44 protein-coding genes and 2 pseudogenes (2 of these 46 cut by a window edge) are annotated in these 57,671 nt (G+C 44.4%); 27 read left to right on the forward strand and 19 right to left on the reverse strand.

The features are described from left to right. The 7 genes from F461_RS0102405 to F461_RS0102435 form a co-directional block, all read left to right on the forward strand. Nucleotides 1-417, forward strand: the 3' portion of a protein-coding gene (locus F461_RS0102405; protein ID WP_019999557.1) for a DUF3450 domain-containing protein. It extends 411 nt beyond the left edge of the window; 417 of the gene's 828 nt are visible here — the last part of the coding sequence; the start codon falls outside the window, past its left edge; its stop codon occupies nt 415-417. After that, on the forward strand, nt 417-1,814 hold the full coding sequence (locus F461_RS19450) for a MotA/TolQ/ExbB proton channel family protein (protein ID WP_019999558.1): 1,398 nt from the start codon (nt 417-419) through the stop codon (nt 1,812-1,814). Before F461_RS0102405 ends, F461_RS19450 begins: the two co-directional genes overlap by 1 nt. A 3-nt stretch (nt 1,815-1,817) precedes the next feature. Continuing rightward, nucleotides 1,818-2,441, forward strand: a complete 624-nt coding sequence (locus F461_RS16855) for a MotA/TolQ/ExbB proton channel family protein (RefSeq protein WP_019999559.1) — start codon at nt 1,818-1,820, stop codon at nt 2,439-2,441. Continuing rightward, nucleotides 2,434-2,844 (forward strand): ExbD/TolR family protein, encoded by a 411-nt coding sequence (locus F461_RS0102420; RefSeq protein WP_019999560.1) that lies wholly within the window; start codon nt 2,434-2,436, stop codon nt 2,842-2,844. The genes F461_RS16855 and F461_RS0102420 overlap by 8 nt, the downstream gene beginning before the upstream one ends. After that, nucleotides 2,841-3,488, forward strand: coding sequence for an energy transducer TonB (locus tag F461_RS18435; RefSeq protein ID WP_019999561.1), 648 nt, complete (start codon nt 2,841-2,843; stop codon nt 3,486-3,488). The genes F461_RS0102420 and F461_RS18435 overlap by 4 nt, the downstream gene beginning before the upstream one ends. Continuing rightward, complete coding sequence (locus F461_RS0102430; RefSeq protein WP_019999562.1) at nt 3,476-4,675, forward strand: tetratricopeptide repeat protein; 1,200 nt, start codon at nt 3,476-3,478, stop codon at nt 4,673-4,675. The genes F461_RS18435 and F461_RS0102430 overlap by 13 nt, the downstream gene beginning before the upstream one ends. A gap of 494 nt (nt 4,676-5,169) precedes the next feature. Then, nucleotides 5,170-6,111 carry an AraC family transcriptional regulator gene (locus F461_RS0102435; RefSeq protein ID WP_082208170.1) on the forward strand — a complete coding sequence of 314 codons (942 nt, stop codon included), beginning with the start codon at nt 5,170-5,172 and terminating at the stop codon, nt 6,109-6,111. 56 nt (nt 6,112-6,167) lie between these two features. Here F461_RS0102435 and F461_RS0102440 read toward each other — a convergent pair whose 3' ends face one another. The 4 genes from F461_RS0102440 to F461_RS18440 all read right to left on the reverse strand — a co-directional run bounded on the left by F461_RS0102440 (nt 6,168) and on the right by F461_RS18440 (nt 9,930). After that, complete coding sequence (locus F461_RS0102440; protein WP_143154849.1) at nt 6,168-7,331, reverse strand: DUF1302 family protein; 1,164 nt, start codon at nt 7,329-7,331, stop codon at nt 6,168-6,170. A gap of 155 nt (nt 7,332-7,486) precedes the next feature. Continuing rightward, complete coding sequence (locus F461_RS0102445) at nt 7,487-8,275, reverse strand: outer membrane lipoprotein-sorting protein (protein ID WP_019999565.1); 789 nt, start codon at nt 8,273-8,275, stop codon at nt 7,487-7,489. Continuing rightward, nucleotides 8,275-9,183: a PLP-dependent cysteine synthase family protein gene (locus tag F461_RS0102450; RefSeq protein WP_019999566.1), complete on the reverse strand. Its 909-nt coding sequence runs from the start codon at nt 9,181-9,183 to the stop codon at nt 8,275-8,277. Before F461_RS0102450 ends, F461_RS0102445 begins: the two co-directional genes overlap by 1 nt. Before the next feature lie 15 nt (nt 9,184-9,198). Beyond that, a complete protein-coding gene (locus F461_RS18440) occupies nt 9,199-9,930 on the reverse strand; it encodes a 4'-phosphopantetheinyl transferase family protein (RefSeq protein WP_019999567.1) in 732 nt (243 codons plus the stop codon). Between the two features lie 372 nt (nt 9,931-10,302). Between F461_RS18440 and F461_RS0102460 the strand changes: the two genes are divergently transcribed. The 11 genes and pseudogenes from F461_RS0102460 (at nt 10,303) to F461_RS19385 (ending at nt 33,663) form a co-directional block, all read left to right on the forward strand. Then, on the forward strand, nt 10,303-11,016 hold the full coding sequence (locus tag F461_RS0102460) for a ferrous iron transport protein A (protein ID WP_143154848.1): 714 nt from the start codon (nt 10,303-10,305) through the stop codon (nt 11,014-11,016). A 1-nt stretch (nt 11,017) separates the two neighbouring features. Further along, nucleotides 11,018-13,069, forward strand: a complete 2,052-nt coding sequence (gene feoB, locus F461_RS0102465; RefSeq protein ID WP_019999569.1) for a ferrous iron transport protein B — start codon at nt 11,018-11,020, stop codon at nt 13,067-13,069. Nucleotides 13,070-13,106: 37 nt separating this feature from the next. Continuing rightward, nucleotides 13,107-19,433: a non-ribosomal peptide synthetase gene (locus F461_RS0102470; protein WP_019999570.1), complete on the forward strand. Its 6,327-nt coding sequence runs from the start codon at nt 13,107-13,109 to the stop codon at nt 19,431-19,433. Continuing rightward, the gene (locus F461_RS0102475) at nt 19,434-21,596 is read left to right on the forward strand and encodes a TonB-dependent receptor (protein ID WP_019999571.1); all 2,163 of its coding nucleotides are present in this window, start codon (nt 19,434-19,436) and stop codon (nt 21,594-21,596) included. A 72-nt stretch (nt 21,597-21,668) separates the two neighbouring features. Continuing rightward, nucleotides 21,669-25,166, forward strand: coding sequence for an MMPL family transporter (locus F461_RS18985; protein ID WP_019999572.1), 3,498 nt, complete (start codon nt 21,669-21,671; stop codon nt 25,164-25,166). Further along, a complete protein-coding gene (locus F461_RS0102485; RefSeq protein WP_019999573.1) occupies nt 25,163-25,588 on the forward strand; it encodes a hypothetical protein in 426 nt (141 codons plus the stop codon). Before F461_RS18985 ends, F461_RS0102485 begins: the two co-directional genes overlap by 4 nt. Before the next feature lie 10 nt (nt 25,589-25,598). Then, nucleotides 25,599-26,750 (forward strand): SDR family oxidoreductase, encoded by a 1,152-nt coding sequence (locus F461_RS0102490; RefSeq protein ID WP_019999574.1) that lies wholly within the window; start codon nt 25,599-25,601, stop codon nt 26,748-26,750. Then, nucleotides 26,747-30,967 carry an acyl-CoA dehydratase activase gene (locus F461_RS0102495; protein ID WP_019999575.1) on the forward strand — a complete coding sequence of 1,407 codons (4,221 nt, stop codon included), beginning with the start codon at nt 26,747-26,749 and terminating at the stop codon, nt 30,965-30,967. Before F461_RS0102490 ends, F461_RS0102495 begins: the two co-directional genes overlap by 4 nt. Nucleotides 30,968-30,980: 13 nt before the next feature. Beyond that, nucleotides 30,981-32,084, forward strand: coding sequence for an adenine nucleotide alpha hydrolase family protein (locus tag F461_RS0102500; protein WP_019999576.1), 1,104 nt, complete (start codon nt 30,981-30,983; stop codon nt 32,082-32,084). A 253-nt stretch (nt 32,085-32,337) separates the two neighbouring features. Further along, nucleotides 32,338-33,428 (forward strand): annotated as a pseudogene (locus F461_RS18990) (IS3 family transposase); the annotation flags it as partial. Continuing rightward, entirely contained in the window at nt 33,388-33,663 is a 276-nt protein-coding gene (locus F461_RS19385) for a hypothetical protein (protein ID WP_019999580.1), read from the forward strand. The pseudogene F461_RS18990 and the gene F461_RS19385, both read left to right, overlap by 41 nt. 115 nt (nt 33,664-33,778) lie before the next feature. On the opposite strand, the gene F461_RS0102525 is transcribed toward F461_RS19385, so the two are convergent. Then, nucleotides 33,779-34,936, reverse strand: a complete 1,158-nt coding sequence (locus F461_RS0102525) for a benzoate/H(+) symporter BenE family transporter (protein WP_019999581.1) — start codon at nt 34,934-34,936, stop codon at nt 33,779-33,781. A 105-nt stretch (nt 34,937-35,041) separates the two neighbouring features. Here F461_RS0102525 and F461_RS0102530 point away from each other — a divergent pair, with 105 nt between their 5' ends. After that, nucleotides 35,042-35,599 carry a helix-turn-helix domain-containing protein gene (locus F461_RS0102530; RefSeq protein WP_019999582.1) on the forward strand — a complete coding sequence of 186 codons (558 nt, stop codon included), beginning with the start codon at nt 35,042-35,044 and terminating at the stop codon, nt 35,597-35,599. A gap of 233 nt (nt 35,600-35,832) precedes the next feature. Next, nucleotides 35,833-36,408 carry a dienelactone hydrolase family protein gene (locus F461_RS0102535; RefSeq protein WP_019999583.1) on the forward strand — a complete coding sequence of 192 codons (576 nt, stop codon included), beginning with the start codon at nt 35,833-35,835 and terminating at the stop codon, nt 36,406-36,408. A gap of 142 nt (nt 36,409-36,550) precedes the next feature. On the opposite strand, the gene F461_RS0102540 is transcribed toward F461_RS0102535, so the two are convergent. Then, the gene (locus F461_RS0102540) at nt 36,551-37,204 is read right to left on the reverse strand and encodes a cyclase family protein (protein WP_019999584.1); all 654 of its coding nucleotides are present in this window, start codon (nt 37,202-37,204) and stop codon (nt 36,551-36,553) included. Between the two features lie 114 nt (nt 37,205-37,318). Then, nucleotides 37,319-37,471, reverse strand: a complete 153-nt coding sequence (locus F461_RS19150) for a hypothetical protein (protein ID WP_019999585.1) — start codon at nt 37,469-37,471, stop codon at nt 37,319-37,321. A 335-nt stretch (nt 37,472-37,806) separates the two neighbouring features. On the opposite strand from F461_RS19150, the gene F461_RS0102550 reads away from it, so the two are divergent. The 3 genes and pseudogenes from F461_RS0102550 to F461_RS16875 all read left to right on the forward strand — a co-directional run. After that, a complete protein-coding gene (locus F461_RS0102550) occupies nt 37,807-38,406 on the forward strand; it encodes a hypothetical protein (RefSeq protein WP_019999586.1) in 600 nt (199 codons plus the stop codon). 202 nt (nt 38,407-38,608) lie between these two features. Beyond that, complete coding sequence (locus tag F461_RS0102555) at nt 38,609-39,886, forward strand: L-cysteine desulfidase family protein (protein WP_019999587.1); 1,278 nt, start codon at nt 38,609-38,611, stop codon at nt 39,884-39,886. Nucleotides 39,887-40,972: 1,086 nt separating this feature from the next. Further along, nucleotides 40,973-41,164, forward strand: a pseudogene (locus tag F461_RS16875) (transposase); the annotation flags it as partial. Nucleotides 41,165-41,211: 47 nt separating this feature from the next. On the opposite strand, the gene F461_RS16880 reads toward F461_RS16875, so the two are convergent. The 5 genes from F461_RS16880 to F461_RS0102595 all read right to left on the reverse strand — a co-directional run bounded on the left by F461_RS16880 (nt 41,212) and on the right by F461_RS0102595 (nt 45,598). After that, nucleotides 41,212-41,556, reverse strand: a complete 345-nt coding sequence (locus F461_RS16880) for a hypothetical protein (RefSeq protein WP_019999591.1) — start codon at nt 41,554-41,556, stop codon at nt 41,212-41,214. A gap of 20 nt (nt 41,557-41,576) precedes the next feature. Beyond that, on the reverse strand, nt 41,577-42,908 hold the full coding sequence (locus tag F461_RS0102575; RefSeq protein ID WP_019999592.1) for an RHS repeat domain-containing protein: 1,332 nt from the start codon (nt 42,906-42,908) through the stop codon (nt 41,577-41,579). A 516-nt stretch (nt 42,909-43,424) separates the two neighbouring features. After that, nucleotides 43,425-43,820 carry a GNAT family N-acetyltransferase gene (locus F461_RS0102585; RefSeq protein WP_235633771.1) on the reverse strand — a complete coding sequence of 132 codons (396 nt, stop codon included), beginning with the start codon at nt 43,818-43,820 and terminating at the stop codon, nt 43,425-43,427. A gap of 156 nt (nt 43,821-43,976) precedes the next feature. Further along, the gene (locus F461_RS16885; RefSeq protein WP_019999595.1) at nt 43,977-44,645 is read right to left on the reverse strand and encodes a M15 family metallopeptidase; all 669 of its coding nucleotides are present in this window, start codon (nt 44,643-44,645) and stop codon (nt 43,977-43,979) included. A gap of 146 nt (nt 44,646-44,791) precedes the next feature. Beyond that, complete coding sequence (locus F461_RS0102595) at nt 44,792-45,598, reverse strand: hypothetical protein (protein ID WP_019999596.1); 807 nt, start codon at nt 45,596-45,598, stop codon at nt 44,792-44,794. 656 nt (nt 45,599-46,254) lie between these two features. On the opposite strand from F461_RS0102595, the gene F461_RS18450 reads away from it, so the two are divergent. Further along, on the forward strand, nt 46,255-47,262 hold the full coding sequence (locus tag F461_RS18450) for a universal stress protein (RefSeq protein ID WP_019999597.1): 1,008 nt from the start codon (nt 46,255-46,257) through the stop codon (nt 47,260-47,262). A gap of 195 nt (nt 47,263-47,457) precedes the next feature. On the opposite strand, the gene F461_RS0102605 is transcribed toward F461_RS18450, so the two are convergent. Together F461_RS0102605 and F461_RS0102610 are read right to left on the reverse strand one after the other, a co-directional pair. After that, entirely contained in the window at nt 47,458-47,937 is a 480-nt protein-coding gene (locus F461_RS0102605) for a phosphatidylglycerophosphatase A family protein (protein WP_019999598.1), read from the reverse strand. Between the two features lie 17 nt (nt 47,938-47,954). After that, nucleotides 47,955-48,569 carry a Maf family nucleotide pyrophosphatase gene (locus F461_RS0102610; RefSeq protein WP_019999599.1) on the reverse strand — a complete coding sequence of 205 codons (615 nt, stop codon included), beginning with the start codon at nt 48,567-48,569 and terminating at the stop codon, nt 47,955-47,957. 267 nt (nt 48,570-48,836) lie between these two features. Here F461_RS0102610 and F461_RS0102615 point away from each other — a divergent pair, with 267 nt between their 5' ends. Together F461_RS0102615 and flgM are read left to right on the forward strand one after the other, a co-directional pair. Beyond that, nucleotides 48,837-49,280, forward strand: coding sequence for a DVU0524 family FlgM-associated protein (locus F461_RS0102615; RefSeq protein WP_019999600.1), 444 nt, complete (start codon nt 48,837-48,839; stop codon nt 49,278-49,280). Between the two features lie 25 nt (nt 49,281-49,305). Continuing rightward, a complete protein-coding gene (flgM, locus tag F461_RS0102620; protein WP_019999601.1) occupies nt 49,306-49,623 on the forward strand; it encodes a flagellar biosynthesis anti-sigma factor FlgM in 318 nt (105 codons plus the stop codon). A 90-nt stretch (nt 49,624-49,713) separates the two neighbouring features. On the opposite strand, the gene F461_RS0102625 is transcribed toward flgM, so the two are convergent. Further along, nucleotides 49,714-51,672, reverse strand: coding sequence for a heavy metal translocating P-type ATPase (locus tag F461_RS0102625; RefSeq protein WP_019999602.1), 1,959 nt, complete (start codon nt 51,670-51,672; stop codon nt 49,714-49,716). Nucleotides 51,673-51,942: 270 nt separating this feature from the next. Here F461_RS0102625 and F461_RS16895 point away from each other — a divergent pair, with 270 nt between their 5' ends. Further along, on the forward strand, nt 51,943-54,306 hold the full coding sequence (locus F461_RS16895; protein ID WP_019999603.1) for a multiheme c-type cytochrome: 2,364 nt from the start codon (nt 51,943-51,945) through the stop codon (nt 54,304-54,306). Between the two features lie 177 nt (nt 54,307-54,483). Here the strand turns inward: F461_RS16895 and F461_RS0102635 are convergent, their stop codons facing one another. From F461_RS0102635 to trpS, 4 genes are all read right to left on the reverse strand, one after another. Further along, nucleotides 54,484-54,684: a hypothetical protein gene (locus tag F461_RS0102635; RefSeq protein WP_019999604.1), complete on the reverse strand. Its 201-nt coding sequence runs from the start codon at nt 54,682-54,684 to the stop codon at nt 54,484-54,486. A 646-nt stretch (nt 54,685-55,330) separates the two neighbouring features. Continuing rightward, the gene (gene rfaE2, locus F461_RS0102640) at nt 55,331-55,831 is read right to left on the reverse strand and encodes a D-glycero-beta-D-manno-heptose 1-phosphate adenylyltransferase (protein WP_019999605.1); all 501 of its coding nucleotides are present in this window, start codon (nt 55,829-55,831) and stop codon (nt 55,331-55,333) included. 18 nt (nt 55,832-55,849) lie between these two features. Continuing rightward, on the reverse strand, nt 55,850-56,656 hold the full coding sequence (locus F461_RS0102645; RefSeq protein WP_019999606.1) for a YkgJ family cysteine cluster protein: 807 nt from the start codon (nt 56,654-56,656) through the stop codon (nt 55,850-55,852). A 48-nt stretch (nt 56,657-56,704) separates the two neighbouring features. Next, nucleotides 56,705-57,671 carry the 3' portion of a tryptophan--tRNA ligase gene (gene trpS / locus F461_RS0102650; RefSeq protein ID WP_019999607.1) on the reverse strand. The gene runs 26 nt beyond the window's last position, so only the last 967 of its 993 coding nucleotides appear in the window; its start codon lies off the right edge, out of view — the gene reads right to left on this strand; its stop codon occupies nt 56,705-56,707.

Consider the following 57,671-nt stretch of genomic DNA (forward strand, 5'->3'; position numbering starts at 1 on the left):
GCAAATATCCAAAGTGCATTAGCTGATCCACACACTTCACAAGCAGAGCGCCTGCGTCGTGTACTTGAAGCGTTAGAAATTGAAACTGCGTATGGGGACAGCATTGAACTTGGAGACGAACAAGTTGTTTTTAATGGTACGCCGCTCCATGCAACCACCCTTCGTGCCGGTCGCCTTGGATACTACTGCATTTCTCCTGATAAAACTGAAGTGGGATTCTGGAATCCTGAACAAAAACAATTTACTGCGTTGGACAAAAAGAATGCACAACTTGTGTTGAACCTGCAAACAATCGCCCGACGCAAACAGATTGTGGAAATTACACCGCTCCCTATCCTTACAGGCAACGTCAAAGAAAACTCAACACCGCCAAGCACCTCTGCTGTGGCTGCAACAAAACCACAGGGAATCCAATAATGCGTCGCTATATTTTTATTCTGCTTATGGGATTGATGGTTGTACTCACCTACAGCAATGCCTTTGCTGAAAAGGACACATCTGAATGGAAGGATACCCTTACAACATTACGTAAACTTAACATTACCCATACCAAAGATGTAGACAACGCACTCAGACTTTCAAGAATGGATAAAAAAGAATTGTCCTCTGAGCTCAAAAGCGTTTCGGAAAAGGCTACAAAGGCTGACATCGACCTGCATCAAGCAATCGAAAAGTACAATTCCCTCCTTGAAAAAGAAAAAAAGTTAACTGCCTCCCTGAATAGCCGCAAAGAAGAAATCAAAACCTTTGAAGGAACCGTTCGTAATGCAGCTAAAATGCTACAGGACAGATCCCGAATCAGCTTCCTGACACTGCAACATCCTGAAAGAACGAACATCTTCGCTACATTCCTTAATACAGAGAGAATGCCCGGTCTTGCTGACCTGAACTCACTTATCCAGATGTACTTTGAAGAACTGGCAGCTACCGGCACGATTACAAAATACAATGGTGAAATTATACAGACTGACGGAAATGCAGCCACAGCAGAAATTATCCGCGTCGGCACGGCTTCTGCCATCTACCAATCAACTACCGGAGCGGTCGGATTCCTTGAGCTCACCACTGACGGAACTGTTGCCAAAAGCGTTAGCGGTGTTTCTTCCTCGCTACAGAGCACCATCGAAGATGTTTTTGATGGTAACTCAATAGTTCCTCTCGACTTCAGTCATGGCGCGGCCTTTATCCGTTATGTTGCAGATAAAGACCTCTGGACCAAGATTTCTGACGGCGGCATGTTGGTATGGCCAATTCTCGGCATAGGTCTCATCGGGTTACTTCTGGCACTTGAACGCTTTTTCACTCTCAGCAGGACAAAGAGATTTTCACCATCAGAACATTCTGAAATTCTTGAGCTTATACAAAAACAAGACTGGGATTCCTGCTACCAAAAGCTTAGCAAACGAAACACCCCTACAGGACGGGTGCTCTGGTCAACCCTCAAAAAAGGTCACGGAAGCACTGCCGCATTGGAAAAAGGTATGCAGGAAGCGTTGCTGGCAGAACTTGCCAGCCTAGAACGGTTCCTCCCCACAATGCAAACTCTGGCAGCAGTTGCCCCACTGCTCGGTCTGCTGGGTACTGTAACGGGCATGATTAACACCTTCCAGATCATCACGCTCTTCGGAACCGGCGATCCACATATGCTCTCAGGCGGTATTTCTGAAGCACTAGTCACAACCCAACTGGGGCTTGCTGTAGCAATCCCGATCATGTTGCTCCATCATATCCTCAACAGCCGCGTAGACCGGATTGTTACTGAAATGGAAGAAAAAGGAACTGCTCTGATCGCGACTATTCTGAATGAGAGATAACCCATGAAGCTATATTCACTATTATTAGAACAACTCACAGCTGGCGGACTTGTTTTGCTGCCCATTCTCCTCACGGGTTTTATCATGTGGTGGATCATACTGGCAAAGCTATGCAAACTGATTCAATTCCATAACGCAGAACGATCTGTTCAGGAACTGAAACACAACCCGCCACCGGAGTGGCATTGGCAATACTACCTGGCCCAACAGTTCACAACGCTACGATGTGAAGATGACACCGTTAATCATGCAGTTATGGACACATTACGTGACGCATGCTCTGCTCAATTAGGCAAGGGAGTCACAACCATCGCCGTCCTTGCAGCAACAGCACCGTTGCTTGGTCTACTGGGCACGGTAATAGGGATGATCAGTACCTTTACGACTATTTCGGAATTCGGCGCAGGGAATGCCCGCGGGCTGGCTTATGGAATTTCGCAGGCACTCATCACTACTCAATGCGGGCTTCTTGTGGCTATTCCCGGCTACCTTGCAGTGACCATGCTGCAACGACGGGTTGCCAAACTTAAATACCGTATTGATAACTATCTCAGCTATATAAACGTAACGTTTGAACGCGATACCAAACCTCTTTATATAACGTCACGGAGTAATTCCAATGGCTAACATCAGATCTTTGAGGCTTCGTAATAAACAGACTGAGTTGAATATGACCCCATTGATCGACATGGTATTCATTCTTCTCATTTTCTTTATCGTCACAACGAGCTTTGTGAAAGAAGCCGGTGTGGAAATAAACCGTCCTATGGCAAACACGGCTGTAACTAATGAAAGCACAAGCCTCGTTATAGGTATAACCCAAAGCAATGAAGTGTGGATAGAAGGAAAAATATATGACGTGCGTTCAATAAGAGGATATATGAACCGTTTTCTGGCAGAAACTCCAGAGGGGGCAGTGGTTATCGCTGCTGATAAAGAATGCAAAAGCGGACTGCTTATTAAAGTTCTGGATGCATGCCGAGAAGCCGGAGCTGCAAACCTTAGTGTTGCTGCAAGGAATCCGGCATGATTAGACCTCCTCGATGCCATCTGCAGTTTGCATTTGCCGGCATTTGTGCAGTTGCCTTTGCAGTAATGCTTATCCTTGCTCCAGTATTGCTAAAACAGGAAGTTAAACCGGACTCAATATTCCGTTTTACGTCTCCGGTATCTTTGCGTGACCTTCCTAAAAAAGAGGAACCGGAAGAAACACCGCCTGAAGAAGAACACCCCGAGCCACCACCTCCACCTCAGATACCGACAGCAGCAATGGAGATTCAAGTAACGCCTGTAGTGCCTGTTCAGCCGGAGCTATTGAATTTAGATATAGCAACCAATCTGGCAACAGCAGTAGCCATTTCTATTCCAAAACAAAACAGCCTGTTTTCGCTGGGAGAAGTAGACGAGCCCCCCATCCCGATATTCACACCGCCACCGTCATATCCGCATAGGGCGGAAAGGAAACGACTGGAAACAAAGCTCACAATCCAAATGATCGTTGCTGCCGACGGAAGCGTACATAAAGCGGAAGTACAACACGGCGAGTTTAAAAATATTTTTGGTAAATCAGCGTTAAAAGCTGTTTCAAGATGGCGATTCAAGCCTGCGCGATTACACGGAAAACCTGTAGCTGTACTGGTGTCGCTTCCATTGGAGTTCTTATGTACCAAATAGCAACACAGCTACTTTTAACATTGTTTGTTCTTACAATCCCACTGGGACAACAAGCCATTGCAGGACAGGGAGATGCCTATATTCTCAACGCAGCTCTTGAAGCGCTGCAAAAAGATCAACCTGCCAAGGCAGTAACGCTGCTGGAACCAATTCTTTCCAGAAAAACCCCGCCTATTCATGCACTGCTCATTGCCGGCAATGCATTTATATATCAAGATGCGCCTAAAAAAGCGCTTACTCTTTTTTCAAAAGGGACAAAACTCTATCCTGCACATGCTGGACTAATGCGAAACAAAGCCATTGCACTCTATTATATTGAACAATATTCCGGTGCTGCTGAATGCTTCATCAAGGCAGCCAGACTGGCAAAAGAAGATTCTAATAAGAATAGCAAATCAAGAACAGAAGACTGGCGACAAAATCACTACCAAGCAGCTGCCTGTTTCTACAAAGCTACTAAGTATGCGAAAGCCCGTACCGCTATTCTTCCTATTCTATCAAATAAAGTTTCTCCATCAATTGCAGAAACACTTACGCTGTATGCGCATATTGAACTGGCACTAGAGCATTGGAAAGAGGCCATCAATGCACTGCAACGCCTTATCACTAACGCTCCAAACAAAGCAAAAAGTTGGAAGCTACTTGCCGAAGCATATCTTCGGACAGATGCATTAAAAAAAGCCGCAAGCACACTACAGGTTGCTTACAGTATTACTGCGCCCACAGCTTCGGAACAGACTAGGCTGGCACGAATTTATCTACAAATCGATGCGCCATTGCTAGCTTGCAAAACAATACAAAAGATTCCCTCACCAATAACTGCATCACAAAACATGCTGCTTGCTATTGCCTACGAACGTAGCGGTGACTCAAAGAAAGCGATCATAGCACTTCAAAAAGCAGTGGCACTGGAAAACAATGTAAAAAACAATATGGAGCTTGGAAAACTTCTTTACCGATCCTGCCAATACGAGCAAGCAATTACTCCTTTAACGCTTGCCGCCAACAAGACTAAGAAAAAAGGAATGGCTTATTACCTTATTGGTCAATGCTTCATGCACTTGAAGCAGCTGAAAAAATCAAAGTCTTTTTTTAATAAGGCACTTGCCTATGCTGAGGTAAAAGGCAGTGCACAAAATGCACTGCGCATGATTACTCAATTATCTCAAACCAACCATGAGTCCTGAAACATAAAAAAAAAGTCCTCTGAGAGTAGAATCCAGCAACTTGCCCATGTATAGCAAGTGAGGACTTTCAAATAAAGTACATCACGTTAGTTCTGCTTATATTACATCCGCTTCACTCGAGTTCATCGAAGCGGATGTAATAGCAGATAAATATTTTTTAAAAGACAACACATCACATCCTCACATCATTCGCTAACCCACCTTTTATATTATATTTTTATGCATTACTGCACACAAAGCTACCCCTCGACATATTCTGTCAGTTGCTCCGACTGATAGCTGAGCTACCGCCATCATTCCAACCAACTCAGGTCAATTCTTAAATAAAATATAACTTTCCAGTTGATAACGACTTCCATTTTCAATATACAACAAGAAATTACACTGCTTGCACAAGAATAAAGTGAGTACTTACAGACGTCGTTATATACTTACAAATGAGGCTGGATTCCCTCTCATTTTCAAGAAAATAAACATGAAGGGAGGTTACTTGGATGGGCTGTCTACAAAATTGGATTCCTGCGTTATCGACTTCGCACCCCTTAGGGTCGTGCATACTAACCGATATCAAGCTGATCGTGCATACTCTTGCCCCGAGCTCTAAGCCCAAGACATTTGCATTTAAAACCGCAGATGCACCTGTTGAATTTATGTATTGTATTTCCGGGGGGGTACAAATTTTTGCAACTGCCAACAACGGAAAAACTATTTACACTCAGCTACATGAAGGTACCGGAGCAGTTCTGCATCTTCCTCTATGCAACGGGTACTCAATTGCCAAGCCCAATAGTCCACTGCAGTTAGTTGAACTTCAGATTGCGCCCGAAAATCTGCAACGCCTGACAACAGCCACAGGATGCCCGCTTCAATCAAAATTGAAGCACATTTTCGAAGGAGACAATGCCCCGAGTGTATTGCAAGACACGCCGCTGCCCCTTCCGATCCGCTTAACGTTAAAGCAGATATTGGAGTGTCCCCCTAATAAAGAAATGAGCGACTTGTTTCTGGAATACAAAAAAATGGAGCTTATCTATCAGCAAGTTACGCAACTTAATTCCAATCTGCTAAAAAACAAATGCAATAAGCGCCACCATATGCATCGGGCCTACCTTGCCAGGAAAATCCTTATGGAAGATATGGTAACCCCTCCTAGCCTGCTCGATCTGGCAGTAAGGGTCGGTATGAATAAAACACAGCTTAATAAAACTTTTAGAGATGTCTTTGGGGATACTGTTTTTGGAGTATTACGGAGTGAACGCTTAAAATGCGCACGCAAAATGCTTGAAGACGGTGCAAGTAGCGTAACAGACGTAGCCTATGAATGCGGTTTTTCCAGCCCCAGCCACCTGACAAAAGCATTCACAGAAGAATTCGGAGTTCGGCCAAAGCAGTACCAGACAGCTGTACTCAATCAACAACTTGGCACCCCAATATAACTTCCAGCAGGAAGTCAACTTTATCCAACAGCAACCCACACCTAACATGGGGAAGATTAAAATGAATATCGCAAGGTACAGTACACAAAATCGTTGTCACCATACTGGCCAAGAAACGAGTCTGGAGCTCCTGACCATAACATAATCCCGCTGTAAAGATTCCAATTATCCGTTATGACATAATCAGCAAAGAGTTCTGTTTGTGCACCTTGACCGTCTGTGTATATTTGTCCCCGTACTCCAACGGTCAACGTATCGGCAAGCCAAGTACCATTAACTGAATAGGTTACCCCATGACGGTAGAACTCGTGCCTGCTTCCAATGCCATATCCTTCACCAAATACCTGCAGGTTACAATAATATATTCCGTCAATATCATAATCCCATCCGAGAACTGCCTGAAACAAATCAACTCTGCCGGGCATGCAGGAATCATTTAACACACAGGGATAGTCAGGCTTATAAGCAAATTCTCCACGAAGCGTGTTTTTCTCAAACCCTTTAGCAAAAATAAAACCTAAGGCACTAAACTCCTTATACTCCGGGAATACGACAGTTCCACGGTCACCGGCTACAGACTGCCAGACTGGTGAATTTTCATATCCGTGGAAAAAGACTCCTTCCAAATCAACGCCTTTGAGCACTGTAGATATATGTACCCCATACTCTACCTGCTGAAACCATCTGTCCGGCTCATTTCCATCTTGCACGTCTACGCTGCAACCGGCACGCTCCATTTCACGTAATGCTTTGATCGCCTCAGGTTCCCAAGGAGTTCCGTACAAAGGAATTCCCTGAACCGCAGCTACAGGCAAAAAAACAGCTTCTATGCTCCAATCTCCTTGAACCACTTCTAATCCGCTCATAAAAACAGGGGTTCGAGTATTGGAGCGCCCTGTGCTGATTGGGTCAACCACATCCACTGGGTTCACAACATCAAGAGGGTTAATGCCGTCAGCAGAACCCCAACGCATAAAGCGTTTTCCGATAAACAAATTTAGTCCAGGCTTATCATACTCAACATATATTTCTCTTGGCCGAACATCCCACACCTTATAATCTGAGTTCTTCCATGTAAAAGCTGCCAATTCCTGCTCAAGGTACGTACTGGCAAAAAGATTTACATCCTCTTTTGAAGCTGAAAATCCCAGAGAAAGTCGCTGCAATACAGACACAGGCATTGAAAAATCCCGCACAGCAAGCTGATTACGGGATTCCATATAGCCTCCAATCTGTATCAACTGTTTCCTGTCCGACTCAACCGGAATGACATCAAACGCTTCACTCTCGGCAAAAGGATCACCAGTTATCTCGGCAACAGCTGAGCTGCACATCAACAAAAAACATACTAAACAAAAAACAGCTCTGCGCATGATTATCTCTTCAACACAGCATATGAGAATATTTCTTCTTTAAGAGCAGTGTTGTATCGAACCTTACGAGTCTCAAGTAACGTTTGTGTTCCCCGCTGCATTGATTTCATCAGCTGTCTTGTTGCCGTCCAGATACCTTCAATCTGTTTATAGCCACCAAAAATTGCACGCTTAATCACTGCACCTGATTTGTTGTAATAATCTATGCGGGAAGGAAGCCAAATATCTTGCCGAACCCAAACTCTTCGCTTCATATAGTTGGTATTATCCGTTTGTACCGGTACCATATCAACCACATAGCATTCCACTCCGTATAGCTCCTCCTCTCCTACAAGCGCATGTTTATCATCGTCAACTTCGCGTCTGGAGATATCCTCGTTAGCAAAATCACTCCGCATAAAGGCACCTTTTTTCCCTCCACCGCTAATTCTGCGCACAAGTGCAGCTTCGGGCATGTACACCCACATATCATCATTCTGTTTAATATCTTTGTACCCCCATGTTAAAAATGAAGTACCGCGCACATCACTAGGCTCAGAAAATAAAATTAACTGCTTCTCGCAATCGTTACCACGCAGTTTCTTTATATGCATGGTTCTGACAAGCTTTTCATCATTGCGCTTTACAACCATAATAATATCCTGCTCTCCACTCCTGCTTGAGTCTACCGCATCAACTTTCAAAGCTATTTCTTTGCCGGTAATTGCAAGGGCAGGAATCACAAAAACAGTACCTAAAAGCAGAAACAAGCCCGTCATTACTGCCCTTAAAAAAAATGCTGAAATCTTCATTATGCAACCCTCGAAAACATCGGAGTGCTAAAATAACGTTCTGCCCGATCTGGAAGAATAGTAACGACATTCCAGTCAGGATGTTCAGCCAGAATCCTATTAGCAGCAACCAAATTTGCACCGGATGAGAGCCCAACCGGAACACCGTGAGTCTGTGCAAGACGTAATGCCTGATCAATGGCGTCAGCATCAGAAATTTCAAAAATTCCATCTACCAAATTGGGATCAACAATTTCAGGAAGAAAGCCGTCACCGATCCCTTCAATGCAGTGATGGCCTTCAGTGTGGCCTAACAAGGCAGATGCTCCCTTAGGCTCGGCAGCAAACACTGTTACGTGAGACGCTTGTTCTTTCAAAAAAGAACCTACCCCCATAAGTGTTCCACCGCTCCCGATCCCGCTTACAAAGCAATCAATCCTTCCGTTAAGGTCATCCCAAATTTCAGTACCCGTACCGTAATAATGAGCAGCAATATTTTCTTTATTAACAAACTGGTTTACGACAAATACATCTGGATATGCCACCTTGAACTGTTCTAGAGCAGCTACCGCCCCCCCCACACTGTCTTCAGCAGGAGTCAATTCAACTGTCGCCCCGAGTAGCTTCAGCATATTCCTGCGTTCTAGACTGGCAGTTTCCGGCATAAAAATTGTCACATCATAGCCATTTGCCGCACCGGCCATTGCGAGCGAAATACCTGTATTTCCACTAGTTGCCTCTGCCACTTTCATACCGCGATATAAGCGCCCACTCTCTTCAGCCTGTCTGACGATTCTGGCTACTATACGGTCTTTAATGGAGCCTCCAGGATTCATGAACTCCGCCTTCGCAAATACTACCCCGTTTTCTAAACTTACTTCCAAGCACGGTGTAGAACCAACACAATCCAATACAGAATTAAACTTCACGTTATTCTCTCCCAGTTACAATCGATACGCCAAAGCGCACACCCATTGCGCAACGGCCGGAGCGCAATGCACATTTACATTTTTTATAACAAAGTGTTCCTGCGCCAAAAGAACCTGAGCACAGCCTGAACAAGTCGGCATTCTTATCCTCTCAAAAGGCAACTCAAATCCTGCACCATGGGCCTTAAGCAAGGCTTCGCGTCTGACCCAGCAATGTAGAAATGCCTCGGGAATATCCGGCTGTGCAAAAAGCCATTCTAATTCTTCACGGGAAAACCAGCGCCGTGCTATCAATTCCCATTCAGGAATATCACCAATTTCTTCTGCATCAATCCCAATAGAACTGTCAGCACTTACAGCAACCAGTACCCGCTTATCCGTATGAGAAATCGAAAAGGATAACTGATCATTGCCGAGCATCGGTTTGCCGTACCTACCTCTGTATAAAAACACATGCTCCGGTGAACAATTGAGGTAGCGGGCCAGAACCTTGCGTACAAAAAAATGTGCTATCACATACCGCTCATACAATTCCGGTGTTACATATTCCTTCGCAAGTGCCTTCTCATCATGATCCAAAACATTAAACCACGATGGACAAAACTGAACCTGTGCAAACTCCTGCATCCATATATGAATTGCATTAATTGATAACCGAGGCATTAAGGCTTCACTGCACCAGACAATTTGCGATTTTGACGACTCAATGTCCTCAGTATCTCCCGCTTCATCAATATCCAGATGCATTCGACTCCCCTCCAATCTTTCAGAACAATCCGACCGCATATTGGAAACGATTTTCATTTTCAAAAGACAGCAAATCACTAATTTCTAATCTAGTGTCAATAATTCTTACGAAAGATTTTCTATTGTTCAGCCATTTCTAGATTTCATAAATGCACGTTCCTAAAAGGGAACAAATAACGATATTTCAAAAAGTTAAAACAAAAAAAAGGAACTCAATCGTAAGATTGGTTCCCCGTTTTTCTATTTAAAAAAGAAACCCAAATATAAAAAAACTAACCGCAAATATTAGTAAACCCTATTTCATTCGCTTAAGTTCGCTTCGGGAAAAGACTGATAATGATTTTCACATTCAAACAAACGACAGGCAAGCATATGAAAGTTACTCTACTCAAATGGTCCCGTTTTCTTCATAAATGGCTCGGAATATATATTGCTATTTTTACGATACTTTGGGTGTTTGAACTTATCATCCTCCCGTCTTTATACAGCGTTAAACCTGTTGTGGACTCATCCAATCCCTCTGCAACTAGCCTTTCAATCCAGCAAGTTGCTGATAGAATAGCTTCAGGTGCATATGGTTCTCCTGAACATATGGAGCTACGTTATCAGCCTGAAAGGCAGCACTACATTGTAGCAGACAACTCTACTTTCACTCTTCTGACTATTAATGCGATGAACGGGCAGGTCATTTCCCAAAAGCTCGATTATGATGCCCTCCTGATGAAAAAAACAGGACTGGGCTGGTTAAATGAAACTCTGGGTGAGTTCTTAAAAATCCCGTTCCAGATTTTCTTTGTCATTCTGTCTATTACAGGCCTGCACCTTATTTTATTCCCACACATAAAAAAGAAAAAAGCCCCAGAGGGACTTCTTGCGCTTGCTCCAGGACAAAAATTTCTTTTTAAATCAACGAGTTCAACTGAAGATATGGCAAAAACAGCTTCTATCGGCCTGCTTCCCGGAGTGCAGGCAACACTTCTATACATCCCGCGCCGGGGACCAGTTGTTATCTCTGCCCGCAACACACGGATCGCAGTTGCCCGCAGCGTTGCAAACTCTTTTATCATAGCACCAGTGGAGGCCTAACGTGTTAGTCCAACCAGATACAATACAATCTGCTACCGGCAACCTTGAACTACTGCCTCAAACCGATAACCTTTTGTCTTCGCTTTCTCGTCCGGTAACTATTGCATTTGCAGGCCAACCTAACACTGGCAAATCAACAATTTTTAATAAACTGACCGGACTGAAACAACGGGTAGGAAACTGGCCGGGAAAAACTGTGGATAAAAAAGAAGGCACAGTCGACCATAAGGGCTGCACCTACAACTTTGTTGACCTTCCGGGAACATACGGCCTAACGGCCAACTCACTCGAAGAAGAAATCACCAGAGACTATCTTTTATCTGGAGAAGCAGATGCAATTGTTGCTGTTGTGAACGCCGCAAGTCTTGAGCGCAGTATATATCTTGTTGCAGAGATGCTGACGCTTAACCTGCCAATCATCATAGCCCTCAATATGATGGATGTCGCAGAGCAGGAAGGCTACGCGGTTTCAGCAAAAGCCTTGTCCAAGGCCACTGGTATGCCGGTTATCCCCCTTATCGGGACTTCTCAAGAGCAAAACATGAATGACTTGCTTACGAGTCTTCATACCCTTGACCTTGGACAGGCTGCCCTGCGCACTCCTGCAATAATTTCAGAAGAAGTACAAAAGTTAGCTCTTAAGCTTACTGAGCATTCTTCTTTTCCTAAACCGTTATTGTGGACAGCCGGAAAAATTATTGAACAAGACAAGAGTTTACATAACAGGCTGCAACACGAGCTTACATCTGTAGATCTTGCAACATACAACAAGCTCAAAAAAGGTATCACTCCAAAAGAAACAAACGCTGTCTATCTGGCTCGTCAACAATGGATTGAGCACGTCTGCGACGAGTCTGTAAATATTATCAAAGACCACGCCAGCCCAACAGATAAATGGGACAAACTGTTCCTTCACCCAGTCTGGGGCCGAATCATAGCTTTTCTGGTTATCCCTGCAGGTTGCCTGTTGGGTGTCATTCTTGGCATGTGCACCGGTGGACTGGCATTAATGACAGCTCTTTCTGCAGGGCCTCAGATAAAGGCCATGTGGCCGGGAATGGCAGGAAATCTTGTAGCAACGGCTCTAATTCCTGCAACAGGCTGGGTATTGGCTCTGCTCAGTATCATCGGATTTATCTACGCAATCTTTCATTTTCTTGAAGATACAGGATACCTTGCCCGAGTGGCATACCTTATGGATCCAATGCTGAGCAGGCTTGGCGTTGATGGAAAAGCAGCCATTCCCCTTCTCATGGGGATGCTTTGCAATACAGTGGCAATAGCCGGCAGCAGAGTAATCGCAACCAGACGACAGCGTTTTATCAGTCTATGCATGCTGCCGTTTCTTCCCTGTTCAGGTCAGACCGGTGTCGCATTTCTCTTTGCCTTCGCACTGTTCCCACCAGCAACGGCAATCAAGATTATTCTCAGTGTAACAGCAGTGAATATCATTCTGGCATGCTCAATAGCCAAGTTGCTGCATAAACGCCTGCCGACTACACATACCTCCGGGCTGATAATGGAGTTACCGCTCTATCATAAACCAAATTTCAAAACTATCTTCAGCGGGGTACGCACCAGACTTGAACTGTTTGCCCGCAGTACTGCCGGATTCATCTATGCAGCAATGATCATTGTCTGGGCAGTAAGCTACTTCCCTGAGGGCAATCTCCAGCACAGCTATCTCTTCCAACTTGGAAAATTTTTGGAACCTGTCGGTGCAGTTCTTGGTTTTGACTGGCGCTTTGTTGTTGCGTTGCTCAGCTCCTTTGTTGCCAAGGAAACTACTGCTGGCACACTTGCTGTCCTGTTCTCTGTCGATGCCGGAAATCAGCAGGCAGTTATCGAAGCAGTCCGCCAAGCCATCACGTCTCAGGGAGCATTGGCTTTTATTGTTCTCTCCAACCTCTATCTCCCCTGTCTTGCAACCATTGTTGCTCTAAAAACAGAGCTTGGCTCATGGGCGACTACCGCAAAACTTCTGGTCTGTATGCTAACAATCGCTATTCTGGCGGCGTATATCGCCTACACGAGTACTGCGTTTCTTTTTTAGCACCTAGCAACCTCTTAACAAAGCATAGGATGATGAAATGACAACAGCCTATAAAATGATTAGTGAACCACTAGAAGAATCATTAATTGATATTCTAGAAAGAACTGCTTTGACAGTTCCGGATAAAGGCATCTACCACGTTGACCGGGACGGTACAGGAGAACAATTCCAAAGCTACGCAGACCTTCTGCGGGAAGCAACTCAGGTAGGTAAAACACTTTACCAAAAAGGTTTGAAACCGAAAGACCATCTGTTGCTGGCAGTTGAATCTTCCAAAAACTTTCTGAACCTATTCTGGGGATGCCTGCTTACTGGTATCATCCCTGTGCCACTTGCACATGTAAGAACGCCGAATGATGCATCTATGGAAGTGCAAAAAGTCCTCGGCGTACAGCAACTGCTGCAAGCGCCAGTTGTATCCGACTCACACAATGACCGCACATTCTCTACTCTAAAAACAGCACTGGCAGAGCAAGGTGGAACATTACTGGCTTCTGAAGATATTTTGTCTGCAGCCCGCCTTACAGATAGTAATGAGCCCGATTTTTACCGTGCAAAATTCGATGAGTTGGCCGTGCTCCAATTTTCTTCCGGCAGCACTGGTATGCCGAAAGGTGCCCGCCTGACCCACCGTAACCTGATAGCAAACATTCTGGCCCTTATTGACATCGAGCGAGTCGACAACACAGACACTCTTGTCTCGTGGTTACCGTATTTCCATGACTTCGGATTATTCGGCTGCCACCTTATGCCATTATATGCCGGTATCAATCAGGTAAAAATGGATCCGTTCCAATTTGCCCAGCGTCCTTTCCTGTGGATGCAGAAAATCCATGAGCATAGGGCTACACTGACATCTTCCACTAACACTGGCATTGAGCACCTTGCCGCCTACATCGGATTAAAAAAAGACAAACTCCCCGAGCTAAACCTTTCTTGCATTAAATCTTTCATCATGGGTGCAGAAATGGTCTCTATTGCTTCCTGCAAAAAACTTGAAGACCAACTCGAATCCATGAACTTTCCCAAACTGGCGCTCATGCCGGGTTACGGCCTGACCGAGACCACTCTTGTCGCCTGCTGCACACGCAGCGGCGATCAGCTCAAATCTTTCCTAATTAATCGCAAAAAAATGATCTCTGAAGGTGTCATCGAATATGAAAAAACTCCTTCTGAACATACCGCAGAGTTCGCTTGCGTTGGAACCTCTGTGCCGCACTGCCGTCTACGAATTGTTGACACAGAAGGAAACGAACTTCCTGCAAACCGTGTTGGCCTTATTGAAATTCAGGGTGAAAACGTCGTAAATGCGTATGAAAAAAATCCTGATGCTAATACTGCAGCCTTCCACGATTCATGGTTCTCATCCGGTGACATGGGCTTCATGACCGAAAACAATGAGGCATGCATAGTAGGACGCCAGAAAGAGATTCTCGTTATTCACGGACAGAATTATTACCCTGCTGATGTGGAAAAAATAGCTCTCCTTGGACACGAAGAGAAATTCCGCTTGGCAGTAGTATGCGGCGCATATGATGAAAAATTGGGAAAAGAAAAAGTTCTTCTTTTTTACGTAAAAAATAAAAAAGAACTTTCTGCAGAAAATACCCCGCAGACACTTACGGCTCTCCGTGAAAATGTAAGTAACCTTGCTGGGTTCCCTATTGATCACTTTATCCCTGTCACACAAGGTGAAATCCCGCGCACATCAAGCGGCAAAGTGATCCGTTCTGCATTAGCACAGGCGTTTCTTGATGGCTCATTTGACGGAAAAACTGCAGAGACTGATGCCATGCTCACCGCCCAGAATAAAGGGATCGACTACTCTGCACTGGATCATGAATCCATTGTGCGCAACGTCTGGCAGGAAATCCTCGAGCTTGAAACAAGTCACCTTACACCTAACAAAAGCATGTTCAAACTCGGTGCAGACTCCATCCGCGCCATGCGCATTCAGGGTCTGCTCGAGGAAACATATCAGGCAAAAATGGAAAGTAACTTCTGCTACATGTATCAGACTATCGCAGCACAAGTTGCCTATTTCAAGAACCGCGACTTCAGTATTGAACCACCACAAAACGAACTTGAATCTATCATTCTTAAAATTGTCGCGGAGCAACTTGAGGCTAAACCAGACACAATCGGCGTTACTGAAAACCTTGTAAAGCGTATGGACTCCATTTCTGAACTGCTCACCCTTTTAGAAGAAATCAAAAAGGTTTTTAAAGAAGTTCCTATTGAAAAAGAGTTCCTTGAATTCAACACAATCAGACAAATGGCCAATTACCTTAACGGGCACGTATTCTCTAAAAACACTGAAGAACAGGAATACGACATTTTCCCGCTGATGCATTTTCAGGAAACTCTCTACTTTCATCGTAAAGGATTCGTCCGCAATGAGCCGAGCGGTTTAAGCTGCTATATTTTCCTCAAAACCAATCTCACTGGTAAAATGAACCTTGAGTTGTTCGACAAAGCACTCAACTACGTTGTCAGCAGACATCCAGTTCTTCGCTCTGTCATTGATGAAGAAGATAACCGCCCAAGAATGAAATCACTCAACACGGTGCCGGAAGTGCACACTTCATATCTGGACATCTCAGGTAAATCTGTTGAAGAGCAGCGTCAATTTATCCTCAATAGAGGCCTTGAACACAACGATTACCGCTTTGATCTTTCACAATTCCCGCTTTTCTTCTGCGAACTGCTGAAAGTCAATGACGAGAGACATGTCTTCATGATCAACATCGATCATCTGCTTATTGATGGTTTCAGCTTTATGCAGGTGTTTGAAGAACTCTTCAATACCTATGATAAAATGCTGCGCAACGAACCGCATGAACTTCCTGAAGCGTCTATGACCTTTGGAGATTATGTTCGTGTTGAGCAACTCCGCCAGCGTACTGCTGAGTACAAAAATGCACTGGAATTCCAGCTGGATATTTTTAAAAATCTTCCACCAAAAGCAGTACTTCCTTTTAAGCAGAATCCAGCAACACTGGAAAAAGTTCAGTTCGATACATTCTATCAGGAAATCGAACCAGAAATTATCGAAGCCCTGAATGCTGTAGCAATGGAAAATCAAGTTTCTTTGAACTCTCTCCTGCTTGCCGCATACTTCAAACTAATGAGTATCTGGTGCCATCAAGATGACCTGATCATCAATATGCCTGTCTTCAACCGCGAACAATATTTCGCCGGTGCCCGTAAGACAGTTGCCACGTTCATCGACATCTTCCCTGTGCGCCTCCAGACTTACTTCGAAGAACCGCTTATTCAGATCGCGCAAAAAGCAGAAGAATTCACACGACGCTTGCTTGAAGTTCCAGTCTCCTCCATTGAGCTCTCGCGAGAACTATTCGAACGAGAAGGACTCCGCGCTACGTCCATGAGCTCTATCATCTTCAGTAATTCCATCGGGATGTACAACGGTGAAGTGAGCGAAATGCAAAAGATTATGCTGGACACACCGGAATTCAGAACCGGAGCACCGGGCACCTACATTGACCTTGTTATCTATGATTTCAGAGAACGTAAGCATAGTGCGGATACCTTCTACTTTAACTGGAACTTTATCCGCGACATTTTTGACAAAGATTTCATTGAAATCCTTTCAAGCCAGTACAAAATCCTGCTCACCCAGTTGGTGAAAGCAAAATCTTCTGAATATGCAGCGCAGAAGTTTACCGGTGAAGAGATTATTCCAGAGCACCACAGAAAGCTCATGGGAGAAATCAATAATACGAAGACTTCTTTCCCGGATGCCACCCTGCATGCACTGATCGAAGAGCAGGTTCGAAAAACTCCGGATAAAGAAGCGCTGACCTTTGAAGGTAACACCCTTACATATAGCATGTTCAATGAGCAAGCTGCGGCAATAGGCCGCTGCCTCACCTCACTTAATATTGGCAATGATGACTTTGTTGCTCTGTTTACCAGCCGCAGTCTCGAAATGCTCACCGGCCAGTTTGGTGTACTCAAAGCCGGCGCTGCATACCTGCCAATTGACATCGACTACCCTTCAGATCGTATTGCCTATGTTCTAGAAGACTCTCTGGCACCGGTACTGCTTACGCAATCAACCCATCTGCCGCGTCTTGAGGGAGCGCTGAAGCATGTTAAACATGTCATTTTGTTAGATGAAGGAGCAGATACAGAAAGTATTCCTGAATCCATCAAAGATAAAACCGTTACTCTCAACAGCTTAAAAGAACAAAGCGAGGGCATTGAACTCCCAGAAGTATCTACATGCGATCTCGCCTACATGATTTACACCTCCGGCTCTACTGGAAAACCTAAAGGAGTTCAGGTTACCCATAGAAATATAGTAAACTTCCTCCATTGGGTGAAAATGGAAGTCAATATCAGAGAAGAGGAACGTCTTGCACTGGTTACTTCCTATGCATTTGACATGACTCTTACCAGTAATTGGGTGCCATTCCTTACCGGAGCTTCGCTGCATATCCTTTCTGAAGAAAAGACAAAGGATGTTCAAAGTCTGCTCCGCTTTATCAGCGAACGTGAAATCACTTTTCTGAACGTTACCCCGTCACATTTCTCACTGTTGGCAAACGCCAGAGAATACCTGACCAAGGAACATCTTCCAATGCGCGACGGTATGCGAGTCATGCAGGGGGGCGAGCTGATTAACACAAAAGACCTTAATTTGTGGCTTAAATACTACCCTACACACGGGTTCATCAATGAATACGGTCCGACAGAAACTACAGTTGCATCCACGTTCTTCCCAATTTCGGTAACAGAGAAAAACACTGTTGAACTTCATACTGTGCCTATCGGAAAACCCGTCTATAACACTCAGATTTACATCATGAATGATGACCTGAAAAATTGTATGATTGGAGTACCGGGTGAACTTTGCATCGGTGGGGAAGGTGTCACCAACGGCTACTACAACAACGCAGTAAAAACCGCTGAGGCATTTATACAAAACCCATATGGGCCTGAAGGTGATTTACTGTATCGTACAGGTGATGTTGTACGTCTCTTGAATGACGGCAATATCGAATTCCTTGGTCGTAACGACCATCAGATCAACCTGCGTGGCTACAGAATAGAAGCCGGTGAAATTGAAAACACCATACGTGAGCATGGACAGGTTGCAGAAGCAGTTGTTGTTCCGCAAAAAGATACTGCAGACAGCCTTGCACTTGTTGCCTTCTATACAAGTACGAATGGACAGATTCCCCCCAAAGAACTTCGCACCCATCTTGCCGAGACCCTTCCGGAATACATGATTCCGGTCCACTTTGAGCATCTGGAGACAATGCCGTGCACCCCAAGTGGAAAACTGGACAAAAAGTCACTGCCTAAAGTGACAATTGAAGCTGGTGCAATAACAGATGATTCTGCAAAACCAGAGACAGAATTGGAAATTCAAGTTGCGGAAATATGGGAAGAAGTACTCGGAGTCACCGGCATCGGTCTTAATAGCAACTTCTGGGAAATAGGCGGCGACTCTCTCAAAGCAATGCGTCTCATCATGCGCATGAAAAAAGAAGGCTTCATTAATTTCGGTCTCAAGGAAGCATTTGAATACCAAACTGTTGGCTCAATCGTTGAACACATGCTTTCCACCCAAAAAGAGACCGAGGAAAAAGAAGCCGACATTGTTAATCTGACTTACCGCCAATATCCGGTAGCCCAACTATTCTGCCTTCCGTACGCGTGCGGTAATCCAACAATGTATCGTGAACTGAGCGACCTTTTGCCGGCTGACTACGCTATATCAGCAGCAAATATGCCGGGACACGGTAACAGCGGAAAACCGTTTGAGTCCATCCCTCAAATAGCAGAACACTTTGTGCCGCTTCTTTCCGAAAAACAACAGGATACTCCGTTGTTTATCGTCGGATACTCATTCGGCGGCCACGCGGCTTATGCCCTTGCCAAACTGCTTGAAGAAAAAGGTACTCCTGCTGCCGGAGTTATCATTATCTCAAGCCCTCCACCGGAAATAAAAGGCGGCCTTAAAGCCATTCTTTCCAGCACAGATGATGAAATCATGACTCGTTCCAAAGAGGTCTACAAGTACGACTTCACAGACATGACCGCATCTGAACAGAAAGACTATCTGCACACACTCAAGATCGACACTAAAGCGATGGTCGATTTTACCTTCACAAGAAAGCTCAACACTCCGGCAATAAATATCGCCGGACGTAATGAGGAAGAACAGAGCATCCGTTCTGAAGCCCGCTTATGGCGCAACGCCTTTAAGCATTGTGAACTTAAAGAACTGAACGGTGCGCATATGTTAATCAAAACTAATGCAAAAGAGCTTGCAAAACTTATTTCATCATTTGTTGACGTAATTGCTCTTGAAAATGGAGGGGGAAAATAAATGGCAACCACCCTAATGCGTTTGCGCATTCAACTATTCGCTGCAACATTGCTGCTTGTATTTGCAACCGCCGCTGTGTCCTTTGCTGCTCAAGGCCAGGAAGCAGGTACACAACAGCAAGCTGAGGCAGAGAACACAAGTAACGACAGACCGTTACAACTGGCTCCTGTAGTTGTTACAGCAGAAAAACGTTCTGAAAATGTTCAGGAGATTCCTTCCAGTATTTCTGTCATCTCAGATATGCAAATGACAGACTCTGGTATCACCGATATTGAAGAACTCTCATCACTGACACCAAACCTTTTTATTTCAAACTGGGGCTCCAGAAGTAACTCTTTCATTTTTATCCGTGGTATCGGTGCGGTCAACAACGATCCGGCAGTCGGTTACTATGTAGATGATGTAAGCTATATGAACTCGGGTGCTTTTGACTCAAACCTTTATGACATTGAACGAATTGAAGTTCTCAGAGGCCCGCAAGGAACTCTGTATGGTCGAAATAGCCTGGGCGGTGTCATTAATATTGTTACAAAAGAACCAGATAATGAAACTCATGCAGGATTGACGCAACGCTTTGGTAACTACAATCTCTATGAAACAGAGCTCTATGTTAGAAAACCAATCATTAATGACAAGCTGTTTCTGGGACTCTCAGGCAACTATCAGAAACATGACGGCTACAGCCACAACGATTATCTAGACGAAGACGGCGATAACCTGAAAAGCCTCAATGGGCGTGCTCATCTACGTTGGATGCCTTCGCAGGATCTCGATGTCATTCTTACAGTTGATGGTGAAAGAATTGATGATGGTGCGTACCCGATTACTCGCTTATCTCAGGTTAAGAATGACCCTCATCGATACTCACATGACACCTCGGGGAGTGATGAGAGGGATTCTTTCGGCACGTCTCTTCGAACCAAATATGATGCTGAAGCACTTACCATCACCTCTATCACCTCTTACCGGCACTACGATGATCGAGTCTATAACGATCAGGATTTCATGCCAATACCGATGATGACTTCAAAGCAAAACCTCCACGACAGTCAGGTGACTCAGGAGTTCCGTTTTGCATCACCAAAAGACAACGGAAATTGGAAGTGGCTTGGCGGATTATACGGGTTCTATCACGAACGTGACGACAATCTTATTCTCGACTTTGCTCCGGGCGTTATGCTTCCGACAGTCGGAGTCACCTCAGACACCGACTCCATTGTTGATACCATGGGTACAGCAGTGTTCGGGCAAGCAACGTATACGTTATTCGATAAGTTAGACCTGACAGCCGGCCTGCGCCTTGACTATGAAAGAAGTGCTATAGATTACGAAAATAAACTTAATGGGATGCAGGCAACTAAGTTTGACGACAGCGTTAACAACAACAGCCTGCTTCCAAAATTCCAAATAGCCTATCACCTGACTGATGATGTTATGACCTATGCAACTATCTCCCGTGGTTATAGAAGCGGCGGTTTTAACACTGCATTTCTTAAAACCAGTGACCGAACCTTTGATCCGGAATACAGCTGGAACTATGAACTCGGTGCCAAAACATCCTGGTTCAATAACCGCGTGAACTTTAACGCAGCTGCTTTTTACATCACAATCGAGGACCAGCAGGTAACAACAACACTGCCAAATGCAAACACAGTTATCCGCAACGCTGGTAAGTCACACAACATGGGTTTTGAACTGGAAGGAAATGCAATCTTGTTCGAGGGCCTGACTGCTGAGGCAAACTTTGGTTATACCTATGCTGAGTTTACCAAATATAAAGATGGCAGCACCGACTACAAAGATAATCAGGCTCCTTTCGTTCCGCGCTATACATACCTCGGCGCGCTCCAATACCGACGTCCGTTAATAAAAGAATTCAATTACCTATGGAATACAGGTTCGTTAGATCTGTTTGCCAGAGCTGAAGTTCAGGGTACCGGTCCATTCTATTGGGATGTCGCAAATAATCTCAAACAGGATCCGTACGAAATATTCAACTTCCGCGTCGGCTTTGAAACAGAATACTTTGACATCATCGCCTGGTGCAGAAACGCATTTGATAAAAAATACGCAAAAATCGCATTCGATTCCGGCGCTGGTTACGCATTGGGACAGGCTGGAGATCCGCAAACATTCGGGCTTACTCTTCGAGCCAGATTCTAAACAATCCTGATCAAGTCACACGGGGCAGGTTTTCCTGCCCTGTATTACTCACCCCCCTAAGGAGTGGACAGTATGTCCGGTTACGTACCCCCAACAGACACCATATTTTCCCGACTCGCATTACTGATATGCCGCCACCCCTGGCGGACAGTTTGTGCTCTGTCTTTATGTACTGCATTATTTATAGTACAAATGCAGAAGCTTACGTTCGACAACTCGGAAGACATATGGTTTGTCCAAGGTGATCCGTCCCTTTCCCGTGTCCAAACATTCCGTAAACTTTTTGGTAATGATGACTTTGTCTTTATGGTCTTTAACTCCAGCAAAGTTTTTTCCAAAGAATCCTTAACCAGTCTTGAAAAACTGGCAGGCGAACTTGAAACAAAGGTGCCATACGTTAAGGACGTTACCTGGCTTGGAAACGCTGAATACATGGAAGGGAAAGATGATACGATTCACATCAGCAAGCTTTTTGAATCTAAAAAAGCCGACACAATAAACCTTGATGAAGTAAAACAAAAAGCACTTAATGAAAAACTTTTTCAAAACTCTGTCATCTCTCCAGACGGGAAACATCTTGGATTAATTGTCGAACTAGGCGCGTACCCGGACACAGTTGAAGACCCTAGAAGCGAAGTTGCGCCAGCCATCACAAAGATCCTGCAACAACCTGAATACGCATCGCTTGCTCCACATCTCGTCGGACAACCTATCCTTCATCATGTTTATAACATGCTGTCTTTGACAGAATCACAAAAATTTTTTGGACTATGTCTGCTCATCCAGTTTCTTCTGTTATTGAAATTCACAAAGGGATTCAAAGGCGTTCTTACCTCCCTTGCTGTTGTCTTTATTAGTGTAGTCTGGACAATGGGGCTTATTCATATCCTCGGTTATACGCTAAACCTTTTCATTATTCTCGTGCCCACCCTTCTGATTTGCATCGGAATAGGTGATTCCATGCACATAATCAGCGCGTACCATCAGCATCAGTCAACAACCGACTCCCCACGTACCGCAATTATCAAATCAATTTCTGAAGTAGGCCCACCGTGCCTTTTCACCAGTCTAACCACTGCAGCAGGGTTTCTCGCATTTAACGCGGCTGATATCCGCCCATTCCGCGAAATGGGCATCTATGCGTCACTCGGAACAATGGCTGCTTTTGTTCTGAGTATAGTGCTGGTTACCCTGCTGTACCACAGCAACAAAAAAGAAAACTCAAAAGTAACGCAAAACAATTTCATTGAAAGATTACTTGAACAGATGCTGAACCACATTGCCCGAATAAATATTACCACCCCTAAGCGGGTCATTGCATGTTTTGTTCTACTGACTATAGCTTCATGTTTTGGCTACTCACGAGTTGAAGTTGAAACCAATACCGCACGGATGCTATCTCCAGCCTTGCCCCTGAGACAGGCATATGATGCCATCGACAATACAATGGGTGGCTCCATGTCTGTGGAGCTTATGCTTAACACAGGCACTCTGAACGGCATTAAAAACACAGAGTTCCTTTTAAAGCTCAACGAACTTCAACAAAAAATAGAAGCCTTACCAACTGTAACCAGTACAACAAGCATCAATGACCTGCTGAAAAAAATTAACCAATCCATGCACGGAAACAATCCAGCATACTATGTTCTTCCGTCCTCTTCCCGTTCAATTGCGCAGTACCTTCTTCTCTATGAACTGGCAGATGGTCAGGAACTGGATAAGCTGCTCAGTTTCAAAAACGATGTTGCCCGGCTGACAGTAAAAACGACCGCCCTCGGCACCAAACAGGTACGAGAACTTGCTGCTTTTGTAGAAAAAGAAGGAAAGAAAATTTTCGGTTCTTCAGCCAAGGTAGAAATGGCAGGGCACCTCTACTGGGTTAAAGCAATGAACGATCTGCTAGGAGCCGGGCAACAAAAAAGCTTTCTTACTGCTATCATTATTATCTCATTGCTGATGTCTGTCTGCCTCCGCTCACTAAAGCTTGGGCTTATTAGTATCGTTCCAAATATATTCCCTGTCCTGATCACATTAGGTCTTATGGGAGCTACCGGAATGTATATGGATATGCCTCTTATGAGTTTCAGTGCCATCATCATTGGAGTTGCAGTGGATGATACCATTCATTTCCTCTTCAGATTCAAAAAGGAATTTGCCTGTTACGGCTCTTACAGCAAAGCAATCACATCAACATTGCGTACTGTCGGCAAGCCACTAATGTTTACAACCGTGATTCTTGCTTCAGGGTTCAGTGTCCTCACCTTTTCAGAACTGACGGGGGTTGCAAAGTTCGGTGGTCTTGCGTGTTTTGCATTCATCTGGGCATTACTGGCAGACTTCTTTTTTGTTCCTTCACTGGTTCTACTTTGCAAACCTCTCGGCAAAGAAGTCATCACTCCTGCAAACCACACTACACCTCACAAGAGGAGCAATACAATGCAAGGAACAGTCATTGGTGTAATTGGAGGTTCAGGCCGCGTCGGTAAGGAAGCAGTAACGTATCTACTCAAAGAGACACCGTACTCCATTATAATCGGAGGACGGACATATAGACCACAAGAAATACCAGACTCAGACAGGACATCATTTAAAACGGTTGACCTATTCTCACCTGACTCTCTCAAAGAGTTTTGTTCTGCATGCACTATTGTAATTAATTGTGCAGGTCCCTCTGCACTTGTGAAAGATATCGTCGCATTGTCTGCGTTGGAACACGGAGCTCACTATGTTGATCCGGGTGGGCATAATCCTGTTTACCACACTCTGACGCAACACCAACAGAAGCTAAAAGAAAAAAAACGAGTCGCAGTCATTGCCTGCGGTATTCTTCCCGGTCTATCGGAGCTTTTCCCTATATACGAGGCACAGCAAGGCTTAGATACCATTAATTCAATGGAATATCACTACATCGGACGCGATAAATGGACTCATAACTCCGCATACGACATTGCATGGGGGGTAGGAAACATTGGCATCGGTGAGGCACCTATTATCTATACTGACGGGGTGCCCAAAGAAGTAAACCTGCTGACATCAGGAAAGAAAATCACCCTTCCGCAACCTGTCGGGACTTGCAAACTGTTTCCGGTTCTCAGAGAAGAAATGAGAGAGTTCATTACATTAAACAACATCAAAAACGTGGCGGCATACGGTAACAACTGGGGCTTTTGGGTCAGCATGGCAACCATCGTTATCAGTTTGTTCAAATGGCATCGTTCAGAAAGGCAGCTTCATCAGGCTGCAGAGCTTATTGTCAAAGCTGCACGTAAGGATATGAAAAACAAGAACCCCGGCTTCATGCTGCACCTTCTTATGAGGGGAACACAAAACGGTCAGCCAGCCTCTCTGACCAGCACACTGTATTTTGAAGACACATATCGGGCCACTGGAATTTGTGCAGCCATCACAGCCAGACTTATTGCCGAACAACAAATTCCTTCTGGCCGTTATTGGACTTCTCAACTGCCTAATATTGAACGTTTTATGCAGTACTTTCTACAACAAAACTACACAATAACCAGAAGTGAAAATATCGAATGCACCCCATGTATTCAGGAACCAGCAGCATGAAAAAAAGTCTCCTAACTCTTATTATCGGTCTAGGTCTGCCTATTGGCTTTATGTGCGTTGTTTCTCTTCCGCTTATTTTATTGGGCTATGTCCAGCCGGACCCGCATCCATGGAACTGGCTGACCATGTATATTATCGACTGCGTTTTCGGACTGTCACTCCTTACAACGTTATACGGAATCAGCACAAAAGCGCAGTGGGGTAAGCCTCTTGCGCTTATCACCGCAGGATATTCCCTCTTTGCCTTCACACAAACGGCTCTCGAGGCTGTACTGAACATTCAAGGATTACTGGAAGCTCCTATCGCTAACCCATTGTTTATACTTGTATTCATGGTGCTGGGAGTATTGTTAAGCGTTGCTATTCTTCTATTCGCAATCCAATTCCCGACACATTGGCAAACATCAGAAACCGCGGCCTAAAGGAAAGGTAATGAACTCATATTGCAAAAATATTCTGCTGACCGGTGCAACAGGCTTTCTGGGAGCACATCTGCTCAATGAACTGATGCGCAAAACCGATGCTACAATATACTGCCTTGTCCGTACTCCGCAGCAAGACAGCTCAGAAGACCGCCTTATGCGCAATCTTGCGTATCTCTTCGGAGAAGAACAAATAGTACAGTGGAACACGAAAAGGATTATTCCAGTACTGGGTGATGTCGGACAAGATAATCTTGGGCTTTCTGTTGAGCTATACAACATGCTGAGTGAAACAGTGGACACAATATTCCACAGTGCTGCAATGATGTGGCACTTCGGACAACTTGATCAATTCTCAGAAGTTAATGTGAAAGGCGTAAGGCGCCTTCTGTCCTTTGCTGAAAAAGGCATTTCCAAAAGACTGAACCATATCTCTACGCTGGCAGTCAGTGGAAGGCGTTGTGACAACCCTGAAAATCTTTTCACCGAAAATGACTTCCACGAGAATATGGAATGCCCCAATGCCTATGTACAAACGAAGTATGAAGCAGAACGGATACTGCTTCCTGCTCTCAACCAGAAAAAGGGTATTCGTATTTTCCGTCCCGGATTTATCATGGGCGATTCACTCACTGGGAAATTTAAAGAACACATAACGATGGACGCCCAATATCTGCATTTACGCGGGCACATCCTTATGGAGACAGCCCCTCCTCTCTACGATGATGACTTTATGGACATTACTCCGGCAGACTATGCTGCAGATGCCATTACCCATATTGCTCTGACGCCTGAGACAGAAAATTCCGTCTTTCATATCTGCAACCCCCAACCGATCCTCAAATCAGAAATCTGGGAGTGTGTACGAAACTGGGGATACCCAATCCGTACACTTCCTGCAGAAACGTATATGGAAGAGGTGCTCACCCTTGACGAGTCAGAAGCCTTTCTTGAAGGATTAAAAGATATCATTGTCTATTTAAGCGACTACGAAAAATCTCCGGCCGTTTTCAAATGCAGCAACACCCTCAAGGCACTGGAAGGAACAGAAATCCACTGCCCTCCACCTGATAAGGAGTTGCTACAAAAATATCTTGCCTACTGCGTCAAAACAAACTTTATCCCCGCACCATCATCAAACACAGGAGGAGAGCGCGCATGAGTTCCGGTAAAGGCAATCCCCCTCTTATCCTCGGTATTGATGTCGGCTCAGTAAGTATAGATATTGTTCTTTTATCCCAAAGCCACACTATACAATACGGCAGCTACACCCGACACCACGGACAACCTGACACTGTACTTTATACCAAGCTCAGTGAACTGGAAAAAGACTATTCATTCTCAACTGTCGCTATTACAGGAACAGGAGCTAAGCGGCTCGCAGCCTTGCTGGGGGGGCATGCGGTCAACGAAGTTGTTGCACAAGTTGAAGCAGCCAACAATTTCTACCCACAAGCCCGCGCCATTATTGATATCGGTGGGCAAGATTCACAATATATTCAACTTGAAGAAACTGAAAAAGGAACACTGCGTCTCAAAGATTTCTCTGTCAGTTCCATGTGCGCTTCCGGAACAGGCAGTTTCCTCGATCAACAGGCAGCCAGACTAAACCTCTCCATTGATACTGAATTTGCCCGGGAAGCGTTACGCTCCTCCCACCCTGCCAGAATTGCAGGCCGCTGTTCTGTCTTTGCAAAATCGGACATGATCCATCTGCAACAAAAAGGCACTCCCGTTCAAGATATTGTCGCGGGCCTGTGCCATGCATTAGTACGCGGATTCAAATCTTCAGTCGTAGGCACAAAAAACCTGCAGCCCCCCATTGCTGTTGTAGGCGGAGTGGCGGCCAATGACGGCGTCATTGCTGCTTTGCACAGCGAATTGAAACTGGAAAAAAATTCTCTTTTTCGTCCGGATAACTTTGCGTTGTCCGGTGCTCTGGGTGCAGCAGCATTCATATTGTCGCACCCGACGACTTATGAAAAATATAAAGGCGCTAACAACTTCAAGCATGAACTTTCCAAAGAATTGACCACAAACTCCGTGTTGCAACCACTTCCGGTCCCAACACAAAAGCCCATGCAGACATCTGCGCCCCTGCTTCAAAAAGGAGAAAAAATTCCCGCATTCCTCGGAATAGACATCGGTTCGATATCAACCAACCTTGTACTCATTGATACTAAGTGCAACGTTCTATCGAAGCAGTACCTTATGACAGCAAGCCAGCCTATCAAGGCCGTAAAAGAAGGACTGGAAAATCTTCAGAAACGCTTTGCCCACGCTGTTGAAATTAAAGGAGTTGCAACTACCGGCTCCGGTCGTCATCTCATTGGAGATCTAGTAGGGGCAGACATAATGGTCAATGAGATCACCGCTCATGCCAAAGCCGCTGTATTTTCCGACCCTCAAGTCGATACCATTTTTGAAATCGGCGGTCAGGACTCCAAATATGTCCATCTTTCGAATGGCGTTGTTGATGATTTTACCATGAACAAAGCTTGCGCTGCCGGAACAGGCAGTTTTCTGGAAGAACAGGCCGAACGCCTGAATATTTCGATTAAAAAAGACTTTTCAGACATGGCCCTGAGCGCACCAACTCCGGTGAACTGCGGAGAGCAGTGCACTGTTTTTATTGAATCTGAAGTAATACGGCACCAACAGAACGGAACTTCCCTCGCTGACATTACCGCGGGACTTGCATTCAGTATTGCTACAAACTATCTGCACAAAGTTATTGAAAACAGAGCAATAGGGAACCATATCCTCTTTCAAGGAGGGGTAGCATTTAACACCGCTGTTCATTCAGCATTTGAAGTGCTTACAGGCAAAAAACTTATAGTACCAGAACATCATGAAGTAATGGGGGCACTTGGCTGCTGCCTACTGGCCAAAGAAACTTATGACGCCAAAGACATCTCAGCATCACACTTCCTTGGCTTCAACAGCCTACAGCACGAAATCACTCAAAAATCATTTCAATGCAACAAGTGTGAGAACCGCTGCGATATCATCAAGGTCACCCTTGCAGACCACCCGCCCCTTTTCTACGGCGGACGATGCGAACGTTACGAAGTACGTCGCCATGAGAACGTAACAACTAAACTGCCAGACCTAATTGCTGCACGTGAACAACTTATGTTTTTTGCATATCAGCCACGCACTATACACCCTGCCCCAAAAGGGACTATCGGCTATCCACGAGTTCTTACGTTCCACGAGTATTATCCTTTCTTCAACGCGTTTTTCAATGAACTCGGCTTTTCCCTGTTATTGTCCCCCCAGACAAACAGTACAATCATACGCAACGGTGTCGGTTCCGTTGCCAGTGCAACATGTTTTCCTACAAAAATTGCGCATGGGCATGTGGCTTGGATGAAGCAGGCGATACAGGAAGGAAAAGCTGACTATATGTTTATTCCCTCAATCCGTGAAACATTCCCTACCTGTGATTCACATCCTTACGCGAATCATTGCAGCTATATTCAATACATTCCTGACTTAACAAATGAAGCTTTTTCTTTAGAGGAAGAAGGCATTCCTCTGCTTAAGCCTTCTCTACATTTTAGATTAGGCAAAAAGCAGATGATGAAGGAACTTCTGAAAACAGCAAAACAAATAGGAATTACAAGTAAAAAAGCTGTCAGCGATGCTTTTCAACGTGCAATGGAAACTCAGCGCAAGTTCACAAAGCAACGTATTGAACTTGGAGAAAAGTGCCTCCAAAACCTTCCCCCAAACACGCCTACGCTCATTCTATCCGGTAAAATGCATAACATCTATGATGCTGGCACAAACCTAAATATCGGACGTATATTTCGTGAGCGCGGTATACTTGTTATCCCTATGGACCTACTTGATCTTCAGCACTCACCGGAGGTTGGTGAAGCATGGCGCAATATGACCCTTGCTATGGGGCAAAAAACACTTGTTGTTGCAGACGCCGTACGGAAAAACCCGAACCTCCACGCTGTATATCTCGCAAATTTTGGATGTGTGAACGACTCTATTTATCCGGACTTCTTTAAACGTGAAATGGGCGATAAGCCGTTTCTGCTCCTTGAGATAGATGAACACTCCGCAGAAGCAGGGGTTATCACCCGATGCGAAGCATTTCTTGATGCAATCTCAAATAAAACGGTACCTGCATCTATCCCTCCACATCGTATAACAAAAAAAGAATACGATCCCGATGGAGAAAGAGTTCTCTACCTGCCCCATGCTGCAAACGGAATGGGGGTATGGGCTGCTGCGTTACGTGCTTCCGGCGTTAATGCGCAAATTCTTCCGCCACCGGATGACCGGAGCCTGCATTGGGGAAGAACCTGCCTGAACGGCAAAGAATGCCTGCCGTGCACTCTTATGACCGGTGATATGCTGCGTCTCATTAAAGACACCGGTATGCCGCCTGAAAAAACCGCATTTTTCATGCCCGGTTCCTGCGGCAGTTGTCGATATGACCTCTTTAACACACTGCAACAAGTAGTTTTTGAGGATATGGGATTGGAAGATGTTGTTCTTGTAGATGAATACAAAAATGCCAACCAGAAACTGCACTCCATTATGTCCAGCAAAGAGTACGGACTTCTCGCTTGGAAAGGCTTTATAGCTGCAGATATTCTTGAAAAGTTACGGATGCATATACGCCCCTATGAAATATCTGCAGGCACAACCGACCTGACATACAAAGCATGCCTTGCACACGTAATCAGCACTATTGAGAAAAACGGTAACGTTGAAGAAGTAATTGCCCATGCTGTAGACCTGTTTGCAGTAATTGAACGACAGACCGAGCAACGCCCTGTTATTGGACTAGTAGGAGAAGCATACCTACGTAATGTGGATTACGCCAGTGACCATCTGATCTCTAAGCTTGAAAAGCTGGGCGTAGAAGTACACATGCCTGCCATTATGGAGGTACTATGGTACTCACTATACAAAGAAAGATACTACAAAGCGCAAGGCGGTGAAACTCTTTCCGGTATGTTCCTGAAATTGCAGCATAGCATGCTTACAGCTGTTGAAAAGAAACTGCGCCGACATACTAAATCTATCCTCCCGCATCCTTTTGAAGCTCGGGTATGGGATACTATCGCAAAAAGCGGCTTCACGCTGGATGCGGGGCTAGGCTTTGGAGCAGCGTTAGAAATAGCTTCCCATGGTGTTCAAGGAATTGTTCATGCTATTCCTTTCAACTGCGTACCAGGTCTGATGATTCAAGGACTGGAAAAACGCTTCCGCCGAATGCATCCACAAATCCCATTTCTTACCGTCGCATTCCATGGTCATAACGATCCAAGCGTAGAAATCCGACTTGAAGCCCTTGTGCACCAGTGCAAAGAAATTCACACACAGTTTTCGGCGATAAAAAAGACTGCATAAGGATATTCTCACCATGTTTAGATATACCTCCAAACATTGCAAGCAATGCTACTTGCAGGAAGACCCTTTCCATAACATCACCATTAATACTCAGGGCCTTTGTAACCTTTGCGAAAACAGCACGCGAACACCGGAAAGGAACTGGGAAAAAAGGCAAAAACAGTTTGAAGAAATCATCGCCAAGCGTGACAGGTCTGCCCAATATGACGGGCTAATTATGATGAGTGGCGGCAAAGATAGTGCATACATGGCGCACATGCTCACCAAAAAATACGGCCTAAACCTGCTGGCACTGACCATTGATAACGGATTCGAGTATCCAGAAACATTCGAAAACGCTTCAACCATCGCCAAAAAGCTTGATATGGCGCAGCTTGTCTACCGGATCAATCCTAAGCTAATGCAAGAATACTATAAGTTCCTCTTTTGCAATCCAGCGATACTGCAAAAAGACTGCGGGCAGGTATGCACCTTCTGCGGCCGCTTTCTTGTCCGTACAGCCACAGAGCTAGCTGCAAACATGGGCATTCCACTCGTATTCTCAGGTCATAATCCAGAACAAATTTTCCTCATGGGAGAAAGTATTGAAGAAGATCCTGACAGAATCACTATGATGGAATTCACCATGGCACTTGTTCAAGAAGACACTGCCACTGCAGTTAAAGCCTGGGAAAAAGCTCATTCTGCCAACCGCACCGGTCAGCTTCTCTTTCCTCTTAAGCTAAGCGCAGACAATGTTTCACTGGTATTTCCTTTTCAGTATTTCCCGTATGAACCGGATAAAATGCGCGAGACAGTTCAAAGAAAACTTAACTGGCTGCCAATCAAACGTTTTTCCAAAACGTACATAGCATCGGGCTGCAAGCTGGTAAAACTTTGGGCCTATCTAGCTCATTGCAATGAAACCAACAACTACGTGGATTTTGAATTCAGCACGCAGGTTCGAGAAGGAACAATACCATTAAGCACTATCAAGAACTTCTATACTGAGTCTGCTGCGGATCTGGATGAACTTGCAGAATTAACTCATGACCTAAATATGGCAGCCTCGTTACAAGAAATGCTTTCTTCACATTTTGGCAAGGAAAATGAATTACATAAGAAGCTGGCGTCTTAACTCAACTAATCCCATTGTAGCACTCTAGTTTTCCCTGCATGTTTTAAAAAAAGGATAGCATTCCCCCGCTCCAATACGTTGAAGTTAACCCAACTCCTTTCGGCCATTTAAGCAGCGGGCAAAGTTGGACAAGCTCGCTAAGTTTAGTCGTTAGACACAAAAAATGCCTTACAGTGAAACTGTGAGGGTAATCCTGCTACAAACTTGTGGACACATAGTTAAGCTATTATCTTGAATTAAAGAGGAGATGGAGATGAGAGTCCGAAAACGTAGATCATATGATGCTGAGTTTAAGAAGAATTCTGTTTTACTCTGTGATGAACAAGGCCGAACTGTCGCGGGTGTAGGAGTGTTTGGGGATACCTAAGGATCTGCTTTACTGTTGGCGTAGAGAGCTAACAACACAAAAAGAAATCGCATTTCCAAATCGTAGAAAAGAGGCTTTAACAGAAGAACAACGAGAGACAAAAGAGCTTCGAAAAAGGTTCCAAGATACTAAATGGAGCGTGATATTTTAAAAAAACTTTGGGCATCTTCGGCAGAGCATCGAAATGAGATTCAAGTTCGTAAAGCCAAACCGCTCTACGTTTCCGATGAAGAAGATGTGCCAGACCCTATAAATTTCCATGAGCGGATATTATGCGTGGTGTAAGCGTCCAGAGTCGCATCGACAACAGGTGAATAACCTACTTCGCAAGCGGATCTTAGCAATATGCAACGAACATAATAGGATGATCGGAAGCCCTATGCTCACCTTCTGAATTGCGTGATAAACCTTTATTCCAGAGTGTTAGTCAGGCACATGTTGCGCGACATATGCGAGCGTTAGGACTGCGCTGAAGGTATGCAAAGTAATTTGTTCCTACAACAGATTCTGCACATACAGAGCCTGTTGCTCCTAATCTACTCAATCGTAATTTTACTATGCCAGTTCCCAATATGGCTTAGGTCACTGATATTACGTACATCAAGGTTGGACGAAAGTGGCATTATCTGACCGTGGTCATCGACCTGTATTCCCGAATGGTTGTTGGGTGGGATTTACGTGAGTCGTTAGAACGGCATTCTGTTATCTATGCTTTAAAGAAGGCTGTGTCACGACGGAAGCCTTCTTCCGGTCTTCTGATCCATAGTGATCGAGGCATACAGTATGTAAGTAAGGATTTCCGCAGGTGTTTGAAAAAGCATGGCTACATCCAGAGTATGAGCCGGAAAAGGAACTGCTGGGACAACTCCGTAGCAGAATCTTTTTTTCACACGATCAAAAATCAACTGATCCGCCACAGAAAATCAAAAAACAATCATGAAGCCGAATTGGCTCTATTCAACTATAATCGAAGACAGTGACATCCGAACAATGGCTGGCTTCCCCCTGCTACCTTTGGGTAACGCAATGGACAGTATGACCTTGTGGTTTAACTTGGTGTCCACATTTATGTTGCAGGATCAGTTTGATGATTATTCAAAATATAAAGTGGAATGCTTTTCTGAAGCAGAAAAATATGCGCATAGAAAACATCAGTTTCCATTAGATTGTGAGCAGGCATTTCAAATAGGCGTGTCAATGAACAGTCAATAGCTGCTTTTTTAATGATCTCTTCTTAACATAAAGCTCCTGCACGCAGGATGGGACTAATTTAATGTCGTGCAGGAGCCTCATGTGGGCTACCGTTGTAGCTGAGGAAATGTATTGATTAAGCGGTCGGGTTAAAAAAGCGGTTTGTAATGTACCCCGCAAGTAAACCCCAGACAGGTGCGTTGATGCCGATAAAGGTAATACCAGAAGCTGTAATCAGAAGAGTGATCAGCGCCCCCTCCCGTGCTTTTTCGTCATCCATAGCGAGGTGTAGGCTTCGTTGAATAATTCCCAATAGAGCAAATCCGGCAAGCATCTGGGTTAATTCAGAAGGCATGGCAACGAACAGCGCAACAAGACTTGTGCTGAACAGTCCGGCAAGAATATAGAACACACCTGCACTTACAGACGCTAAGTATCTTTTTTTGGGATCCGGATCTGCTTCTTTACCCATACATATGCCTGCTGAGATCGCAGCAAGGTTGCAGGAAAAGCCGCCGAACGGTGCTGTCAGCAAGTTCATGAATCCTGTGCCCAGTAGAATCGTTGGAAACGGAACCGAGTAATTATGGCTCTGGATCATGACGATTCCCGGGATGTTCTGGGAAACCATAGTGACAAGAAAGAGTGGAATGCTAAGGCTTACTATGGAGGCAACACTCCATGTGGGGGACATGAATACAGGGCTGGTTATAGAGAACTGGCTGTCTCCAAGTGGCAGGGAACCTTGGACGTATGCCACGAAGCCACCGACAAGAATCAGGAGCAGCATAGTGTATCTGGGATAGAAACGTTTGCCTATAAGATATGCCGCAAGCATGCTGCAAAAAAGTACAGGTGTGTTTTGCCAAGGGGTAAAAGTTTTGATTCCGAACGGGATAAGAATGCCTGCAAGCATGGCAGTAGTAAGCGCTGTCGGTATTTTTTGAATAAATGTCGATAATGACTTGGTCACACCTGTCAGAATGATGAGCAGGGCTGTGAAAATGCACGCACCAATTGTTTCAGATAGTGAGAAACCGACAACGCTGCTGGCAAGCAGTGCTGCTCCGGGGGTTGACCATGCCGTAAGCACAGGGACTTTGTAGCGCAGTGAGAAAAAAATGGTGGTCAGACCTGAGGCAATACCGATTGCGAAAAGCCAGCTTCCTACCTGAACAGGTGTAGCTCCGGCTCCCATGGCTGCCTTAATTACTATTACAACTGAACAGGTATATCCTACAAGAATTGCCGCTAGTCCTGATGATACGTGGCTAATTGACAATTTATTTAGCATGCGTTTTCCTTCCGATTGATGTACATGTTTTGTGCGCTATAACGTACGAGTCGATTTGGTATACTATTGTGCGTTATGACGCACAAGATTTTTTTGGAGTAATGAATGAATTCTAACGTCCTTGTTGCACAAATTTCTCAACGATTAAAAGAGTTACGGGTGGTTCGTGGCTGGAGTCTTGATGTGACAGCAAAGAAGACAGGAGTCTCCAAGGCTATGCTTGGACAGATAGAGCGTGGAGAGTCCAGCCCTACCATTGGAATCTTATGGAAGATAGCCAGCGGGTTCGAAACTTCTTTTTCTTCTTTTTTTTCAGAGCATGCAGAGAAGAAAGAATCGTCTGTGGCGTTTCCCAATGATCCGGCAATGCAGATTACTACGCTTTTTCCTTATTCATCAGATACGAGGATGGAAGTTTTTGAGATAACTCTTTGCAACAATCACGAACAGCAATCTACTCCTCATCAACTAGGTGTTATTGAACATGTGGTTGTGCTGGACGGAGTACTGGAAGTATGTTTTGACGCCATCTGGCATACGTTATCCGTTGGTGAAAGGACACGTTTCTATGCAGATCAGCCCCATGCATATCGGGTTGTGGGTGAAAAAGCTGTTTTTCATAACATTATTATCTATCCACAAGATAGTAGCAGCACAGATTGATATCTGTTGTGGGGCATAAATGAATAGCCACTCTTTGGCCGTGGTGGCTGTATGCTGGTGCCGTTGGGTTATCGTCCTAACTGATTGAGTGTTGAGCAATTGACCCTGTGTTTCTTGTTTGAAAGTGAATCAGTATATATAAAAATATTAATAATATAAGATGCTAATGTGTAAGATAGCCAGAACGTAAACAGGGTGTAGTGCGCATTGGCTTTAGTATAAGAGTAATAAGAATGCATATTATTTTCGCCACAGAAATTTGGGGGCGGTCGTCTCATGTTGATGTAATGACAGACAGTTTTAAGGACATAGCGAGTAAGATTACGGTTATTGACCCGTATGATGGTACTGATCCTGCTTTCTGCAGTGAAGAGGACGCGTATGCCCGATATGTGGCGGAATGTGGTCACGAGAAATATGCGAAGCGTGTGTCGGGGGCCTTACAGCAGTCGGCTGAGCCAACATGCCTTGTCGGTTTTAGTGCCGGTGCTGGAGCTGTGTGGTCTGCTGTCTGCGCGGAAAATGTCGGTACAGCCACAGGTGCGGTTTGTTTCTATGGTTCATCTATCCGTAATATGATTGACTATCAGCCTAACATTCCGGTGGATTTGGTTTTTTCTGAAAACGAACCTCATTTTGATGTGGAAACTGTTGCTCGCTCTCTTCAGGATATTCCGCTGGCACAGTGTTACATTACACCTTTTGAGCATGGTTTCATGAATCCATTGTCAAAGCATTATCATCAGGAAGCGTACCATTTCTGGCTGCAATGGATTAAGGATCAGGTGGTATCTCATTGCGCCTCTTAATTGAAAGATAGCCCTTTGAACTAACAGATTGAATTTGGAAATAAAAAAACGCCTGGCAAGAATATTTGCTGGGCGCTTTTTTTATGTAATGCGTGTCGGTTGGTTTACAAAGTGATTTTGTGCTTTTCGCATTGTCCGCTATTTACGGTAATACAGCGATAGCGCGAATCGGTGAGCCGTCACTTTCAAGAATTTTTAATGGTAAGGCTACGAACGTGAAAATAGGAGCAGTAATTGTGTTTAGGTTTTTCAGGTTTTCAATAAGCACAAGACCGCTGCCTAAAAGGATTTCGTGGATGAGCAGTCTTGTTATGTCCATGGGGTCAAAAGAAATGGTGTCAATGCCCAGTCCCTTGAGGTTTTGAGTCGTAAGCCATGTTGCTGCTTCTTTATCCAGTGTGGGGAATGGTGAAAAATATTTTGCAGTCCCCCAGTGTTTTTCGTGCCCTGAAGAGAAGATAACAAAATCACACTGGGAAATGCGTTCTTCGTGTCGCTTGAGCTCTTCCAGTGTAATAACTGTAAGGCCGGAGACATCTACAATGCAGGCAGGGCCGGTGAATGTCGATGCAGGCAAAGCGTCCAAAGTTTTTTTGTCTTCAAAAATATGTGCAGGTGCATCCATGTGTGTTCCAACATGGGAGAAGAAGGTCAGTTTTTTTTCTGCAAAGCCTTCTTTTGCTACGGTGGTGCCTTGTTCAATTATCGGAGCTTCTGTGCCGGGGTATACCGGCATGTCCTCGGTAATTGTGTGTGTAAGATCAACCACCTTGGCACGTGAGTGAGGAGTGTTCATATGTGTTCCAATATGCAGAGGTTAAAATACGTACGAGGCGTTTTGTAGCGGTACACGCTGGCTAAGAAAAGACAAAAAAGAGGCAGAAGATGGCTATATCTTCTGCCTCACTCATTAGGAAGACTTATCTTTTTGCTGTTTGGCGTAGCAATCAGGACAGAAATCACCACTAAAGGTAACAATAACATCCTGCGCCATAACGTCTCTTCCGCATTTGTCGCACTGGTAAATCGGCTTACCATCAGGTGCTTGAGTTGTTGTCAGCATAAGGCTCCTCAACTTTCAAACAGCACCACCGTTGTACTCAAAAGAAGCTTGCACCGTAGTGCTCCACCATTAGCTTCTAAAAAAGCAGCAGCTGTTTGAGTATACAATTAAATCAGGTTCGATACTGTAATGCTAAAGTGTATTTTTTGGCAACCGAATTGGTAACACCATAAAAAGTAATGGTAATGCACTATATGAGTGCTTATTCACAGCGGCGGATGTATCTTTTGTGGTGGTTCTGCCTGTTGATAGAGCTAGGGGAATGTGTGTACTGTGCTTTTATCAATTTGAACAGTACCGGATGTGTTTATTCGGATTATATATTTGGAGAGAGTATGGATCTTTCAATCGCAAAAATGGCAAAAAGTCCGTTACGTTGTGCAACATACGGGTCAGATATTGAAGCATTTACAGCAGCTCATAACGGTTCCCTTGGTGGCACAATGCATTGCGCCCGCTATCTTGGAAAACGTGTGTTTATTGATGGTGTAACCAAGGAGGTTATTGACTCTGAAGGGGTAGCGCTTGCCGGAATGGAGCATCTTGTTGAAGAGTTTGATAAGCTTATTGAGTTGCTTAATGAAAAAATGCAGGGCCCTTTTTATGCGGACGGTGTTCTTATTCCGGTTCAAAAAGGCAAGCCGCATTTCCGCATCTACGATATCTATGCGCCGGAAGCTGACAGTCCTTTTACTCTCTGGGCACAAATTAATACGCTGGCAGATGCGTTTATGCTTTTGGATAAAAAGACAGTTTATATGCGTCCGGTTCAGTATTTTCATTCCCGTTCATTTTCTACACAGAAAGCATATGACCGATGGATTAAGACGTGGACAAAACGTGCAGGGTGCGGCGGAGTTATTTTTAAAGATGCCGAAATGGTGTATGAGCCGAATGGCATAGTGCTAGATGCTTGTGAAATTAAAGCACGATAAAAATAAGTCTTTGATGAAATTAGCTTCCTGTTTTTTAAAGGTGCTTCTCATACAATAGTGTGTATCCCAGCCGAAAACTTTTGTGTTTTCACGGACTCGTAATAATCTCGATTGAAGTGTCGCATGAATTGCCTGAAGTGGTCTTTCAGCTTATTATGCCTGATGAATGGTCCTCTAAGTAAATAGAGTTAGGTGAGACATAATGACAGCGAAGAATGAATGGGTTGAATTTATAGCCATCTTGAATAGGGAAGTCGTTCCCGCATTGGGGTGTACCGAGCCGGTAACTGTGGCACTTGCAGCGGCGCGGGCAGCAGAGGCGCTCGACGCGAAGCCGCAGAGCGTGCTCGTTCAGGTGAGTGGCAACCTGCTAAAAAATGGTATGGGCGTCGGTGTTCCCGGTACAGGCATGACGGGGCTTGTTATTGCTGCTGCCGTAGGTGCTTTGGGTGGTAAAGCAGATTTGCGGCTTGAAGTACTGCGTGATTTGACGCCTGAAATTGTAGCGGAAGCTAAAAACCTCATGGCGGATGGAAATGTAAAAGTAGAATTAGCGCAAACAGATGAATTGCTTTTTGCCAAAGCTATTGTTGCTGCTGAAGGGCATGTCGCAACATGTACTATTGCCCGTACACATTCCGGAATTATTGAGGTTACTAAAGATGACGAAATCCTCGATAGCACACCCTTAGAGGATGAAGACGCTTCCGGTGATGTATGGCCTCTTTCTGTTTCAGCTATTTATGGGTTTGCAACGGAAGCAGACTTTGAAGATATTTCTTTTATTCTTGAAGCAGCCCGTCTCAACGAATCTATTGCAGCAGAAGGGCTTGAGCATGACTTTGGCCTTAAAGTCGGTCGTTCTATGGATGAAGACATTGCGCTGGGCTTGCGTTCTGATGATATTACGTCCTTCGCAACCCGCCTAGCTGCCGCTGCTTCTGATGCCCGTATGGACGGTATTATGCAGCCTGTAATGAGTAACTCCGGTAGCGGAAATCAGGGCATTACCGCGACTATTCCAGTTACCGCTTTTGCCCGAAGACTGAATAAATCTGAAGAAGAGATGGCGCGTGCACTTATTTTAAGTCACCTTATAGCCATTCATCTTAAGCATCATTTGGGCAGACTTTCCGCTCTGTGCGGTGCAATCCTCGCTGCGACCGGCTCAGGCTGCGGCATCGCTATGCTGCTTGGTGGCGGGCTGGTAGAAGTAGAGCGGACAATTAAAAATATGGTCGGCACTATAGCCGGTATGATTTGCGACGGCGCAAAAACTTCCTGTGCACTCAAAGTTGCTTCCAGTGTAGAGGCCGCAATCAACTCTGCTCTGCTTGCAATGAAAGGCACCTCTGTGCCGGGCAGTGACGGTATTGTGGATGACGATATTGAGATATGCATTAAGAATCTTGGCCGACTCGGAACTGTAGGCATGTGTGAGACCGACAAGGTTATCTTAGATATTATGGTGAATAAATAGGCTCACGTATAACTATTTAAGATAATTAAATAAATTGTGCGAGAGGTGTATGCGCAGAGCCTCTGGCGCTGAAAAAGTATATACGGTGTATACATTCCAAGAAATAGAAAAAGGGTGGCTTTGGGCCACCCTTTTGGTTTTACGATTCGCTATCAAATTTGCTACTTCGTTGCAGGTAAAGTAAGCTCTACCTCTCTTAGGTAGTCTTAATCTGAATCGAAAATGACAGATCGGATATCAGAAATTGCCACACTATACCTGTGCACACCTCGCCGTAATGTAGAAATTGGGATTCCCCATGAACCATGCTGGTCGCCGATAAGATCTATTTCCTTCTGCTTGCATGTGAAGAAAACAGGGACAATTCCAATGAAGTATATTGTGTCGCCTTCTGTTGCCACTGCATGGAAAAAGCTACTGATAAATATAAGCAGCGGTGTGATGTATAAAAAACATGTGATAGAAATTACCACAATACTCATCATACCATTTATGTGAAGGGGCAACTGCAAGAACCAATATGCTGGGTAGGCAAAGAAAAGCCCAATGAGAAGAAACGGAAACCTAGTTCTATTTGTTACAACGGATATATCGCTTTTATGACCTTTAAATCCAGCTTTGCAAAAAAAGTGATAGGAAACAGCACGTCGTAGATCAAAGCAGAAAATCGAACACACTATATTTACAAATAAAAGGATGCACGCCAAGTAAACTGGATAAATCCGGAAACAATCTATAAGAAACGGCACTATTACCTCTTTATTAACAACATTTCTTGTTCTTGTTATTCAAACTTGATTTGATATTTGTTTTTTAATGACAATGTGTTGTCAACATAATTTTTTTCAGGTTGTTGCTCAATATAGAAGGCTGCTCGCTCTATATTGCGTACTATTTTTTTCTTATCTGAAGAAGAATTACCATCAGCTCTCTTATTCATCTCGTTAATTAGATCAGCTCGTCCGTCTGCAGCTTTCTGCCTAGGGTCTGGGATTTCCCCAAGATTGGCGTCTTCCCAATAAACTAAACCAGTTAAAAATAGAGAATTTTGGCAAACGAACCTCCTTGTGACCCAAGGAGTTTGCCATGAAAAAGACGAAATTTACCGCCGAGCAGATCGCTTTTGCCTTACGTCAGGCTGAGACAGGAACAAGAGTTAAAGAGGTCTGCCGTAAGATGGGCGTATCAGAAGCTACGTTCTACAATTGGAAGAAGAAATATGGTGGATTAGGAGTAAGCGAGCTTCGCCGCTTAAAACAGCTTGAAGAGGAAAAAAGAGGGAGATGAACCTAAAAAAGGGTGGCAGAGTATTGCCAGCATCTTGTTCATTTCTTGAAAAGAAACCAAATTGATATTCCATAAAATCCTAGGGACATACTTGCTGACAATGTTTCTTTAGAAGGTAAAAATCCAACCCAAGCAGCAGCCACTATAGGAAAAACACCAGAAACTATCATTGCAGTACATATCAATCCTAGTGCCATTCGGTTCTCAAGTAAAACCCAAGGTATTGCAATTATAGTAATAGCAACACAACAAGCTGATAGAGTAATGAATTCATTATTCCAATCATGTTGCATAACAACTTGAAAGGCAAAAGGGACTTGCCAATAGAAATAGCAAGCAAGCAAGACTAGTCCTAATAGTTTTCTTACATTAACTGTTTTCACAGACCCCTCCCCTATAGTTTTTAGTCAGTAACATTGAATAAGGTGCTTATGTCACCTCTGTTAGAAGATTCCTCTTCATCATTTTCTTTCCCATTCTTCTTGTCTCTTGAAGATTCCTCGTCATCATCAAAGATAATATCTAAAAAAAATTCAAAAGGGGTTTGAAATTTATGGGGGATATCTTTATGCCATTTCATGACATCTCCCCACCTTCTAGTCCGTCGTCTAAGATCGTCTTTTTCTTCTGGTGGGACATCTTTCCAACTTCCCATTAACCCCAACAGATCAACTAAGTTCACAGGATCATCCAAGCAATATGCATACACATCCACGTCACCGCCACGTAATCCTAACGGGTCTTTCTGGATAAAGAAGCCAGTTGCAGGATCATAGTCACGGAATAGGAAATGGACTAGCCCTGTATCTTCATCAAGTTGCCCACCGCCAAAGCTAAGCATTGCGATATTGGCAAGTTTATGACGTGATATCCTTCTGCCAAAACTATCCGTTTCTTCAATGTGTACGATTGAGCCAGATTCATCAGCAATGGCTAAGAGTGTTCCAACATAGTTATATGCTAAAAAATATTTCTTTCCATTGCATGAAAGAGAAACTGGCTGCAATACATTTCTTCCTGATTCCGCATAGTTGAACACCACATGATCATCATCTTTTCCAGTACAAGCAGCTTGAAGGCAGAGCATGTCTTTCCAGCAGTATTTTTCTGTTACCTTCTTGTTTACAAGCTTGGAAGCACGTCTTCCTAGTGGGTCATAAGTATATGTAATACAACGACCATCAGGTAGGCACACCTGCTCAAGCAAGCCATACTTGTTGTAGCTGTATGTTGTCCTTCCTGTACGTCCACGCTTTTGGACAACTCTTCCTTTTTCATCGTAGACAAAGGTTTTGCTACCGTTCGGACTTCGCATTTGTTCAAGCTGTGAGGAGTAATTGTACACATAACGAGTACCATTTAATTCCTGTAACCGTTCGCCACGGGAACCGTAACGATATTGCTCTGTAAGAACACCATTGGTCTTTACAGCAGCCAGTCTTCCCTTATTATCATAAGCATATTCAGTAATGTTCTTTTTATGACCAATGATTGTAGTGCATTGAATAATTTGTCCTTCGTCATTCCTGAATAATTCCATTACCCCGAACACAGTTCCTTTTTCCGTTGTAAACTCTGTTTGTTGATATTTGGGAGCATTGTCAGGAGTCATGTCCATCCTGTCATCAGCACCTGCTTGAGCGATGCCCCTTTTCCTACTACTTGTTGTCGGTTGTCGAAAAACTTCATTTTTCATAAACTCTTCAGTACTCATGGCTTGATGGGGGTTGTGCATGGATTCTCCTGCCTTTGTTGTCAGTAATGTTCTTTTTTTATTACTGCTACTTGTTGCTAAAGTTATTCTCACGAATGTTTCAGCGCCAGAAATGCTATCACTACGAATTTCCTCAAATTGATGGTAGATTGGTGTCAGTTGAGTGTAGCGATGATCTTACGGGGGCATAGCGTCACTTGACGACATGTGCATAGCGAGTCCAGTCCTAACAATTGGACACAAAAAAAGAGCGGCACTGCAGCCACTCTTCGGGGGGGGCGTAAGGACATCATCTCCTTCCATGCCTTCATCGGATTCTTTGGAATTAGCTCCCGCTTTACCCCAAAGTTGAAAACAGATGTAAGCATGGCATAGTAAGTGACTTTGCTGTTGAATAGGTGAAGGCTACTGTGTGGATATAAAAAAGTGGCCTCGCAGTCACATGTTCTGATGGATTCCCTTTTTATAATACCTTACAGACATAGGTTGAACATGAAGGCTGTGCGAAAGCTTGCTAACAGCATTGCCAGGCACTGGCTAAGGGAAAACCATGAACAATTCTGGATATCCAGTATGCGTATCAATCTGTTCGTGCATAATTTTAAATCCGCATTTCTTATAAAAAGTCGTGCTGTTGTGGTTTTCTTTATAAACCGTGAGCTCAAGTTTTGAACGAATTTCTTTTGACTTAGCGATGAGCTGGCTGCCAATGCCATGTCTCTGGTGGCTTGGGGAAATAAAAAGAGCTGCAACGGTATTGTTATATAGCGCTATAAATCCTTTAATTATTCCATCCTCTTCATAAACATAAGTTTCACTGGAAGGAATATATGTTTCACGCATGTCTATACTTTTTGATTCCCAAAATTCACTGGCGACAAAGTCATGGGCTTGAATAGAAGCTTCCAGCCAAATAGTAATGACTTGTTCCATGTCGGATTGCTGAAAATTTCGTATCATTTTTGTTTCTTCATACCTTTCCAGAACATATAAGTAGGAAAAAGGCGGCATTTTTCGCCGTCTTTCATTGTTCGTTATGTTCTTTTCTTGTGATTTTCATGTTTTCATAATGAAGATGGGATGAGGACATTAGTCATTTCTGTATGTCTGAATCCATACTTCTGTTTTGTTATCTATTTTTTGAAAATGCATGTAATCCATTGTACCCTGTTTCCAGTCTCCACCCCATTCCCAACCAAGACGTTTGAACTCTTGTACAACAGGAGAGTTGCTTACAAGTGTTCCTGATTTAAGAGGATTATATGAGGCATTTGGAGGGAGTACTAAACTTCCTTTAATGTATGGATTGAGACGAGGGTTAATGTCTATAGCGAGCCCCAAAGCATGCAAGGAAAGTTTGTGAGATTTGACAATAGGACGCCATACATACGCAGAGGTGTTATTTGTATCAGAAGAAAGGCCATAAGGGCCTTTTTTTTGTATTGTAGGGTGGGCGATTGGAATTACGGATTCTACAGGAAAACGGTTTTCAAGAATAACGTTGAAGATTTTTTTAATATCTTGTTCAAGCCCCTTATGAATTACAACCTGACCCTGATGGCGAACTCCGTCAAACCCGTAGTATTGTACCGTAACCGTTACCAGTTCTTTTTGAATGTCTGACATGACATCAGGAGGCTGGTTTTCGTAAATCGCCTGCTGAGGTTGCAGGTTGCTGTCCACGATTGTTGGAGCACATCCTGCTAGTAAGAAAAAGACAAGTATGGTGGTGAAAATGGTTCGGAATTGACCAATCATAACGTATCTCCTGATTTCGTGGAGTCTAAACTTTTGCGACTTGCACATGAATTCATGTTGCATTGGTCTTGGTAAGATATGAGAAATTAATATGGGATTGTTTCCTGAATAAAAATTCAGAAAGAGAATGATGGTACATAAAAATATTATGTAATTTTAAATACCTGATTGCAGACGGAACACGTGTATGAATCGCGCGGAGAGCAGTATTTCCCTCGTTTTTTGAAACATTCTTCAGCCTGCATCAAGGCGACAGCTTTTTCTGCGGCTTTGTTTTTCTGCGAGGTTGCGCCGTTGATCCTGTCGATGTTTCCCTTAATCCAGCGTTTGAGATAAAATCGTTTTCCGCCCATTGTCATGTGTGCGGCTTTCTGTTCTGCAATACGCAGCTCCGAAACGAATTCACCTGTGAGATTGCGGTTGTCCATCTGTACAGCATATTCAAGGGCTTCAAGAGGATTAAAGTTCGCAACACGCACTAAGTTACATGCAAGTTGTTTGGGGCAGTCTTCGTAGCGTTCTTTTTCTACAATGAGAAAGGCCACTTCGTCTGGAAGTACGTCTTCCTCGCTTTTTGTGTTGTTGCGTGCTTCCGAATGGTCGAAGACGTGGACAATTTCAACATTGAAGACGCTATGTTCATTGATGTCTTTTATTGCGAGACCTAAAAAATCATCGATAATGTCGTATTCGACTATGCGGCTGGACATGCCAAGAAGGTAGGCCAGCTGTGTAATTTTGAAGATGCCGTAATCGCGCCCAATGAGGTTTGCCAGAATCCGAAGTGCCTGAACGGAGCGCAGTGTGGAGAAAACAAGGTACGGTTTTAACAGTTCTTGTGCCTGTTGGAGATGAGGCATAGGGCGTCCTGTTACGCGAGTAAGATCATCCTTGGAGGGGCGTTTAAGTGGGTTAGCCCCGTAATACAGGCTTCGTGATGTAGGACTGCTCATGTCATTCTCCTGAAACTATGCAGCAACATAGGTACTGTGCCTGTGTATCAGCTTTTTTGTAAGCCTGCTATAGTGTGTATGATGCTACGTACATTTCGTATGTTGATGAATTCTTCATTTTTTTATTATAATAACATGCTGTAAATATATTACTAAAACTACACGCTCTCTTTTTTGTACAAAAAAACTGCGGAAAACTGCAACACTCATTATATTAGGCTGGTGATATACAAATAGACAACGTGACTGGATTTGATTGTAGCAGTGTTCTAAAGCGTCACTTTTTGTATAAATTTGTTTGTGTACACAATCATATATGGTATTATAACCGCAGTCATTCTGGAGAAGAGACTAAAAAATTGCTTGCTGCCTCTTCTCGGCTAATTGCGGATTGACTAGTCAATCCGCAATTTTATTTGATGATTTATTCAATTTTTTTGAAAAAAAATTTTGTCAATTATGGCAAATAAATACATGTATAAAAATACAACCCACCGTAAATGCTAACTTTCGTGTTATAAATAATAGATAGAGAAGTTTGGAATAAAACCCTTGTGAAAAAAAGAACTTTTGTATATCAATAAAACCAACTGATTAACAAGTCAGGTCTGTGCGCCAACACAGAAAAACAAATAACACAATAGTGAGTGAACAGTATGATGCAGCAAGCAACACTGATGAAATCATCTGTTTGGTCCCAAACTAGAACACAACCTAGCGTGCTCATTGGGGTCGGAAACGACCATACCAAACAATACGGTATTCGTTTTGTACGTGACTTTTTTTGCCAGGATGAACTAACAAAATTTACACTTTTTCATCTGCAACACGCTAAAAAACTTCAGTTATTCGGCACGAATGAACGGTCTGCTAGCGCCAAAGAGACCGTTGCTGAAGAGTTTTTAGCACGAACAGGTGAACAGCTGTCATGTTTGATTACTGCTCAGACCAGTCTGAAGCAGGTAGGTATTTCAAGCAACCGTGTGTCACTTCTTTCTAGACTGCAGACCCATTCTAAGGCGTGGGATCTGATGGAAGAAGCTGCAAATGGTAACCATGACGCTCTCGTTCTTGGTAAACGTGGCAAGTCATGGTTTGAGAGCATGATTAATGGATCTACCGATATCACAAAAGAGATTATTGAGCGATCCTGTGCAAGACCGATTTGGCTTGCCCCTTCATCGATCCATGGTCGCAGGAATGTGCTGTTATGCGTGGACGGCTCACGTTCCTCCAGAAACATCACTGAACATGTAGCGCAGGTGGTTGCAGCTAATCCAATGCATACCATTACTGTTTTGCATGTGGCACCCGGTAAAAAATATACTACCGCTTCTCCTAGTGTTGCGTTTCTGAACAAGCAGTCACGTAATCAGCGCAAGGCGCAGTGTTTTATTTCTAAAACCAGTCACCAGGTTGTGGCCGATGCAGTAGCTCTGCTGGTTGCAAACGGTGTAAAAGAAGACGCTATCAGAACCCAGATGGCACACTCTAACGACCCTGCTACCATCATCATGGAAACCTCCGATCAAGGTAACTTTGCAGTAGTGGCAATGGGACGTTCCGGCACAGGAAATAGTTTCATGCGTCATATGCTCATGGGCTCTTCTGTAGCTCATGTGTGGAAAAAGCTTGATAACGCTTGCTTGTGGTTATCGTGTTAGAAACCCGTTAGTGGTAACTTCGCAACACATTAAGGTAACTCCTCAGTCTTAGACACTCCCAACCATGCAAAGAGGCCCATCTCTTTGCATGGTTGGGCTCCATACCAAAAAAGGCTTCGTAATTTCTTACGAAGCCTTTTTTGGTATGGTTGTATCCACGCTACTATTCTACCAGTAGCGCTGGAAGACTATGTCTTATGCAAATAAAAAACGTAATATGCCGAGACATACCATTGCGTAAAGTCCTGCCAGAACATCATCAATCATGACACCCCAGCCGTTTTCCAGCCACTTTTCAGAGTCTTTAACCGGAAAGGGTTTTGTAATGTCAAAAAAACGAAATAGACAGAAGGCCAGCACCATCCACCAGAAGGATAATGCTGCAAACGGCAGAATTGTTATCCATTGGCCTACAAGTTCATCCAGAACAATTTCTCCCGGATCTTTGCTGCCTAATACTTGTTCTGCTCGCGTAATTTGAATGCTTCCCCAACAAAAAAGGACGGCAAGGACAACGATACGTATCCACATGGGGAGCGGCATAAAAAAGATTGGTGCAAGCGCAATGGCCACAGCGGATCCCACTGTTCCCGGGGCACATGGCGAAAGGCCGGAAGGTCCTAAACGAGATACATGAACTGCAATTTTGTCGCGCAGCGATAATTCTGTGATCATGAAACTACTCCTAGATATTATACGGCTGGAGTAACGACTCCGGCAGCTTGTAATTTATCCAGTAACTCAGTCACTGGCAGTCCAACAACATTGGACCATGAGCCGCAGATTAATTCCACAAGAAACGATCCAATCCCTTGAATTGCGTATGCCCCTGCTTTGTCTGCCGGTTCTCCCGTACGGATGTATGCTTTTAACGCATTTTCTGCATATTGCTTCATCGTTACAGCAGTTTCAACCGCATATGTATCTGTGGTGCCATCTGGGTATACAATCGCAGTTGCAGTTATTACTTTATGTGTATTGCCGGAGAGTCTGCTCAACATGTTTAGTGCGTGGGCATCATCAGTCGGTTTTCCCATAATTTCGTCACCAAGTACTACAATAGTATCTGCCCCGATAAAACAGGCTGTGTCGAGTTGTTTAGAAATGTTCCGTACAGACATTGTTTTGGCTAAGGCGCAGCGACAGGCAAACAGCTTTGGTGCTTCTCCTGCCTCTGGTAGAGGTTCGTCTCCTGCGTGAGTTTCAACGGTAAAGTTAATGCCAAGTTCAGAAAGAAATTGGCTTCGACGTGGAGAGCCTGAAGCCAGAACAATTGGTTTTATTGTAGAGTATACTGGTATATTCATATGTTATCTATAGTTCCGATTATAATAGAGAGATCGTTTGGCGCACTGTGCTGTATTAAGAATACCTTTGTCAATAAGTTGAGGTAGGCTGCGGTACCGTGACTCTGGTTTCTTGTAGTTTTGCATTATAAGTACAACAACGATGTGTTGTTAATTTTTTAAATGAAATTTTCGTTGAAATAAAATACGAACTTATCAGATTCTAATGAATATCATTCTAAAGTTTATCTTAAGTAGGCCGATACCGAGTATTAAGAGTATAGCGTCATGACAGTACAATCATTTTATGTGCAAAATATGCTTCGTAAGTATCAGAAGCAAATGGTCTCCGCCCGGCATATTTCCAGGGCGGACGATTCGGCGCGTAATTTGCATATTACTAATAATGACGATGAGATTCAATTATCTGACATGAACCAGCGCGTTGTTGATGCAAGGCGACAGGGACTTGTGGAACGAGTTGCCAGAGAAGTGTATGAAAATTTGCTTTTTGCTGGCAGCAATAATCCGATTGTGGAAGAAATAAAGGCGCAACTTGAAGTTGATTTAGGGTTTGCCGTTCTTTTTAGAAATCCTTTTCCGAATTTTTCTTTACAAATTTATAAAGAAACTGATTTGGGGCCGATAAAGGTTACAAGTGATGAAAAAGAAGAAATAATGATAAAGCTTTGGGCAATCTCTTTAGACAAAGTCAATGCGACCATGTTATAGTCTATCGTTGACTGGGAGGTAGGGAATGAAAGTTTATGATTACAACGCAAAGCTGGATTACGGTTCGACGCTGAATAAAGGCAAGCGCACCGAACAGGCTGGTCGTGAACAAGCTGATCATGCGCAAACTTCTGTTGACGCTGAACCCCAAGGCGATAGGGTCAGCCTCTCTGATGAAGGGCGTTTGCGTACTGAAGCTTATAAAGAAGCAATGAACACACCGGAAGTACGTGAAGATAAAGTAGCTGAGATTAAAGCTCAGATTGCTTCTGGTGAATACAAGATCGACAGCGAAAAGATTGCCGAAGGTCTTTTGCGTGACGAACTTGATTTGTTCATTTAGTTTCTTTTCTGACGTAGTTTGAAAACGAAAAGCCGTTCCCATATGGGAGCGGCTTTTTTGTGTTGTTGGGGCATGTCACTGTAGTTTAGATTAAGAGTGTTTAAATGCGAATACCCGTGTGGAGTTCGCCAGTGCAAGTAGAGAGGTGCCAACATCAGCGAACACAGCCTCCCACATGGTTGCGACACCGATGATTCCAAGTGTGATAAATATGCCTTTTATTGCGAAGGCAAAGATAATATTCTGCCATACAATTGTTCGTGTATGCCGTGCTATGGCGATAGCTTGTGAAACTTTGGAAGGCGCGTCTGTCATCAGCACAACATCGGCCGTTTCAATAGCCGCATCGCTGCCTAAGCCTCCCATTGCAATTCCTACATCCGCGCGGGCGATAACTGGTGCATCATTAATTCCATCACCCACAAAAGCTATCTGCCCGTAGTCTTGTTCATTTTGTAGTTTCTCAAAGAAAGTGACCTTATCCTCCGGCAGCAAACCTGCATGGTATGTGTCAATTTTCAGTGAGTTTGCAATGGAGCGGGCAGCCTCTTCATTGTCTCCTGTAAGCATAATAGATTCTATTCCTTGACGTTTTAACTGCTGAATAGCTTTTGCCGCGTCATCTCGCAGGGCATCGCCTATGGTAATCATTCCGGCGAAAATCCTATTGATCACTACATATACAATAGTTCCTTCATGGTTGGGCTGGGAAAAGATAATATGCTGTTGCGAAAGTAATGAGGCATTGCCTACCAGAATATGTTTTCCTTGATAATGCACACTGACGCCTTTGCCGGGAATGGCCTTGGCTTCTTCCAGTTTGCTTTCGTTTAGTGTGCCGCCGGCTGCTTTGTGATATTCAAGAATTGAGTGGGCGATAGGGTGTGTGGAGTGGGCTTCAGCTGCGGCAGCGTATTCAAGGAGTTGTTCTTTGGAAAAATCGTTGGCAGGCTCAACACTTTTAACAACAAATACGCCGTGAGTAAGTGTGCCTGTTTTATCAAACACAACGGAGGTAGTCCGTGACAGTGCGTCAATAAAATTTGAGCCTTTAATGAGAATTCCGGATTTGGAGGCGCGTCCTATTCCACCAAAATAGCCAAGCGGAATACTAATTACCAGTGCACAAGGACAGGAAATCACTAGCAGGACAAGAGCCCTGTATACCCACTTTGTTAACTCTCCGCCCATGATAAGTGACGGGATAAATGCGACTGCCAAGGCTGTCAGTACAACGCACGGAGTGTAATACTTGGCAAAAGTTGTAATAAATTTTTCTGTTTTTGCCTTACGAGCAGTTGCGTGCTCGACGAGTTCCATAATTTTGGCGATGGAAGATTCTTTGTACAGGCGGGTTACGCGAAGAGTCAGGGCGCCATCTATACAAATTTGTCCTGCCATAACCGTGTCACCCTTTCGGGCAGAAACAGGAACAGATTCACCAGTAATAGCTGCTGTGTTTATTTGTGAATGACCTTCCAGCACAATTCCGTCCAGAGGGATTTTCTCTCCCGGCCGTACAGTCAGTTTCTCGCCTATCATTACATCTTCCGGTTCCCGCTCAACAACTCCAGCCGCAGTATGCACTCTTGCTATTTCAGGCTTTGAAGCCAACAGCGAAACTATAGAACGTCGGGAACGGGCAACAGCGAGTGACTGCATCAATTCTCCAATTTTGAAGAAAATCATAATGCCGATGGCTTCTGTGTAAGCATGGATGGCAATTGCTCCCGCAGTTGCGATTACCATAAGGACATTTTCATCAAAGAAATCACCACGTAAAATTGTCTTTCCAGCATTAGTTAATACAGAACCGCCTGCAAGCAGGTATGCAATAAGAACAAAGATGAGCTCTTCCAGTTGGAGGTGATGCTTGTGAAATACGTTTTCAAAAAGCAACTCACATACAAAGAGCACAATTGCTATGTAGAGCATAATTGCATCGGCATTGAAAAAAAGGCTGTTTCGTTGCTGCTGCGCACGGGCTAAGCAGGCTTCACAGTGTGCTGCCTCTTCAAACGTAGAATGACGATGCGTGATGGGTTCCATGATATTGTCCTGTCTTGACGATGGGGGGGGAGAATGCCTCTAACCTGAGTCGCTTCTTCACCTGTAGCAAACCTATGGAAATGTTACGATACTAAAGTTTAATAATATCATGCTGTAGCAGGGTGCATGTGTTGTTATTGTGCACTGCAGCATGTGATATAGTCTGTTGTTGATTTAATGATATATTCCAAACAATTGTCGAAATGCGTCTATGTTTGTTGTACTGTTGAGTATTCCAATGTGTCGTATGGGATTGCTCAGGAGTTTAGCATGTTACGTAGCTTTTTTATTTCGTGGTGCTGTATTCTGTTGTGGATAACTGTTGCATGGAGTGCTGTACCGGCGGAAATGTCGCCGGAAGGGTTTCCAGCGGTTGGTGCAGGGTGTCTTGCAGGCCGTTGCCACAGCAATTTGGCTCCTATTCGTTCCCACAATTCTGACATGGCAAAGCAAATTTATCTACTTGGAGCAGCACAAGGTGACCCTAATGGCTGCGTTGTCTGCCATGGTGGTGATCCTGTGGCATTATGGGAAAGCCGTCCGCATGTAGGAGCGCCGGAGGGGAGCCTGCTTGCTGAATTCACAACCACACCTGCCGCCATGTCTGTAGTCGATAAAACATGCGGACAATGTCACACAGAGCGCTTGTATCGCCTGCGCCGTTCTGGAATGGCTACGGGAACGGGACATATGTCAGCAGCTTTGCAAGGGTGGGGTATTAAACCGGAGAGACCGTTTGGCGTAATTTCCATCACAGACTCTGATGGCGCACTTCCGTCCGCGGGCACACCGGAATATCAAGCCTACATGGTCAGGTTGGATCGTCAGCAGAATGGAATATTTACGGAACAGATATTACGCGTTCCCGAACAAAAATGGGAGAATATTGAAGCATATCCTGAGTTAGCAGGATATCAGTATGTGCGTTCTGAATGTATGAAGTGTCACATAGGTAGGCTAAATGACGGCAAAAAAGGTTCCGGATGTGCAGCTTGTCATTTGAGATATGCCGGTAAGCAACTGGTCACGCATTCTCTTCAGGGAACTTTAAAAAGTAAAGTCGTTGTAAATGGAAACGAGACTACAGGCATTGCGTTGGAAAATTGTACCCAGTGTCATTCAGAAGGGAAAAAAATTGCAACTTCCTATGCAGGACTGTTGCGCAATGCTGATACACAAAAATATCGTAGAATGCGTGATGATGTGCATCATAATGGAATAAACCGGTATGGTAATCCTTCTGGCGGATTGCTGTGCCAAGACTGTCATTCCACGCGGGCGATGCATGGAACAGGTAATATAGCTGTTTCCGGCAGGGTAAATGTGGAAGTGGAGTGTGCGGACTGTCATGGTACATCAGACAGCTACCCTTGGGAGTTGCCGCTTGGCTGGCAAGATGAGTTTGGTTTTTCTCCGGTACAAGGGGAACAACGCGGCACTGCGGAGATTCTCCCGTTGGAGCAGAAGCTAGGAACTGTATATGTTCCAGAAGACGGTTACCTGCTAACAGCTCGTGGTAATCCTTTTGGTAACGTTGTCCGCAGAGGGCAGGCTGTGGTGGTGCATTCTGCTTCAGGTCTCTCATACGAGGTGCCTGTTTTGAAAACGATTGCACTGCGGCACGAGTGGAAGCATCCTGCACGGGCTATAGCGGCAAAATTACAGCACCCGAAGCACTTTGAATCTCTTGAATGCTATAGTTGCCATAGTGCATGGGTGTCGCAAGAGTACGGCACACATTTGCAGGTGGAGTTTAATACTCCGGATAAGCTGTATTCAGCGAAGCTTACAGAACAACAGCAATGGCGTGATCCTGTTCTGGGTATAAATGGGGAAGGACGGGTAAGCCCCTTGATTCCGTTGTTCCAGCAAGACGTTACTCTCATTGCTCCTGATGATGCTGTGATTCTTCGAAGACACGTTTTTATTTCTCAGGCGACTCAAAAGAATCGTGCGATAATCTATAATGTCCTGCATAAAACTATCGAAGACTTACTTGTTAATCGTGTGGATACTAGTAGGGAAGAAACAGTGCTTTCCAAATATGATTCAGCAAGTGCATACGTGGCGCATGACATTCGATTGGAGGATCTACTCTCCGCCGCGTTTATTATGGTTCCAGTCGCACCGCATACGGTAACACGAAATGCAAGGCCATGTGAGTCATGCCATGCCAATGCAAAGGCCCTAGGGTATGGTGATGATTCCGGTTTTGGGATTGCGTCTGCACCGTTAAAAGAATCATGGTTACAGGCTGCATTACGCAGTGGTGGCCAGACGGAAATAATGGAACGGGACAAAGCAAAGCGTATGTCTTCACGCAGAAATGGACATATTTCCGCACAACGGGTTCCGTATACGCAGCTGTTGATCAGAAATGGAAAGCAATTACAACAGGTAGGATTTCACTGGGCTTTGAGTTCACCGCTATCGGGAGCACAACGGAAAATAATGGAGGAGCAGAACCCCTTTGTCCGTATGCGAACCGGGCGTAACATTACGGAGGGCATGATTATGGTTATCGGTAAGTACGAAATAGATGCAATTTCAGCCTCGGCAGCTATTCTGGCGATTATCTTTTTCGTAATTGTTGCAGCGTTTATGCAGTCTCGCAGGAGCAAACGTAAAAAATAGATCGTAATGCTAACTGCGTTAGGTGCGTTGTTGATTTGAACGGTTTTGAGCAGACCTGTTTCCAAAAAATTTTATTTCTGAAGTGAGTCTCTTGGTTACATCGCCTCGCGGCTTATGCTCCAGTACATTGCGTGGAATAACATAAGGGCTATTCAGCAAAATTGCTGAGTAGTCCTTTTATTTTTGAAGATAAGCAATGGCTTCCTTGATTGCGAGAAGTGCCGAAGGGGTGTCTGCTAACACGTCAGGATGTTGTGGCATAAGTAAATGCAGCAGTTCTTCTGGCGTAGTAGCCTTTGTGTTGGGATCCTTTTCATGCGCAAGGGCTTGCAGTTCTGACAGAATTTCTGAAGGAATTTGAAATTCGGATGGTGGCATAAATCACTCCGGTGTGAAAGTTGTATTGTCGGTCTTTTGAAGATTTACAGAAAACAGGCAGCTTGACAATAAGTTGGTGTCGAAACGAGCGGGAGAACTTTTTTTAGGACACAGACACTACTTTCACTTATATGAATGTCGTTGCTTGTTTTTTAAGCATTCCAAATGCCAGTCATACCTGAAAATTTCGAGCTCCTTATGATGCAATAGCTATGGGCAGTTGTTGCAGCCTTCCAGACAAGGCAAAGAGAAATTTTTTGGTCACGGCGCTTGATACCCCCATGTGTCAGACGTGAATATGGCTTATCGCATGGAATGCTGGAACATCGAGGTTCGCTTAGCGACCTTTTGCACAGTAGCTGACTGTTTTTGGTGAACAGATTAATACTGTGTAGGTTTTTTAGGAGTTCTGCTTTTGCAGAACAGACTGTCCAGAGTAAATCGCTTCAGTGCCGGAAGCGATGTGCGGAAAGATAGTTTTTTGGCTAAGATCCCCTCTGTTGGCGCTAAGGGGATCTTTTCTTTTGCGGCGTGCTACGCAACAATCCGCGTTTCTAGCCCGAACTGCATGTCGCAAAAAGGAGTCCGCCCTTGTCGGAGGAACGGCAAGGGCGGACTTATATTTTGTAGCTAAGGTAAGGCAGCTTTAGCAACCAGATCGAATCTTTTCAATGAGCGACGTTGTTGAAAATCCTTGTAAAAGAGGAAGGCTGAGTACTCTTCCGCCATCTTTTTCCACAATGTCTTTTCCCACGATAGAATCAATTCCCCAGTCTCCACCTTTTATGAGCACATTAGGACGTACCGCGTTGATAAGCTCAAACGGGGTGGATTCATTAAATTCCACAACATAATCGACACTTTCCAAGTGGGCCAGTACGTAGGCGCGAACTGCAAATGTATTTACCGGTCTATCTGTACCTTTGCCTAGCGAGCGAACAGAATTGTCACTGTTTAGTCCCAGCACAAGAATATCGCCTTCAGCTTTGCAGCGGGCAAGAATATCAACGTGTCCCGGGTGCAGGATGTCGTAACAGCCGTTGGTAAAAACAATACGCTTGTCGCGTTTGTCTGCAAGTTCGGTAAGCAGTTTGCTCCACTGATTTGCACGGAAGATTGCCGGATGAGCCGGTATGCCGTTGTTCATACTCATATTTGTACGTTATTATGCAGAGTGTGAAAGGGTTGTACTGGTGCCGAAGAGGATGAGTTCCATCCACTCCATAGCAAAAAGAAGGCGCTCTTTTTCATCGTTCATAATTTTTTCACGGCGTTCTTCCGGTACATTCACTCTGTCCATAAGGTTCATGTCTTCCATAAATCCTTTGAAGTGGTCGAGCTGGTAGAATGCGAGCAGCGCCATCTGAACACGCTTTTGTGTCAGTTCAAGATCTGTGTCGATAAAACGGGAAATGATACTCATGTAACGATCAGCAAAGAAGTTGTACTCTTCAAGTCCTTGATCTTTAAGCCATTCCTGCGCTGTCCATTGTTTGGACTCGGCAAAGCCTTTGCAGTGGTCTTCCTGAACAACAACAATTTGTTCTATAACAGAGCCGTCTTTTCCAAGGTGCGTTGCACGACCCAATGGATAGGTGCGGCAGGCTGCGGAGCGGTTGTCGTATATCGTGCAGCCTTCTTTGCTAAGAAACGGACATTCTTTTTCGATAGAATCATTCATTTTTAGGAACAGCACTGGAAAACCGGAGTTCGGGTACTGTTCAATGACTGTATATTCTTTGATAAATGCGGTGCTGTCCATGCCAAGTCCCTGACGCAAACGCAATACGTCGTACGGGGAAAGAGGCATGCTTAAATCGCGACAGCATGCATTAAAGCAGGGAACTTCAGTATGACACGCAAATGAAAAGGTGTCGCTATCTGCCAACTGTGGCAATGATTCAAGGTACTCTAACGTATCTTGAATTGCTGAATCATCATCAGGGCCTGCATCATGTGGATCTACAAACATAAAACTTCCTGAATGGTAAAGGGCGGGCTAATGCCCGCCCTTTACCAATTAAAAATCAAAGTTAATAGCGCTGCGAACCATTTCCATGGTTTCGCGGGCCATCTTTGTGGCGCGTTCATTGCCGTGTGCCAGCACTTCCTGAATGAACTTTGGATTTGCCTCAATAGCTCTGCGACGTTCCTGAATAGGAGCAAGGAATTCTTCCATGGATTCGAGGAGAATTTTCTTACAATCAACACAGCCGAGTCCTGCAGAGGTACAGCCTTTGCGAATTTCAGCCTGTTTTTCTTCAGACGTCATGAGCACATGGTACGGGAAGAGATTGCAGATGTCAGGATCGCCTGGATCTTGACGGCGTACGCGGTTTTTGTCTGTAAGCATGCCGCGAACTTTAGGCAGAACGTCATCCATGCTTTCACGCAGGAAAATGCCGTTGTTGTAGCTCTTGGACATCTTACGGCCATCAAGACCCGGAAGTTTGGCTTCAGGGGTCAATTTCCCTTCAGGTTCCGGGAAGATGCTACAGTCGTACATGTGGTTGAAGCGGCGTGCTATTTCACGTGTCATTTCGATGTGCGGCAGCTGATCCTGACCAACCGGCACGTAGGCAGGGCGGTACATGAGAATGTCGGTAGCCATGAGCACGGGGTAGCCAAGGAAGCCGTAGTTACCGAGATCCTTGTTGCTAATCTGGTCTCGTTGCTCTTTATAGGTAGGGCAACGTTCTAACCAGCCCAGTGGAGTGATCATGGATAACAGCAGATGCAGTTCAGCATGTTCTTTCACTGCGGACTGCTGGAAAATGGTACATTTTTCAGGATCAAGACCGGAGGCAAGCCAATCTTTAACCATTTCCGGAACATGAGTTTTAATGCCACTGGTGTCTGCGTAATCACTTGTGAGCGCATGCCAGTCTGCTACGAAAAAGTAGCAATCCATGTCGTTTTGCATTGCTACCCAGTTCTTAAGAACGCCAAAGTAGTGGCCAAGATGTAGAGCGCCAGTAGGACGCATA

Origin of the sequence: Halodesulfovibrio aestuarii DSM 17919 = ATCC 29578, from assembly GCF_000384815.1 — a bacterium.
In the GTDB taxonomy this organism is placed as follows: domain Bacteria; phylum Desulfobacterota; class Desulfovibrionia; order Desulfovibrionales; family Desulfovibrionaceae; genus Halodesulfovibrio; species Halodesulfovibrio aestuarii.

What these genes read in the sequence shown, in the direction of transcription:
- F461_RS0102420 (WP_019999560.1), top strand. Translation starts at nt 2,434, where the DNA reads ATGGCTAACATCAGATCTTTGAGGCTTCGTAATAAACAGACTGAGTTG.
- F461_RS0102435 (WP_082208170.1), top strand. Translation starts at nt 5,170, where the DNA reads ATGGGCTGTCTACAAAATTGGATTCCTGCGTTATCGACTTCGCACCCC.
- F461_RS0102610 (WP_019999599.1), bottom strand. Translation starts at nt 48,569, where the DNA reads ATGAATATACCAGTATACTCTACAATAAAACCAATTGTTCTGGCTTCA.
- F461_RS0102485 (WP_019999573.1), top strand. Translation starts at nt 25,163, where the DNA reads ATGAAAAAAAGTCTCCTAACTCTTATTATCGGTCTAGGTCTGCCTATT.
- F461_RS0102635 (WP_019999604.1), bottom strand. Translation starts at nt 54,684, where the DNA reads ATGCCACCATCCGAATTTCAAATTCCTTCAGAAATTCTGTCAGAACTG.
- F461_RS0102645 (WP_019999606.1), bottom strand. Translation starts at nt 56,656, where the DNA reads ATGTTTGTAGATCCACATGATGCAGGCCCTGATGATGATTCAGCAATT.
- F461_RS18450 (WP_019999597.1), top strand. Translation starts at nt 46,255, where the DNA reads ATGATGCAGCAAGCAACACTGATGAAATCATCTGTTTGGTCCCAAACT.
- F461_RS0102540 (WP_019999584.1), bottom strand. Translation starts at nt 37,204, where the DNA reads ATGAACACTCCTCACTCACGTGCCAAGGTGGTTGATCTTACACACACA.
- F461_RS0102430 (WP_019999562.1), top strand. Translation starts at nt 3,476, where the DNA reads ATGTACCAAATAGCAACACAGCTACTTTTAACATTGTTTGTTCTTACA.
- F461_RS19450 (WP_019999558.1), top strand. Translation starts at nt 417, where the DNA reads ATGCGTCGCTATATTTTTATTCTGCTTATGGGATTGATGGTTGTACTC.
- F461_RS0102445 (WP_019999565.1), bottom strand. Translation starts at nt 8,275, where the DNA reads ATGAAGATTTCAGCATTTTTTTTAAGGGCAGTAATGACGGGCTTGTTT.
- flgM (WP_019999601.1), top strand. Translation starts at nt 49,306, where the DNA reads ATGAAAGTTTATGATTACAACGCAAAGCTGGATTACGGTTCGACGCTG.
- F461_RS16885 (WP_019999595.1), bottom strand. Translation starts at nt 44,645, where the DNA reads ATGATTGGTCAATTCCGAACCATTTTCACCACCATACTTGTCTTTTTC.
- F461_RS0102585 (WP_235633771.1), bottom strand. Translation starts at nt 43,820, where the DNA reads ATGGAACAAGTCATTACTATTTGGCTGGAAGCTTCTATTCAAGCCCAT.
- F461_RS0102605 (WP_019999598.1), bottom strand. Translation starts at nt 47,937, where the DNA reads ATGATCACAGAATTATCGCTGCGCGACAAAATTGCAGTTCATGTATCT.
- F461_RS0102495 (WP_019999575.1), top strand. Translation starts at nt 26,747, where the DNA reads ATGAGTTCCGGTAAAGGCAATCCCCCTCTTATCCTCGGTATTGATGTC.
- F461_RS19150 (WP_019999585.1), bottom strand. Translation starts at nt 37,471, where the DNA reads ATGCTGACAACAACTCAAGCACCTGATGGTAAGCCGATTTACCAGTGC.
- F461_RS0102555 (WP_019999587.1), top strand. Translation starts at nt 38,609, where the DNA reads ATGACAGCGAAGAATGAATGGGTTGAATTTATAGCCATCTTGAATAGG.
- F461_RS0102615 (WP_019999600.1), top strand. Translation starts at nt 48,837, where the DNA reads ATGACAGTACAATCATTTTATGTGCAAAATATGCTTCGTAAGTATCAG.
- F461_RS16855 (WP_019999559.1), top strand. Translation starts at nt 1,818, where the DNA reads ATGAAGCTATATTCACTATTATTAGAACAACTCACAGCTGGCGGACTT.
- F461_RS0102595 (WP_019999596.1), bottom strand. Translation starts at nt 45,598, where the DNA reads ATGAGCAGTCCTACATCACGAAGCCTGTATTACGGGGCTAACCCACTT.
- rfaE2 (WP_019999605.1), bottom strand. Translation starts at nt 55,831, where the DNA reads ATGAACAACGGCATACCGGCTCATCCGGCAATCTTCCGTGCAAATCAG.
- F461_RS16895 (WP_019999603.1), top strand. Translation starts at nt 51,943, where the DNA reads ATGTTACGTAGCTTTTTTATTTCGTGGTGCTGTATTCTGTTGTGGATA.
- F461_RS0102440 (WP_143154849.1), bottom strand. Translation starts at nt 7,331, where the DNA reads ATGGAATCCCGTAATCAGCTTGCTGTGCGGGATTTTTCAATGCCTGTG.
- F461_RS0102550 (WP_019999586.1), top strand. Translation starts at nt 37,807, where the DNA reads ATGGATCTTTCAATCGCAAAAATGGCAAAAAGTCCGTTACGTTGTGCA.
- F461_RS0102625 (WP_019999602.1), bottom strand. Translation starts at nt 51,672, where the DNA reads ATGGAACCCATCACGCATCGTCATTCTACGTTTGAAGAGGCAGCACAC.
- F461_RS0102530 (WP_019999582.1), top strand. Translation starts at nt 35,042, where the DNA reads ATGAATTCTAACGTCCTTGTTGCACAAATTTCTCAACGATTAAAAGAG.
- F461_RS0102535 (WP_019999583.1), top strand. Translation starts at nt 35,833, where the DNA reads ATGCATATTATTTTCGCCACAGAAATTTGGGGGCGGTCGTCTCATGTT.
- F461_RS0102575 (WP_019999592.1), bottom strand. Translation starts at nt 42,908, where the DNA reads ATGCACAACCCCCATCAAGCCATGAGTACTGAAGAGTTTATGAAAAAT.
- F461_RS0102475 (WP_019999571.1), top strand. Translation starts at nt 19,434, where the DNA reads ATGGCAACCACCCTAATGCGTTTGCGCATTCAACTATTCGCTGCAACA.
- F461_RS18985 (WP_019999572.1), top strand. Translation starts at nt 21,669, where the DNA reads ATGTCCGGTTACGTACCCCCAACAGACACCATATTTTCCCGACTCGCA.
- F461_RS18435 (WP_019999561.1), top strand. Translation starts at nt 2,841, where the DNA reads ATGATTAGACCTCCTCGATGCCATCTGCAGTTTGCATTTGCCGGCATT.
- F461_RS0102470 (WP_019999570.1), top strand. Translation starts at nt 13,107, where the DNA reads ATGACAACAGCCTATAAAATGATTAGTGAACCACTAGAAGAATCATTA.
- F461_RS0102460 (WP_143154848.1), top strand. Translation starts at nt 10,303, where the DNA reads ATGAAAGTTACTCTACTCAAATGGTCCCGTTTTCTTCATAAATGGCTC.
- F461_RS0102490 (WP_019999574.1), top strand. Translation starts at nt 25,599, where the DNA reads ATGAACTCATATTGCAAAAATATTCTGCTGACCGGTGCAACAGGCTTT.
- F461_RS18440 (WP_019999567.1), bottom strand. Translation starts at nt 9,930, where the DNA reads ATGCATCTGGATATTGATGAAGCGGGAGATACTGAGGACATTGAGTCG.
- F461_RS0102500 (WP_019999576.1), top strand. Translation starts at nt 30,981, where the DNA reads ATGTTTAGATATACCTCCAAACATTGCAAGCAATGCTACTTGCAGGAA.
- F461_RS0102525 (WP_019999581.1), bottom strand. Translation starts at nt 34,936, where the DNA reads ATGCTAAATAAATTGTCAATTAGCCACGTATCATCAGGACTAGCGGCA.
- F461_RS19385 (WP_019999580.1), top strand. Translation starts at nt 33,388, where the DNA reads ATGAAGCCGAATTGGCTCTATTCAACTATAATCGAAGACAGTGACATC.